51 protein-coding genes and 2 tRNA genes (2 of these 53 running past the window's edge) are annotated in these 55245 nt (G+C 66.1%); 15 read left to right on the top strand and 38 right to left on the bottom strand.

Annotated elements, in window-relative coordinates:
* Positions 1 to 455, bottom strand: the start of a protein-coding gene (gene dprA, locus ACZ5BT_RS03445; RefSeq protein WP_464885229.1) for a DNA-processing protein DprA. 562 nt of this gene lie to the left of the window's left edge; the window shows 455 of its 1017 coding nt (coding positions 1–455); the start codon lies at positions 453 to 455; its stop codon lies off the left edge, out of view.
* A 35-nt stretch (positions 456 to 490) separates the two neighbouring features.
* Between dprA and era the strand changes: the two genes are divergently transcribed.
* Positions 491 to 1390: a GTPase Era gene (gene era / locus ACZ5BT_RS03440; protein WP_464885228.1), complete on the top strand. Its 900-nt coding sequence runs from the start codon at positions 491 to 493 to the stop codon at positions 1388 to 1390.
* Between the two features lie 27 nt (positions 1391 to 1417).
* Complete coding sequence (locus ACZ5BT_RS03435) at positions 1418 to 2308, top strand: acyltransferase (protein ID WP_464885227.1); 891 nt, start codon at positions 1418 to 1420, stop codon at positions 2306 to 2308.
* On the opposite strand, the gene ACZ5BT_RS03430 is transcribed toward ACZ5BT_RS03435, so the two are convergent.
* A complete protein-coding gene (locus tag ACZ5BT_RS03430) occupies positions 2305 to 3036 on the bottom strand; it encodes an HAD family hydrolase (protein ID WP_464885226.1) in 732 nt (243 codons plus the stop codon). The two genes, ACZ5BT_RS03435 and ACZ5BT_RS03430, sit on opposite strands and share 4 nt — an antisense overlap.
* Positions 3037 to 3068: 32 nt before the next feature.
* Positions 3069 to 4379 carry an adenylosuccinate lyase gene (gene purB, locus ACZ5BT_RS03425; protein ID WP_464885225.1) on the bottom strand — a complete coding sequence of 437 codons (1311 nt, stop codon included), beginning with the start codon at positions 4377 to 4379 and terminating at the stop codon, positions 3069 to 3071.
* Positions 4380 to 4407: 28 nt separating this feature from the next.
* On the opposite strand from purB, the gene ACZ5BT_RS03420 reads away from it, so the two are divergent.
* Entirely contained in the window at positions 4408 to 5097 is a 690-nt protein-coding gene (locus ACZ5BT_RS03420) for a Crp/Fnr family transcriptional regulator (RefSeq protein WP_464885224.1), read from the top strand.
* Between the two features lie 52 nt (positions 5098 to 5149).
* Here the strand turns inward: ACZ5BT_RS03420 and ACZ5BT_RS03415 are convergent, their stop codons facing one another.
* The 5 genes from ACZ5BT_RS03415 to ACZ5BT_RS03395 form a co-directional block, all read right to left on the bottom strand.
* On the bottom strand, positions 5150 to 6778 hold the full coding sequence (locus ACZ5BT_RS03415; RefSeq protein ID WP_464885223.1) for a cytochrome D1 domain-containing protein: 1629 nt from the start codon (positions 6776 to 6778) through the stop codon (positions 5150 to 5152).
* A gap of 72 nt (positions 6779 to 6850) precedes the next feature.
* Positions 6851 to 7606, bottom strand: a complete 756-nt coding sequence (locus tag ACZ5BT_RS03410) for a c-type cytochrome (protein ID WP_464885222.1) — start codon at positions 7604 to 7606, stop codon at positions 6851 to 6853.
* A 3-nt stretch (positions 7607 to 7609) separates the two neighbouring features.
* Positions 7610 to 7939 carry a hypothetical protein gene (locus ACZ5BT_RS03405; protein WP_464885221.1) on the bottom strand — a complete coding sequence of 110 codons (330 nt, stop codon included), beginning with the start codon at positions 7937 to 7939 and terminating at the stop codon, positions 7610 to 7612.
* On the bottom strand, positions 7929 to 9362 hold the full coding sequence (locus tag ACZ5BT_RS03400; protein ID WP_464885220.1) for a cbb3-type cytochrome c oxidase subunit I: 1434 nt from the start codon (positions 9360 to 9362) through the stop codon (positions 7929 to 7931). The genes ACZ5BT_RS03405 and ACZ5BT_RS03400 overlap by 11 nt, the downstream gene beginning before the upstream one ends.
* 10 nt (positions 9363 to 9372) lie before the next feature.
* The gene (locus ACZ5BT_RS03395; protein WP_464885219.1) at positions 9373 to 10047 is read right to left on the bottom strand and encodes a c-type cytochrome; all 675 of its coding nucleotides are present in this window, start codon (positions 10045 to 10047) and stop codon (positions 9373 to 9375) included.
* Between the two features lie 100 nt (positions 10048 to 10147).
* Here ACZ5BT_RS03395 and dnaE point away from each other — a divergent pair, with 100 nt between their 5' ends.
* Positions 10148 to 15157, top strand: a complete 5010-nt coding sequence (dnaE, locus tag ACZ5BT_RS03390) for a DNA polymerase III subunit alpha (RefSeq protein WP_464885218.1) — start codon at positions 10148 to 10150, stop codon at positions 15155 to 15157.
* 6 nt (positions 15158 to 15163) lie between these two features.
* On the opposite strand, the gene ACZ5BT_RS03385 is transcribed toward dnaE, so the two are convergent.
* Both ACZ5BT_RS03385 and ACZ5BT_RS03380 read right to left on the bottom strand, forming a co-directional pair.
* A complete protein-coding gene (locus ACZ5BT_RS03385) occupies positions 15164 to 15439 on the bottom strand; it encodes a hypothetical protein (RefSeq protein ID WP_464885217.1) in 276 nt (91 codons plus the stop codon).
* Positions 15420 to 15698, bottom strand: coding sequence for an FtsB family cell division protein (locus tag ACZ5BT_RS03380; RefSeq protein ID WP_464885216.1), 279 nt, complete (start codon positions 15696 to 15698; stop codon positions 15420 to 15422). The genes ACZ5BT_RS03385 and ACZ5BT_RS03380 overlap by 20 nt, the downstream gene beginning before the upstream one ends.
* A gap of 63 nt (positions 15699 to 15761) precedes the next feature.
* Here ACZ5BT_RS03380 and ACZ5BT_RS03375 point away from each other — a divergent pair, with 63 nt between their 5' ends.
* Complete coding sequence (locus ACZ5BT_RS03375) at positions 15762 to 16256, top strand: Fur family transcriptional regulator (protein ID WP_464885215.1); 495 nt, start codon at positions 15762 to 15764, stop codon at positions 16254 to 16256.
* On the opposite strand, the gene ACZ5BT_RS03370 is transcribed toward ACZ5BT_RS03375, so the two are convergent.
* From ACZ5BT_RS03370 to ACZ5BT_RS03360, 3 genes are all read right to left on the bottom strand, one after another.
* Positions 16180 to 18378 (bottom strand): transglycosylase domain-containing protein, encoded by a 2199-nt coding sequence (locus ACZ5BT_RS03370; RefSeq protein ID WP_464885214.1) that lies wholly within the window; start codon positions 18376 to 18378, stop codon positions 16180 to 16182. The two genes, ACZ5BT_RS03375 and ACZ5BT_RS03370, sit on opposite strands and share 77 nt — an antisense overlap.
* A gap of 3 nt (positions 18379 to 18381) precedes the next feature.
* A complete protein-coding gene (locus ACZ5BT_RS03365) occupies positions 18382 to 18762 on the bottom strand; it encodes a response regulator (RefSeq protein ID WP_464885213.1) in 381 nt (126 codons plus the stop codon).
* 43 nt (positions 18763 to 18805) lie between these two features.
* A tRNA-Gln gene (locus ACZ5BT_RS03360) sits at positions 18806 to 18879 on the bottom strand.
* A gap of 81 nt (positions 18880 to 18960) precedes the next feature.
* Between ACZ5BT_RS03360 and ACZ5BT_RS03355 the strand changes: the two genes are divergently transcribed.
* The 3 genes from ACZ5BT_RS03355 to ACZ5BT_RS03345 all read left to right on the top strand — a co-directional run bounded on the left by ACZ5BT_RS03355 (position 18961) and on the right by ACZ5BT_RS03345 (position 21388).
* Positions 18961 to 19557, top strand: coding sequence for a Rad52/Rad22 family DNA repair protein (locus tag ACZ5BT_RS03355; RefSeq protein WP_464885212.1), 597 nt, complete (start codon positions 18961 to 18963; stop codon positions 19555 to 19557).
* A complete protein-coding gene (rsmA, locus tag ACZ5BT_RS03350; protein WP_464885211.1) occupies positions 19554 to 20393 on the top strand; it encodes a 16S rRNA (adenine(1518)-N(6)/adenine(1519)-N(6))-dimethyltransferase RsmA in 840 nt (279 codons plus the stop codon). Before ACZ5BT_RS03355 ends, rsmA begins: the two co-directional genes overlap by 4 nt.
* Before the next feature lie 65 nt (positions 20394 to 20458).
* Positions 20459 to 21388, top strand: coding sequence for a carbohydrate kinase family protein (locus ACZ5BT_RS03345; protein WP_464885210.1), 930 nt, complete (start codon positions 20459 to 20461; stop codon positions 21386 to 21388).
* Between the two features lie 13 nt (positions 21389 to 21401).
* Here the strand turns inward: ACZ5BT_RS03345 and hisH are convergent, their stop codons facing one another.
* The 22 genes from hisH to ACZ5BT_RS03235 all read right to left on the bottom strand — a co-directional run bounded on the left by hisH (position 21402) and on the right by ACZ5BT_RS03235 (position 44922).
* Positions 21402 to 22025 carry an imidazole glycerol phosphate synthase subunit HisH gene (gene hisH, locus ACZ5BT_RS03340; RefSeq protein WP_464885209.1) on the bottom strand — a complete coding sequence of 208 codons (624 nt, stop codon included), beginning with the start codon at positions 22023 to 22025 and terminating at the stop codon, positions 21402 to 21404.
* A gap of 7 nt (positions 22026 to 22032) precedes the next feature.
* A complete protein-coding gene (gene hisB / locus ACZ5BT_RS03335; protein ID WP_464885208.1) occupies positions 22033 to 22617 on the bottom strand; it encodes an imidazoleglycerol-phosphate dehydratase HisB in 585 nt (194 codons plus the stop codon).
* Positions 22604 to 23674 (bottom strand): pyridoxal phosphate-dependent aminotransferase, encoded by a 1071-nt coding sequence (locus ACZ5BT_RS03330; RefSeq protein ID WP_464885207.1) that lies wholly within the window; start codon positions 23672 to 23674, stop codon positions 22604 to 22606. The genes hisB and ACZ5BT_RS03330 overlap by 14 nt, the downstream gene beginning before the upstream one ends.
* Before the next feature lie 94 nt (positions 23675 to 23768).
* Positions 23769 to 26186: an endopeptidase La gene (lon, locus tag ACZ5BT_RS03325; protein ID WP_464885206.1), complete on the bottom strand. Its 2418-nt coding sequence runs from the start codon at positions 26184 to 26186 to the stop codon at positions 23769 to 23771.
* A gap of 144 nt (positions 26187 to 26330) precedes the next feature.
* Positions 26331 to 27254: a glycerophosphodiester phosphodiesterase gene (locus ACZ5BT_RS03320; protein ID WP_464885205.1), complete on the bottom strand. Its 924-nt coding sequence runs from the start codon at positions 27252 to 27254 to the stop codon at positions 26331 to 26333.
* 14 nt (positions 27255 to 27268) lie between these two features.
* The gene (locus tag ACZ5BT_RS03315) at positions 27269 to 28699 is read right to left on the bottom strand and encodes an NAD-dependent succinate-semialdehyde dehydrogenase (protein ID WP_464885204.1); all 1431 of its coding nucleotides are present in this window, start codon (positions 28697 to 28699) and stop codon (positions 27269 to 27271) included.
* A 2-nt stretch (positions 28700 to 28701) separates the two neighbouring features.
* Entirely contained in the window at positions 28702 to 29697 is a 996-nt protein-coding gene (locus ACZ5BT_RS03310) for a glycoside hydrolase family 130 protein (protein WP_464885203.1), read from the bottom strand.
* A 15-nt stretch (positions 29698 to 29712) separates the two neighbouring features.
* Positions 29713 to 30765: an ABC transporter ATP-binding protein gene (locus tag ACZ5BT_RS03305; protein WP_464885202.1), complete on the bottom strand. Its 1053-nt coding sequence runs from the start codon at positions 30763 to 30765 to the stop codon at positions 29713 to 29715.
* Entirely contained in the window at positions 30762 to 31589 is an 828-nt protein-coding gene (locus ACZ5BT_RS03300) for a carbohydrate ABC transporter permease (RefSeq protein ID WP_464885201.1), read from the bottom strand. Before ACZ5BT_RS03300 ends, ACZ5BT_RS03305 begins: the two co-directional genes overlap by 4 nt.
* Positions 31589 to 32482, bottom strand: a complete 894-nt coding sequence (locus tag ACZ5BT_RS03295) for a carbohydrate ABC transporter permease (protein ID WP_464885200.1) — start codon at positions 32480 to 32482, stop codon at positions 31589 to 31591. Before ACZ5BT_RS03295 ends, ACZ5BT_RS03300 begins: the two co-directional genes overlap by 1 nt.
* An 85-nt stretch (positions 32483 to 32567) precedes the next feature.
* Positions 32568 to 33908, bottom strand: a complete 1341-nt coding sequence (locus ACZ5BT_RS03290; protein WP_464885199.1) for an ABC transporter substrate-binding protein — start codon at positions 33906 to 33908, stop codon at positions 32568 to 32570.
* Complete coding sequence (locus ACZ5BT_RS03285; RefSeq protein ID WP_464885198.1) at positions 33905 to 34723, bottom strand: DeoR/GlpR family DNA-binding transcription regulator; 819 nt, start codon at positions 34721 to 34723, stop codon at positions 33905 to 33907. The genes ACZ5BT_RS03290 and ACZ5BT_RS03285 overlap by 4 nt, the downstream gene beginning before the upstream one ends.
* A complete protein-coding gene (gene iolB / locus ACZ5BT_RS03280) occupies positions 34713 to 35531 on the bottom strand; it encodes a 5-deoxy-glucuronate isomerase (RefSeq protein WP_464885197.1) in 819 nt (272 codons plus the stop codon). Before iolB ends, ACZ5BT_RS03285 begins: the two co-directional genes overlap by 11 nt.
* Positions 35528 to 36532 carry an inositol 2-dehydrogenase gene (iolG, locus tag ACZ5BT_RS03275; RefSeq protein WP_464885196.1) on the bottom strand — a complete coding sequence of 335 codons (1005 nt, stop codon included), beginning with the start codon at positions 36530 to 36532 and terminating at the stop codon, positions 35528 to 35530. The genes iolB and iolG overlap by 4 nt, the downstream gene beginning before the upstream one ends.
* Positions 36529 to 37455 (bottom strand): transketolase family protein, encoded by a 927-nt coding sequence (locus ACZ5BT_RS03270; RefSeq protein ID WP_464885195.1) that lies wholly within the window; start codon positions 37453 to 37455, stop codon positions 36529 to 36531. The genes iolG and ACZ5BT_RS03270 overlap by 4 nt, the downstream gene beginning before the upstream one ends.
* Positions 37452 to 38327 carry a transketolase gene (locus ACZ5BT_RS03265; protein ID WP_464885194.1) on the bottom strand — a complete coding sequence of 292 codons (876 nt, stop codon included), beginning with the start codon at positions 38325 to 38327 and terminating at the stop codon, positions 37452 to 37454. The genes ACZ5BT_RS03270 and ACZ5BT_RS03265 overlap by 4 nt, the downstream gene beginning before the upstream one ends.
* On the bottom strand, positions 38324 to 39373 hold the full coding sequence (locus ACZ5BT_RS03260; RefSeq protein ID WP_464885193.1) for a tartrate dehydrogenase: 1050 nt from the start codon (positions 39371 to 39373) through the stop codon (positions 38324 to 38326). Before ACZ5BT_RS03260 ends, ACZ5BT_RS03265 begins: the two co-directional genes overlap by 4 nt.
* Entirely contained in the window at positions 39363 to 40250 is an 888-nt protein-coding gene (locus ACZ5BT_RS03255; RefSeq protein WP_464885192.1) for a sugar phosphate isomerase/epimerase family protein, read from the bottom strand. The genes ACZ5BT_RS03260 and ACZ5BT_RS03255 overlap by 11 nt, the downstream gene beginning before the upstream one ends.
* A complete protein-coding gene (iolD, locus tag ACZ5BT_RS03250) occupies positions 40247 to 42136 on the bottom strand; it encodes a 3D-(3,5/4)-trihydroxycyclohexane-1,2-dione acylhydrolase (decyclizing) (RefSeq protein ID WP_464885191.1) in 1890 nt (629 codons plus the stop codon). The genes ACZ5BT_RS03255 and iolD overlap by 4 nt, the downstream gene beginning before the upstream one ends.
* Positions 42133 to 42930 (bottom strand): ATP-binding cassette domain-containing protein, encoded by a 798-nt coding sequence (locus tag ACZ5BT_RS03245; protein WP_464885190.1) that lies wholly within the window; start codon positions 42928 to 42930, stop codon positions 42133 to 42135. Before ACZ5BT_RS03245 ends, iolD begins: the two co-directional genes overlap by 4 nt.
* A complete protein-coding gene (locus ACZ5BT_RS03240) occupies positions 42927 to 43946 on the bottom strand; it encodes an ABC transporter permease (RefSeq protein WP_464885189.1) in 1020 nt (339 codons plus the stop codon). The genes ACZ5BT_RS03245 and ACZ5BT_RS03240 overlap by 4 nt, the downstream gene beginning before the upstream one ends.
* A gap of 52 nt (positions 43947 to 43998) precedes the next feature.
* On the bottom strand, positions 43999 to 44922 hold the full coding sequence (locus ACZ5BT_RS03235) for a sugar ABC transporter substrate-binding protein (protein WP_464885188.1): 924 nt from the start codon (positions 44920 to 44922) through the stop codon (positions 43999 to 44001).
* 140 nt (positions 44923 to 45062) lie between these two features.
* On the opposite strand from ACZ5BT_RS03235, the gene ACZ5BT_RS03230 reads away from it, so the two are divergent.
* The 4 genes from ACZ5BT_RS03230 to ACZ5BT_RS03215 are packed head-to-tail and all read left to right on the top strand — an operon-like array spanning position 45063 to position 49090.
* Positions 45063 to 45824: a (Fe-S)-binding protein gene (locus tag ACZ5BT_RS03230; RefSeq protein ID WP_464885187.1), complete on the top strand. Its 762-nt coding sequence runs from the start codon at positions 45063 to 45065 to the stop codon at positions 45822 to 45824.
* 4 nt (positions 45825 to 45828) lie between these two features.
* Positions 45829 to 47238, top strand: a complete 1410-nt coding sequence (locus ACZ5BT_RS03225) for a LutB/LldF family L-lactate oxidation iron-sulfur protein (protein ID WP_464885758.1) — start codon at positions 45829 to 45831, stop codon at positions 47236 to 47238.
* On the top strand, positions 47213 to 48079 hold the full coding sequence (locus ACZ5BT_RS03220) for a LutC/YkgG family protein (protein WP_464885186.1): 867 nt from the start codon (positions 47213 to 47215) through the stop codon (positions 48077 to 48079). The genes ACZ5BT_RS03225 and ACZ5BT_RS03220 overlap by 26 nt, the downstream gene beginning before the upstream one ends.
* A 51-nt stretch (positions 48080 to 48130) precedes the next feature.
* The gene (locus ACZ5BT_RS03215; RefSeq protein WP_464885185.1) at positions 48131 to 49090 is read left to right on the top strand and encodes an NAD-dependent epimerase/dehydratase family protein; all 960 of its coding nucleotides are present in this window, start codon (positions 48131 to 48133) and stop codon (positions 49088 to 49090) included.
* Positions 49091 to 49778: 688 nt separating this feature from the next.
* On the opposite strand, the gene ACZ5BT_RS03210 is transcribed toward ACZ5BT_RS03215, so the two are convergent.
* Positions 49779 to 49855: transfer RNA gene (locus ACZ5BT_RS03210), tRNA-Met, on the bottom strand.
* Between the two features lie 145 nt (positions 49856 to 50000).
* Here ACZ5BT_RS03210 and der point away from each other — a divergent pair.
* Positions 50001 to 51302: a ribosome biogenesis GTPase Der gene (der, locus tag ACZ5BT_RS03205; RefSeq protein WP_464885184.1), complete on the top strand. Its 1302-nt coding sequence runs from the start codon at positions 50001 to 50003 to the stop codon at positions 51300 to 51302.
* A gap of 76 nt (positions 51303 to 51378) precedes the next feature.
* Here the strand turns inward: der and ACZ5BT_RS03200 are convergent, their stop codons facing one another.
* Entirely contained in the window at positions 51379 to 52113 is a 735-nt protein-coding gene (locus ACZ5BT_RS03200) for an SIR2 family NAD-dependent protein deacylase (RefSeq protein WP_464885183.1), read from the bottom strand.
* A gap of 21 nt (positions 52114 to 52134) precedes the next feature.
* Between ACZ5BT_RS03200 and ACZ5BT_RS03195 the strand changes: the two genes are divergently transcribed.
* Positions 52135 to 53175 carry a potassium channel family protein gene (locus ACZ5BT_RS03195; RefSeq protein ID WP_464885182.1) on the top strand — a complete coding sequence of 347 codons (1041 nt, stop codon included), beginning with the start codon at positions 52135 to 52137 and terminating at the stop codon, positions 53173 to 53175.
* Positions 53172 to 54629: an NAD(P)H-hydrate dehydratase gene (locus tag ACZ5BT_RS03190; RefSeq protein ID WP_464885181.1), complete on the top strand. Its 1458-nt coding sequence runs from the start codon at positions 53172 to 53174 to the stop codon at positions 54627 to 54629. The genes ACZ5BT_RS03195 and ACZ5BT_RS03190 overlap by 4 nt, the downstream gene beginning before the upstream one ends.
* Before the next feature lie 15 nt (positions 54630 to 54644).
* Here the strand turns inward: ACZ5BT_RS03190 and ACZ5BT_RS03185 are convergent, their stop codons facing one another.
* Positions 54645 to 55245, bottom strand: the 3' portion of a protein-coding gene (locus tag ACZ5BT_RS03185; RefSeq protein ID WP_464885180.1) for a GNAT family N-acetyltransferase. 17 nt of this gene lie beyond the right edge of the window; 601 of the gene's 618 nt are visible here — the last part of the coding sequence; the start codon falls outside the window, past its right edge; its stop codon occupies positions 54645 to 54647.

The following is a 55245-nucleotide window of genomic DNA, read 5'->3' as shown; positions in this document are numbered from 1 at the left end:
CCGGCTTCGATCGCCCCCTCGTGGGCGGCCCGGTCGATGCCCCGCGCCAGGCCCGAGACCACCGCCGCCCCGGCGTCGACCAGCGCCCGGGCCAGCTGCCGGGCAAAGGCCCTGGCCCAGGGGCTGGCCCGGCGGGTCCCGACCAGGGCCACCGCGGTTTCCCAGGCGGGGAGCGTTCCTTTGAGGAAGACGGGCGCCGGCGGGTCCTCGAGGTGCAAAAGACCCTCGGGGTAGCCCCCGTCCCAGGGGCCGAGGACCCGAAGGCCGAGCTTTTGGCTTTGCCGGCAAAGGGCCTCGGCCCGGCCGCTTTCGAGGACGTCCCGGTAGCGATCGGCGACCGCTTCCCCGAGAATTCGGGCGACGGCCTCGAGGGTGGGGGCGTCGGCGGCCTCCATCACCCGCTTCAGGCGCCTGGGGCCGACGCCGGGGGTCAGGGCCAGGGCGAGCCACGACATCGCTTGCACTTTAGCGAAGGTCCTATACTGTCGGTGTGAGCGATGACAAGACCTACTCGGGGTTCGTGGCCATCGTAGGCAAGCCGAACGTGGGCAAGTCGACGCTGCTCAATAACCTGCTCGGGGTGAAGGTGGCGCCCATTACCCCCCGCCCCCAGACCACCCGCAAGCAGGTGCGCGGTATCCTCACCGAGGGCAACCGCCAGGCGGTCTTCGTCGACACGCCCGGGTTGCACCGCCCCGAGGACGCGCTCGGCGACTACATCAACGATCAGGTCTACGAGGCCCTTTCCGACGTCAACCTCATCCTCTGGCTGGTGGACCTCCGGCACCCGCCCACCGATGAGGACCGCATGGTGGCCGAGGCGTTGCGTCCGCTCCTCGGCAAGGTTCCCATCTACCTGATTGGGAACAAAAAGGACGCGGCCAAGTATCCCGAGGCGGCGATCGAGGCCTACCACGAGCTTTTGCCCGGGATCGAGGCGGTCCGGAGTATCAGCGCCATGGACGCGCGCGATGTCGCCGAACTCAAGGCCGAGGTGCTGGCCCAGCTCCCCGAAGGGCCCTTTTATTACCCGGAAGACTTCGTCCGTTCCGACCAGCCGTTTGAGGTGTGGATCGCCGAGGTGATCCGCGAAGAGGCCATGAAGCGCCTCTACGAGGAGGTGCCTTACGCCATCGCGGTCAAGGTCGACGAGGTGGCCGAGCGCGAAAACGGCGTGCTCTACATCCACGCCGTGATTTACACCGAACGCGAGGCCCACCGCCCGATCCTGATCGGCAAGCGGGGGCGCAAACTCAAGGAGATCGGCCAGGCGGCCCGCAAGCAGCTCGAGATCTTCCTGAACCGGAAGGTTTTCCTGGAGCTCGAGGTCAAGGTCTACAAGAACTGGCGGAAGGACCGGGAGGCACTTCGGGAGCTCGGCTACGAATAAACCCCGGTTTTCCTATAGGCTTAGACCATGCCTTGGCTCGTACCACGCCCAGTGGACCTCGCAGCGGAGAAGACCCTCGACCGCTTCCTCGGCGGTTTGTCGGAGCGGCTTTCCGACCCGGGGGTGGACCGCAACGAGTTGGTGCGGGGGGTGCTCGCCGAGCTCGTCTACGGTCGCCCCTATGAAGATCTCGCGGAATCGGCTCCGCTGGCCGCGCTCGCCCTCGATCCGCGAAACATCACCTTCGAGGCAGAGTACTATGCGGTAACCGATCGGAAAAAGTTCGCCCAGGTCAAGCCTTTGCTCTGGCTTTGGAAAGCGGCCGATCAGACGCCCCTCGGGCAGAGCATTCACGCCGGCGTCCGGTTGCGGGCGACGCTCGCGCCCTTCATTTTCAAACGGGTGGGGAAAAACCCGAAGTTCTTCCAGAACGTCGAGTTCAGCGTGGGCTATAACCTCGAGCTCGGGGATAACGTGGTGGTGCACCGGCACGTCCTGCTCGACGACATCGGGGGGATTACGCTGGGCGATGGCGTCTCGATCGCCGACTACGCCAACATCTACAGCCACACCCACCACGTCCTGGAGCAGGCCGACGTCACCCTGCGCCACACCATCCTGGGGAATGGGGTGCGCATCACCTACCACGCGACGGTGCTGGCCGGGGTCCGGATCGGCGACGACGCCATGGTGGCCACCATGGCGGTGGTGACCCGGGACGTTCCACCACACGCCATCGTCATGGGGGTGCCGGCGCGAATCACCCGGGTGAAGCTGCGGCCGGAGTGCCCCTACTGCCAAAAGGGAGCCCCGCACCCCGCCGAGCTGGTGCCGCGGCTGCCCGACCGCAAGGGGAATCCCGATTTTCCCGAACACCTGCCCCCGGGTTTTGGGGTCAAAGCGCCTGAAGGGCGCTAAGGAAGTCTTGGTAGAAGATCGAGGAGCGCCGTGTGGTCCTGGTGGCGGGCGGTTGGCTTGGCGCTGCCCGGCTTGATCTGGTTTTTGTTGCCGTAGAGCACGGCGTAGTGGTAACCGGCGGCGAAGGCCCCCTCGATGTCGGACCTGGGGATATCGCCGGTGTGGAGCGCGTCTTCCGGGGGGACGCCGAGGGCCTCGAGGGCTGTGGTGAAGGCCTCGCGGTGGGGTTTGACCTGGCCGGTTTCGTCGGAGAAGCTGTAGGCCGCAAAGTGCCGGTCAAACCCCATGCGGGCGAGGAGTTCGCGGAGCACCCGGCCGGGGGTTAATCCGGTGTCGGACACGATCGCGAGGGGGTAGCGCCCGGCGAGCTCGGGGATCGCCTCCAGGGTTCCCGGCAGTGGCTGGAGGTCGCCCTCGAGGGCGGCGTCCTCGAGCCGACGGGCGGTGATCGCCACCAGCCCCTGGTCGAAAGGGATGCCGAGCAGCTTGAAGATGTAGCCGACGCGCTCGAAGTTGGGCATGGCCTCGCCGGCTTCCCACGCGGTGCGGAAGGCCTGCGCCGCGGCGCGGTAGGCCTCCCGCACCGCGCTCTCATCGGCGGGCACGCCGGCCTCGGAGGCCGCGTCGAGCAGGATCTCGTAGCGTTTCGGGAGGACGACTTCGAGAAAACGCGGGCCTTCGGTGAAAAGGGTTCCCCAAAAGTCAAAGGTCAGTGCACGGACCGCCATGGCGCCTCCTTTCGCTTTGCCTTGTCCCTAGCCTACAACAGACCGAGGCGCCGGTAGATCTCGTCGGTGTGGCGGAGGTAGAAGGCCGGGTCGAAGAGCTGAGAGAGCTCGGCCTCGCTTAGGGGGATCCCCGCTTCGCGCAGCGTTTCCAGAAACGGCCGTTCCTCCTGCCACGAGCGCATGGCGGCGCCTTGGACCAACCGGTAGGCCTCGTCGCGCGCCATTCCCTTTTCCACCAGCGTCGAGAGCACCCTTTGGCTAAAGGGCAGGCCGTGGGTGCGCTCGAGGTTTTTGCGCACGTTGGCTTCGTGCACCACCAACCGTTTGAGGATCGAAGTGAGGCGGGTGACGAGGTAGTGGGCGAGCGTCGTCGAGTCGGGGAGGATCACCCGTTCGACCGAGGAGTGGCTGATGTCGCGTTCGTGCCAGAGGGCGACGTTTTCAAGCGCCGCCAGCAGGTTGCTGCGCAGGAGCCGGGCAAGCCCGCTCACGTTTTCCAGGCCCACCGGATTCTTCTTGTGCGGCATGGCCGATGAGCCCTTTTGCCCCGGGGCGAACCCTTCCTCGACCTCGAGGACCTCGGTGCGGGCCAGGTGGCGGAGCTCCACCGCGGCCCGCTCGAGGTTCGCGCCTAGGGTGGCCAGGGCGGAAAAGACCTCGGCGTGGCGGTCGCGCGGCGTGACCTGGGTGGTGACCGGATCCACGGCCAGCCCGAGCTTTTCCGCGACGTAGGCTTCGATCTGGGGCGGGATCATGGCGTAGCTGCCGACCGCCCCCGAGAGCTTGACCACCGCGATGGCATCTTGCGCCCGCTGGAGCCGGGCCCGGTCGCGGTCAAAGGCGGCGTAGAGCCCGGCGAACTTGAGGCCAAAGCTGGTGGGCTCGGCGTGGACGCCGTGGGTGCGCCCGATGGTGGGCAGGTCTTTATAGCGCAGCGCCAGGGCCTTGAGCGCCTCAAGGAGCTCCTCGAGCGCCTCGAGTACGAGCGCCAGCGCGTCCCGGCTGCGCCAGTTCTGGGCGGTGTCGACCACGTCGGAGCTGGTGAGGCCGTAGTGGAGGTAGCGCCGGACCGCCTCCGAACGGCTCCACTCGCCGAGCACGTCGACGAAGGCGGCGACGTCGTGGCGGGTCAGGCGTTCGCACTCGCTCACCCGGGCGACGAACTCGGCGTTGAGCGGGCGCTTTCTGAGGGCCGCCTCGATCGCGGCGGCAGTGCCTGCCGCGACCTTTCCCAGCCGTTCCCAGGCCAAAAGGGCGAGCCGTTCCACTTCCGCCCAGCGCCGAAACTTCTCGAGCTCGGACCACAGCTCGGCCATTTCCGGGGTTTGGTAACGCGGGATCATCGGGGGTAGCATACATTGGGACGGTTGCGTGGAGGCCAGGCAGACGCTTGCCCAGGTTGAGTTCTTCACCGCGCTCGCGCCCGAGGCGCTTTCCCGCCTCGAACAGGCGAGCAGCCAGCGGCGCTTGCGCCGGGGCGATCTGCTCTTTTTGGAAGGCGATCCGGTCACCCACCTCTTTGTGGTGGAGAGGGGGTGGGTCAAGGTGTTCAAGTCGCACCCCGAGGGCCGGCGGCAGCTGGTGTTGCACCTCGAGGGCCCGGGGTCGCCGCTGGCTGAGGTGGCGGTGTTCCTCGAGCAGGCGCGCTACCCGGCCTCGGCCGAGGCGGTGGCGCCGGCCGAGGTCATCGCGCTGCCGAAGGACGTTTTTTTGGCGCTCATGGACGACACGCCCGCCCTTGCCCGCGCCGTGATCCGCTACCTGGCTCGCCGGCAGCGGCGGCTCATCGGACTTCTCACCCAGGTCGCCTTCCAGGACGTATTCGAGCGGCTGGTTGGCTACCTGCTCAAACGGCTCGAGCGCGAGGGTCAGGGGTTCGTTCTTCCCACCAACACCGAGCTTGCGGCCATGCTGGGCACGGTGCCTGAGCTCGTGAGCCGCAAGCTCTGGCAGCTCTACCGCGAGGGCATGATCCGCCTCGACGACCGCCGCGTCTACATTCCCAGCCCCGGCTACCTGAAGGTGAAGTTCAAGCTCCCTGCGCAAAGCGAGGATGCGTAAAAACCCCCGGCAGCGCCGGGGGTGCCCTTGGTCGGATGTCGGTGAACGGTTTTTAGTAGATGTCGTTGGCGGTGTTGTAGACGTTGAACTTCCCGGTGGGGGTGATGACCCACTCGCCTTCGATGCGTGCTTTTTCCTTCAGCGTCTTGGCGTCGTAGATGACGATGAAGGTGGGGGTGTTGACGTTGCCCCAGGCCGAGACCCAGAACTCGGTCCCGTCCTTGTTGAACTCGATGTGGACCATGCGCGCCTTTTTCTCAAGTGCTCCGGGGACCTGCCAGCACACGGGGTCCTTTTCGAGGTCGTTCTTGTCCCAGGCGCAGAGGGTGGCGTTGGCCTTAGGGGTGGGCGCGACCGGGAAGTCGACGATGAGCCAGGGGCTCTTGGGGTGGGTCTTGATGAAGAGGTTGCCCGGATAGGGGGTCGTGATCATCTTGACCACCTTCCAGGCGTACTCGGGGTGATCCTTGGGGTCGGTGCCGATCACCGCGATCTTGTTGTCCTTAATGTGCCCGGTGGCCCAGACCGGACCGTATTTGGGGTGGACCCAGGTCGCGCCCCGGCCGGGGTGGGGCTTTTTGCCCACCGGAATGCTGGCCACGAACTCGCGGGTCTTGGCGTCGATGACCACGATCTTGTTCTCGGTGTTGGCCGCCACCAGGAAGTAGCGCTTGCTCATATCCCAGCCGCCGTCGTGGAGGTAGCGCTCGGTGTCGATGTTGACGATGCTGACCGGGCGACCCTTCTTCTCGATCTTGTCGTAGTCGACGAGCCAGGTTTCCCCGCCTTCCTTGATGTTCACGATCCACTCGGGGCTGAAGTGCGAGCTGACGATCGAGGCCACCCGGTTTTCTCGCAAGAACTCGCCCTGGCTCTTGACGTAGCCCTGGGTCGAGATCATCTTGAGCGGCTCCATCGTCTGCCCGTCGACGATCAGGAAAGCGCTTGGCCAGTAGCACCCGATGATGGCGTACTTGCCTTCGTAGCCGGGGTATTTGGAGGTGTCGATCGAACGGGCGTCGAGGCAGGCGCGCACCTCGGCCACGATGGTGGGCTCTTCCATCCACAGGTCGATGATCTTGGCCCAGCCGTCGCGGCCAATGGTGTAGAAGTAGCGGCCGTCCTTCGACGAACGCAGGATGTGGGTGGCGTAGCCGGTGGGCAGGATCTTCACCAGCTCCTTGGTGTCGCCGTCGACGATGGCAACCTTCCCCACGTCGCGGAGGATGACCCCGAAGTAGTTCTGCCAGTTCCGCTTGGTTTCCGGCTTGGTGGGCCGCATCTTGACCGGGACCAGCACCCGCCAGGTGGCCTTGGCTTCCTGGAAGGTCCAGGGCGGCGGCTCGGGAACCGGGTTGAGCAGGAACTTGGCCATGAGATCGATCTCGTCGTCGGACAGGATGCCAAGCTTGCCCCAGGCCGGCATGCCCCCGTAGCCGTTGGTGATGATGGTTTTCAGAAAGTCAACCCCCTTGCCTTGCTTGAGCAAGGTCTCCGGCTCGAGGTTTTTCCCGGTCGCCCCTTTACGCAAAACGCCGTGGCATCCCGCGCATTGCTGGAAGTAGATCTCCTTGGCCTTGTTCGCCTCGTCTGGCGTCAGCTTGGGCACCTGGATATCGCCCTGGGCCAGGGCCCAGCTGCCCAGAAGGAGGACGAACAACCACTTAAACCACCGCATCATCTCACCACCGTTCCTTTCCGCCCGCCCGGATGATCCATGCCTCCCCGTGCCGAGACGCGGGGCCCAGGGCCCCTACTGGCCGCGCAGGGCCCGAACCGCGCCCGCGTCTACGGAACCGAATCCATTGCCCCAGGCGGTGCGGATATAGCTGGCGATGGCCGCCACCTGGGGGTCGTCGAGCTGGCTCCCGAAGGCCGGCATGCCGGTTCCGGGAATGCCGTCGAGGATTGTCTTGATCACGAAGGTCTCATCGGCCAGCTTGGGGTTTTGCGCCAGGGCGGGGAAGACGCCGGCAATGCCCTGGCCGTCGTTTTGGTGGCAGCTGGCGCAGCGCTGCTGGTAGAGCGCCTGGCCGTCGGCCGGCCCCGTCGCTTGCGCTGGTTGGCTCTTGGCGGCGGGGGACAGGGTGGAGACAACCCCGCCCGCGGCTAGAATCCCGGCGCTTGAGCCGTTGTCGCCGGCCCGGGAGAGCCACCAGGCGACGCCCACCACCAGCAAAAACAGCAGCGCCGGAAGCACCATGTGCTTGAAGGCGCTGGGCCGGATGAGCGCTTCCTTTTCCACTGGGTCGACGAGCTCGACCTCGAGGGGACTCTTCACCGCCGCCCGGGCCACGTGGCCCACGTAGACGGGGCCCTTTTGCTCGACGTCGAAGACGTACTCGTGGCGCTCGCTCGAGCCGTCTTCGAAGTAGACCACGGCGGAGAGTACGTGCTGCCCCTCACCCAGCACCTGGGGGTCGAGCCGCAGCGTGAATGGCGGCGCGTCGATGACCGCCAGGGCCGTCTCGCTGCCATCGAGGAAAACTTCTACCCGAGTGACCTCCATGGATTACCTCCCGAAATCGTGCACGTATTCATCGAGCTCGCTGTGGAAGCGGGTGACCACCCACCACATGGCCTGGGGAATGAAGAGGTAGACGAGGGCGGAAAAGGCGATGAGCTTGACCCAGAAGGGATCGAGGTACCCGGCCCGGATCATCCCCGCCGCGCTCAAAAGCTCGCCCAGGGCGAAGAGGTAGGAGAAGGTGGTCCAGCCGGGACGGCCAAAGAGCTTGCCCAGGGCGTAGAACATGGCGTAGAGCCCGGCCGAGAGGACGAAGAAGATGCCGTAGATCATGATGTCCCGGACCATGAGCGCGACCTCGTGGTTACTGAGCACGGCGCACCTCCTTGCCGAGCGCCCGACCGGCGTAGATGGTGAGGAGGTCGTAGACCAGGATGAGGTAGGCGGCGAAGATCATGAGGCCGAAGAGGAAGCGCCAGACCAGGGTGTTGGTGTACCAGGGGTGGGTGTAGCTGGCGATGAACGCGGCCCATGTGCTGCCGAGTTCGGCCCGCTCGACCATGGTTTGCACGAACCCGGAGATGGTGAACGAGCCGGCGAGGCCGAAAATGCCGAGGATAAAGAGGGCATACGCCCAGCCCCAGCTCCGGGTGTCGAGGGGGATCCGCACCACCTTGGCTGCGTTCTGGAAGGCGATGTAGACCAGGGTGAGCACGGTACCGACGTAGGCCCCGAAGAAGGCCAGGTGCCCGTGGGCGGCGGCGAGCTGGGTGCCGTGGGAGTAGAGGTTGATCTGGGGCAGCGTTTGCATGAAGCCCCACACGCCGGCGCCGATGAAGTTGCCGAAGGCCTGCAAGATGGCCCAGAAGAATGCGGGACGGTTCACCGCGTGGAGGCGGTGGGCGCCGGCGTCGTAGACGGCGTGGACCACCATGGCCACCAAGGGCAGGGGCTCGAGCGCCGAGAAGAAGCCGCCGAGACCGATCCAGTACTCAGGCGTGCCGATCCAGAAGTAGTGGTGGCCGAGCCCCAGGATCCCGGTGCCGAAGACCAGGGCCACCTCGAGGTAGAGCCAGGTTTCGACCAGCTTGCGCGGCGTGCCGAGCAGATACATCAGGCTCCAGGCCATCAGCACGCCGACCAAAACCTCCCAGGTGGCCTCGACCCACAGGTGCACCACCCACCACCAGAGGTACTGGTCCATGGTGACGTTGACGGTGTAGTGGGCCCCGGCGGTGTAGAGGGCGCCGAGCGCCACCAGGTCGAAGATGAGCACGCCCAAAAGGCCGGTGATGCGGCGGCTGGCCAGGGTGGTGGCCACGACGTTATAGAGAAAGACCGCCACCCAGGCGATGATGGCGAGGTCCGCCCAGCGCGGGGCCTCGATATATTCCCGGCCCTCGTTGATGAACCACAGGGTGGCGGCGGTGCCGGGACCGGTTTGCACGAAGAGATAGACCAGAACCACCACGCCAACGCCGGCCACGATGATCCACCAGATCCACTTGGCGAGGCGGATGCCGACCACTTCGCGGCCGGTCTCGATGGGGAGGAACCAGTAGACCCCGCCCATCAGCCCCACCAAGAGCCAAACGATCATGGCGTTGACGTGGACGGTGCGGTTGGTCATGAACGAGAGCTTGCCGAAGAGGAAGTTGGGGTCGATGTATTGGTAGGCGGCGAGGAGCCCAAAGAGCAGCTGGGCCCCGAAGAGGATGAGGGCCACCGCAAAATAAGCCAGGGCCAGTTTTTGCGATTCGTAGAGTCCTTCGCCCTTTTTCATTGCAATCGAAGCCATGTCTCCCTCCTTACTGCTCGGCCTTCACCACGCCAAAGCGTGGCGGGAAGCCGTTGGTATCGATGGCGGACATCCACTTGAGGAAGGCCACCAGCGCCCGGGCCTCGTCCTCGTTGATGTGCAGGTTCGGCATGCGACGCTTGCCCTGGGGGTAGGCGGGGGGATTTTGCAGCCATTTGGCGATCGCTTCTTCCCGGGTCTTCACGCCGAGCATCGGCATGAGACGCTCAGCCCACCAGGGGTCCTGGTAGGCCCGGGTGAGGTCCGGCGCGTAGTAGGCCCCGTTGCCCAAAATGGTGTGGCACTCCATGCAGTTGCGCCCCTGGAGCGTCATCTTGCCCCGGTTGATCAGCTTGTAGGCCGCTTCGTTGCTCAGTTCCTGGCCAAAAAAACCGGTTTTCTCGCCGATCACCGGGACCTGGCGGCGTTTTTCGGGGTCCCACTTGAGGCCGATCTCGTAGTTGATCACGTCCCAGGCGGGCACCCGCCCGGCTCCGGGTCGGATCTTGCCCTGGGTGTCGAAGGTGAGCCACAAGAGGATGCCGGTCATCACCACGCTGCTGACCACGGCGGCGTTGCGCCAGAAGGTTGGTGACAACCAGCCGTAGCCGCGGCTCAGGACCAGGGTGACGACGGCGGAGATGAAGACAGCCGCGACGGCGATCTGAATCCAGCTATAGCCCATACCGACCTCCTTTCATTAAGGCTTTCTTAAAAGATGGCCGGGGGGGCGGGCCATGACCGCGGTCATGGGACATTTGGCATGAGAAAGATTAGAGTGAGGAATGCCCCCGGGGTGGCCGGGTCCCGGCGGCGGGTATCCTGGAGGGGTGAAGTTCGCGCACCTGCACCAGCACACCCAGTACTCGTTGCTGGATGGGGCGGCCAAGCTCAAAGACCTGCTGGCGTGGGTCAAAAAGGTCAGCCCAGAAAACCCGGCCTTGGCCATCACCGACCACGGGAACCTTTTCGGGGCCGTGGATTTCTACCGGCTGGCCCACCGCATGGGCGTCAAGCCGATCATCGGTTACGAGGCCTACGTGGCGGCCGAGAGCCGGTTCGATCGGAAGCGTCGCAAGGGCCTCGACGGCGGCTACTACCACCTGACCCTGATCGCCAAGAACTTCAAGGGGTATCAGAACCTGGTCAAGCTCGCGAGCCGGGCGTACCTCGAGGGCTTCTACGAAAAGCCCCGCATCGACCGCGAACTCCTCGCCGAGCATTCCGAGGGCTTGATCGTGCTTTCGGGCTGCCTGGGCAGCGAGATCAACCAGTTCATCCTGGCCGGCCGGGAGGACCTGGCCGAGGCGCGGCTCAACGAGTACCTTTCGATCTTCAAGGACGATTTCTTCATCGAAATTCAAAACCACGGCCTTAAGGAGCAGCAAAGGACCAACGCCGTGCTCAAGGAATTTGCCAGGAAGTACGGCATCGGGATGGTCGCCACCAACGACGGGCACTACGTGAGCCGCAAGGACGCCGAGGCCCACGAGGTGCTGCTCGCCATCCAATCGAAGTCCACCTGGGACGACGAGAACCGCTGGAAGTTCCCCTGCGACGAGTTTTACGTCAAAGACCCCGAGGAAATGCGCCAGGCGCTTCCCCCCGAGGAGTGGGGCGAGGAGATCTTCGACAACTCGGTCTGGATCGCCGAGATCGCGAGCGTCGAGCTGCCCCTCGACGACAAAAAGCGCTATCAGATTCCCCGCTACCCGCTGCCGGAGGGTCGCGACGAGGCCCAGTACTTGCGGGAACTCACCTTTTTGGGGCTGCTTGAGCGCTACCCCGATCGGATCACCGAGGATTTTTACCGTGAGATGCTGCGGGTCGCGGGCGCGCCCGTGCCCCACGGCGACGGGGCGGTGCTGGCCGAGGCCCTGGCGTTGCTCGACGGCGAGGCGAAAGAGAAGCTTTTGGCCGAGCTCCCGGATCCCAAGGAGGTGCGCGAGTGGGATGCCCCGGCGATCCTGGCCCGTGCCCTCTACGAGCTCGAGGTCATCGAGCGGATGGGCTTCCCGGGCTATTTCCTCATCGTTCAGGACTACATCAACTGGGCCAAACGCCAAAAGATCAGCGTGGGGCCGGGCCGGGGCAGCGCCGCCGGCAGCCTGGTGGCCTACGCCACGCGGATCACCAACATCGACCCCCTCGCCTTCAACCTCCTCTTCGAGCGCTTTTTGAACCCGGCGCGGGTCAGCATGCCCGACATCGACACCGACTTCTCCGACGTGCGCCGGGACGAGGTGATCGAGTACGTTCGCAAGCGCTACGGCGAGGATCGGGTCGCCCAGATCGCCACCTTCGGGACCATGGCCTCCAAGGCGGCGATCAAGGACGTGGCCCGGGTCTTCGGCATCCCCCACAAACGGGCGGAGGAGATCGCCAAGCTGGTGCCGGTCAAGTTCGGCCGCCCCATCCCCCTGCAGGAGGCGATCGAGACCGTTCCCGAACTCCGGGCGATGATGGATTCGGACCCCGAGGTCCGGAGGGTGCTCGAGGTCGCCATGCGCCTGGAAGGGCTCAACCGCCACGCCTCGGTGCACGCCGCCGGGGTGGTGATCGGGGCCGAACCCCTCACCGAGCTGGTTCCCCTGATGAAGGAAACCGGCGGCGGTGACAAGATCATCACCCAGTACGACATGAACGCGGTCGAGGCGCTGGGGCTTTTGAAGATGGACTTCCTCGGCCTCCGGACGCTCTCCTTTTTGGAAGAGGCGGCCCGCATCGTCAGGGAATCCCGTGGAATCGAGCTCGACTACGACCGGATCCCGCTCGACGACGCGGCGACCTTCGAGCTCTTGGCCCGGGGCGAGACCAAGGGGGTGTTCCAGCTCGAGGGCTCGGGAATGACCGCCACCGTCAAGGCCTTCCGGCCCGAGCGGGTCCACGACCTCATCGCCATCCTCTCGCTCTACCGTCCGGGCCCGATGGACAACATCCCCACCTACATCCGCCGCAAGCAGGGCAAGGAGCCGGTTTCCTACGCCGAGTTCCCCCACGCCGAGAAGCACCTGGCCCCGATCCTGGAAGAGACCTACGGCATCCCGGTCTACCAGGAGCAGATCATGCAGATCGCCTCGGCGGTTGCCGGGTATTCGCTCGGCGAGGCCGACCTGCTCCGCCGGGCCATGGGCAAGAAGAAGGTCGAGGAGATGAAGCGCCACCGGGAGCGCTTCATCAAGGGGGCCGCCGAGCGGGGCATTCCCGAGGAGGAAGCGAGCCGGCTCTTCGACATGCTCGAGGCCTTCGCCAACTATGGCTTCAACAAGTGCCTGCCCGCCACGGCGCGGGTGGTCGATGTTCGGAGCGGTCGCCGGGTGACGATCGGCGAGATCGTGCGCGGCGAGGCGGGTGAGGTCTGGGTTCCTTCGCTGGACGAGAAGACCCTCAAGATCGTTCCCCGCCCGGTGGTGGCCGCGTTCCCGAGTGGGCGGCGTCCGGTGTTCCGGATCGTCACCGAAACCGGACGGACGCTCAGAGCCACCGCCAACCACCCCTTTTACACCCCGGAAGGGTGGCGCGATCTCGGGGCGATCCGGCCCGGGGATTACGTCGCCTTACCTCGGCGCGTGCCTTACCAGTCGCAAAATCGCATGCCATCGCATGAGCTCGCCCTTCTCGCCTACGCCATCGCCGAGGGCAACCTCGAGCACCCCTCGGGGTTTTACCTCTACAGCAAAGACCCCGAGCTGGTTCAGGCGTTCGTGGATGCCCTCGAGGCCTTCCCCAACACCCGGGCGGTGATCGACGAGAGCAAGCCGGCGACCTCCGTTTACGCCGCCCGCGAGAACCGGAGCGGGGTTTGCGGAGCGGTGGACTTCCTCAAACGGGCGGGGATTTTGGGCAAGGGAGCCGCGGAAAAGTTCGTGCCCGAGGATGTTTTCACGCTGTCACCGGAACAGATCGCCTTCTTTTTGGGAAGGCTTTGGAGCGGCGACGGGGGGATTCAACCCGAGACCCGGCTCATCCACTACGCCACCGCTTCCCGTCGCTTGGCCGAGGATGTGCAGCACCTCCTGCTCAGGCTCGGTTTGCAAACCCGGATCCACGAAAAGAGCTTTGCTTACCGGGGGGAAAGGCGAAAAGGCTACGCTGTACACCTGCTTGGCGGCTGGGAGGCCGTTGAGGCCTTTGCCGAGAAGATCGGTCCGCACCTCCAGGGCAAACGACGCCGCGATTTAGGCCGGCTGTTGGCTGAGGGTGCGCCACAAGGCGCGCGGAGCACCAAGGATATTCTCCCCAACGCGCTTTTGCCGCTCGTCCTGGCCGAGATCAAGGCTGCGGCCCGGGCGCGGGGGAAGGGGTACCATGCTTACCTGGCCGAGCACGGGATTTCGAGCGGGCTCTTCCGCCCCAACGCCACCAAACGGGACCTCGCCAGGAAGATGGTGGCCCATCTCGCCGGTTTAACCCAAAGCTTCCTGCTGGCGCGCCTTGCCGAGAGCGATCTCTACTGGGATCGGGTGGTGGCGGTGATTCCGGATGGCGAGGAAGCGGTCTACGATCTGACCGTCGAGGGCACGCACACCTTCGTCGCTGAAGACATGGTCGTGCACAACTCCCACGCCGCCGCTTACGCGATGATCGCCTACCAGACGGCCTACGTGAAGGCCCACTACCCGGTGGAGTTCATGGCCGCCCTCCTCACCGTTGAACGCAAGAACTCCGACAAGGTGGCCGAGTACATCCGCGACGCCCGGGCCATGGGGATTCCCGTGCTCCCGCCCGACATCAACAAGTCGGGCTTTGACTTCCGGGTGGTGGGTGAGGAGATCCTTTTCGGGCTCTCGGCGGTCAAGAACGTGGGCGAGGGGGCGGTCGAGGCCATTCTCGCCGAGCGCGAGCGGCGGGGGCCGTTTAAGTCGCTCGCCGACTTCTTGAAGCGGGTGGATCTGCACACCGTAAACCGCCGGGCGGTCGAGTCGCTGATCAAAGCCGGCGCCTTCGACGCCTTTGGCGAGCGCGGGGCGATGCTCGCCGGGCTCGATGCCCTGCTCAAATGGGCGGCCACCGAGCAGGAAAAAGCCGGCATGGGGCTCACCGGGCTCTTCGACGAGGCCGCCGAGCCCGCCTTGCCCAAGGCGCCCCGGCTCGGCGAGGTCGAGCGGCTGAAGATGGAAAAGGAGGCGCTCGGCATCTACGTCACCGGGCATCCGCTCGCCCATTACGCGGGCCTGGTCGAGGCGGCGAGCGCCCGGATCGCCGATCTTCCCCGCTGGTACCGGGGGCAAAACGGCGGGCGTCGACGGGTGCGGGCCATTTTGACCGGGATGGTGGAGAACGTGGTGCGCAAGCCCACGAAGAACGGGGGCATGATGGCCCGGTTCAACCTGGCCGACGAGAGCGGGGCCATCGAGGTGGTCGTCTTCGGCCGCGGCTACGATCGGGTTTCGCCCCGGCTCAAGGAGGATACCCCGGTGGCGGTGGTCGCCAGCGTCGAGCCCGATGCCGAAGGGGAGAGCCTGCGGGTAATCGCCGAGGATCTCTTTTTGTGGGACGAGTTCGAGGGCCTGCCCAAGCGGCTTGAGCTCAGGCTGGACCTTGCCGACCTCGATGAAAAGCGCACCCTCGAGCTGCGCAGCCTCCTGGATGAACACCCGGGCCCCCACGGCGTCCAAATTCGCCTTTTCGGGCCGTCGGGCTGGGCGCTCTTTGAGGCCAGCGAGGTCCGGGTGGGGGAGGACGCGCTCGAGGCGGTCCTGGCCCTGGGGATCAAGGCCAGCTTCGTCCCCGACCGCGAGGCGCTCTTGGCCGGACACGACCGCGGTGGGGGTTCGGAGGCGATTCCGTTTTGAGGTGGGTCAGGCCTCGAGCGGGGCGGGGGCCTCGAGCGAGACCGCGGTGTCCTGCCAGGCGAGCTCGACCAGCTCGATGAGTTCGTGGACCGGAAGGTTGTGATTCTTGGCCAGCCTGGCCACCTGCTTACCCAGGGCGCGGACGTAGTGCCCCCCTCGCTCGGTTTCGTCTTCCTCCAAAAGGCTGATCAGCCAGGTCAGGAGCTCCTGGGCGTCGGACTCTGAAAGCCCCTGGGTCAGCGCTTCATCTTCCAAAAGTTCTTCAATGAGATTTTCTAACATAGAGCACCTCGTCTTTTTTGACCAGTCCCAGCCGGCGGGCCAGGGCCTCGAGTTCACCGGGGTCGTTCGCGTGGGCGAGCTCGGCGCGCAGGTCACGCACCTTGGCCCAGAGGGCCTCATTTTCCTGTTCGAGCCGCGCGACTTCCCGGGAGATTTGGTAATAGCGGTAGGTTTCGAAGAAGAAGAGCCCCGCGACCTCGAAAAGGCCGAGGGCGAAGAGCAGGTAGAGCAACCGGTGGCTCGGGCGGGCCCTCTCCACGCCATACACTATAATGTGGAATAGCTCGGTAAGTTGGATATACCGAACTGTTGGGGGGTGGCTATGCCCAAGGTTCAGGCTTCCGTCCGGCGCGACCATCGCGGACGCTTGCGCGGCGCCGGCCTGCGTCACACGGTGCCTCGGGAACGGATTCTGGCGTTCCTCGATCGCAAGAACGTCCATCCGACCCCGGAGGAGCTCTACCGCGGCCTCAGGAAGAAGGGGTACGACATCGGTCTTTCGACCGTCTACCTCAACCTCCAGGTTCTGAAGCGGGCGGGCTTGGTGTGGGACTTTAAGGACCCGCTGGGGATGACCCGCTACGACGGTTACACGCGCCCGCACCATCACCTGGTCTGCCTGGAGTGCGGCCGGGTTGAGGATATCTTGACCGACAAGCTTCCAGAACTGGCCTCCGAGGCGCTGGCACAGCGGCTGCCGGCGCCAGAAGGCTGGCGCGTGGTCGGAGCCCGGGTTCTCTTTACCGGCTACTGCCCTCGCTGTTCGTCGGGCAAGCAAGGCGCTTCAAAGCCTCGGGTGAAAACGCCCGCCAGGTGATCCGGTCAAAACCGGTGGACGCGGTGGCGGGGCACCCGGTGGAGGTGTCAATGGGAACCCACACGAAAGTTCCCATGGGCACCGTTGTCCCGCTGGGGGCGCGACCGGCGCGGAAGTACACCGCCACTCCACCCGCTCTGGGCGCGCCGTCGAGGAGGTCGATACGCCGCTGCACCAGGCCCTCCGGCGGCGGGAAGTCGCCGGAGGGCCGGCCGCGGAGCGCTTCCTCGACGAAGTCGCGCCAGATCGGGGGGTTGATCACCGAGCTCGAGGGCTCCTTGCCCCGCCAGCGGAGAGGTTCATTGTCGTCCCGGCCGATCCAGACCACGGCCACCAGCCCCTTGGTGGCGCCGGCGAACCAGAGGTCCCGGGCCTCGTTCGAGGTGCCGGTCTTGCCCCCGACCACCCGACCCGGGATTTGAGCCCGCCAGGCGAGGCTCGCCTTGCCAAAGGGATCGGGGTCGTAGACGTAGCCCTTCAGCATGTCCCAGCCCAGATAGGCGATGGTCTCGGAGAAGACCCGGTTCGCGTGGGGACGGGCCTGGTAGAGCACCCTGCCCTGCTCGTCTTCGACCCGGAGGATGAGAATGGGCTCGGGCATTCGTCCCTGGTTGATGAAGTTGGCATAGGCGGCGGCCATCTGCAGGGGGCTCGCACCCACCGCACCGATGGCGATCGCCAGGCTGGGATGTTTGGGAACCTCAAAGCCCAGGGCGCCGAGTTTGGCGGCGAGGCGGGGAATGCCGATCTTCGCGCCGGTGAGGACCGCGGGCACGTTCAGCGAGCGGTCGAGGGCGTAACGGATGGTAACCGGCCGGTTCAGGAAGGTGCCGGAGAAGTTCTTCGGCTTCCACACCCCTTCCGGCTGGGTGGGGTCGGGGAACTCGACCTCCTTGTCCCAAACCGGGCTGGCCTGGGACCACCCGGCCTCGAGGGCGGTGGCGTAGACGAAGGGCTTGACCGCGGAGCCCGGGCTCCGCCGGATCTGGGTGGCCCGGTTGAACTCGCCCGGGGTCCCGGGCAGGGCGCCGAGCATCGCCAGGACCTCCCCGGTCTTGGGGTCCATCCCGACCAGGGCCAGCTGGGCGCCGTCGGGGAGCATCTTGTCGCGCACCGCCTTCGTGGCCGCGGCCTCGGCGGCCGCCTGCATGCCCAGGTCGAGCGTGGTGTAGACCCGGAGCCCGCCCTGACCGAAGACGCGGCCCGCCCCGAAGCGCTCGAGCAGGCGTTTGCGGACCTCGAGCACGAAGCGGGTGGCCACCTGGGCGCTCAGGTCGGGAAGGACCTGGGCGCTGGGGTCTTTGAGCTCGGCGCGAACCAGCGCGCCGTCCTTGCTGTATTCGGTGACCCAGCCACGCGGGGTGATGGGTTCGGAGAGGGCCGCTTTGGCTTCACCGGGGGTGATCCAGCCCGCCTCGGCCATCTCCCGGATCAGGCGCCGGCTTCGGGCCAGGGTGCCTTTCAGATCCCGGTAGCGCGCGTTGGGGGCGGGGATGAGCGAGGCCAGATAGGCGCCTTCGGCGAGCGTGAGCTCGGCAGGATCCTTGCCGAAGTACGCTTCGCTGGCGGCGGCGATGCCGGTGAGGTTGCCGCCCCAGAAGGCGACGTTGAGGTACATCTCGAGGATCTCGCGCTTGGTATAACGCCGCTCAAGCTCGGTGGCCAAAAGAAATTCCTTGAATTTGCGTTCCAGCGTCCGCTGGGAGGCGAGCTGTTTGAGCAGGGTGTTCTTGATCACCTGGGTGGTGATGGTGCTGCCTCCTTGGAGGTCACCCTGGAGCGTCTTGTAAAGGGCGCCGAAGAAACGGACCCAGTCGATGCCGTGGTGGCGGAAAAAACGCCGGTCCTCGCTGGCGACGATGGCGGCAATGGCGGCGGGGGAAACCTGCGAGAGGCTCACCAGCTGCCGGCCCACGGTGCGCCCGTCTTCGACCGAGGCCAACGTGGCGATGGGGGTGCCGTCGCGGGCGTAGAGGGTGGTGGTCGAAGTGAGCCGGAGCGACTCGAAGGCCTCGAGGCTCGGCAGGTTCCGGCTCCAGTTCCAAACAACGGTGGCCACCCCAACGCCGAGACCCAAGAAGAGCGCCAGGAAACCAAAGGCGAGCAAACGGAGCCAACGCATGGGTTAGGAGTGCTGGGTGCGCATCTCGATGGTACGACGCGCGAAGCGGCGGAACTCGCCGCCGGTCAGGGGCTTGACCAAAATCTCGTCGATTCGGGCCATTTGTGCGGCGATCTTGGTCCTGCTGTCGCTGGAGCTGGCCAGATAGACCAGGGGAACGTCCTTGAGTCGCTTGACCCGCTTGACCCGCCAGGCGAGATCCAGCGGCGGCAGGCTGTCCCCCACCTCGTCGTCGAGGACGATGAGGTCAGGCGTGTGTTCCCGCAGGTAGGCCAGAGCCTCCTTTGCGTTGGCGAAGCTCTTTGGCTGGAACCCCTCGGCTTCAAGGGTCACCTCGATATAGGTGCGGAGCGTTGGGTTGGCGCTGACCACCAGGGCTTCCATCTACCCTTACTTTAACCCGAGGGCGCACGATCTACAAAAAAAATGGCTGGGGCGCGTGGACTCGAACCACGACCGGCGGATCCAAAGTCCGCTGTCCTGCCATTAGACGACGCCCCAAAGCCTCCACCATATTAGGAAGGGCGCCTGGGACTGTCAATTGGCCTGGATGGCTGCCGCCATTCGTGAGAGAATGACCCCGTGGATCCGAGCGTGTGGGAAGATCTGGCCGAGCCTTTTCCCGATGAGGATGTGCAGTGGCGGGTGGAAGCGGTGTCGCGCGACAAGCGGCGGGCGCTCATCGTGCCCTACGTCGACGCCCGGGCGGTGCTGGATCGCCTGGATGCGGTGGCCGGACCGGCCAACTGGCACGACGCTTACGAGGTCTTGCGGGTCAGCCCCGAACCGGCGCTGGTTAAGGCGCGGCTCACCGTCTTCGGCGTGACCAAGGAGGACGTTGGCGAGGGCGACACCCTGAAAGCCGCCTTCTCCGATGCCCTCAAACGGGCGGCGGTGAAGTTCGGCATCGGGCGGCACCTCTACCGGATGGAAAAGGTTTGGGTGGAGTATGACCCGGAGACCGGGCGCTTCACCCCGCCGGGAAAGGAGGGGCAGGCCGAGAAACGGGGGCCGAGGGAGCTCATCGACCGGCTCCTCGAACGGCTGCGCCGGGAGGGCAAGGGCAAGGAAGCGGCCCGCCTGGTCAGCAAGTACGGGGGATACGGCAAGACGCCCGAGGAGACCAAGCGGCTCTACGGCGAGTTGCGGGCGTTGCTCGAGCGGTCCCGGGGGTCATGAGTCAGGGCCAGGCCGACCCCCGAACGCTGCGAGGCCTAAAGGCGCTGCTTTCGCGGCAGGGCTTGAGGTTGAAAAAGGGGTTTGGGCAGCACTTCCTCGTCGACCCGAACCTCCTCGCGTTCATCGTTCGATCGGCCGGGGTCGGGCCCGGGGAGCGGGTGTACGAAGTGGGGCCCGGCGCCGGCGCCCTCACCCTCACCCTCGCCGAGGCGGGGGCAGACGTGGTGGCGGTGGAGAAGGATGTGCGACTCGCCCCCTTGCTCGATGCGGTCTTGCCCAAAGACCGGGTCGAAGTCGTGTTTGCCGATGCACTGGGCTTCCCCTGGGAAGAGGTGCCCGAGGGCAGCCTCTTCGTTTCCAACCTTCCTTACAACATCGCCACGCCTCTGCTCGTTCGGTTGCTGACCTCGAGGCGGTTTCGAAGGCTGGTGGTGATGGTTCAGCGCGAGGTGGCCCGGCGGATGATGGCCCGCCCCGGCGAGAAGGATTACGGAATTTTGTCGCTGCGGATCGCCCATCACGCGACGGTGGAAAAGCTCCGCGACGTGCCGCCGACCGTATTTTTCCCCCGCCCCGAGGTTACGTCCACCATCGTGCGGATCGAGCCCAAAGACGTTCCCGACGACCCCCCGCTCTTTCACCTGATCGAAGCTGCCTTCCGGGCTCGGCGCCGGACGCTGGTGAACAACCTCGAGGCCGCGGGCTACGACAAAACCCGGGTCCTCTCGGCCCTGGCCGCGCTGGGGCTCGATTCCAAGGTGCGGGGTGAGGCCCTTTCGCTCGCGCACTTCAAACGGTTGCGCTCGATCCTGGCTGGCGCCGAGGCTTCCCGATAGAACGCTCAATCGTTCCTCAGAAAACGCGTTATAGTGGGTTAAGCCAAAGGCAGGAGGCCGCGTAGATGCGCTTCTTTGTGATCGGTGATGTTTCAGTTGACCTGATTTACCTTGTGGACCGCTTGCCACAAGCGGGGGAGGAAGTGTCTGCGAAGCGGGCGCTCTACAAGCCCGGGGGTGCCGGGGCGACCCTGGCCGCGCAGCTGGCCAGCCTGGGTCACCGAAGTTTCCTCGCCTCGCGGGTGGGGACGGGGCCACTCAAGGAGGTGGCCCTCGAGGGTGTGAAGCGCGCCGGCGTGGACCTCAGGTACCTCCAGGAGGACCCCGAGCACGCGACGACCTCCATCTTGGTCTTCCTTTTCCCCGGCGGCGAGCGGAGCATGGTGGCGAGCATTGGCGCCAGCCGATACCTCGACGCCTCGCTTTTTAAGCCCAGGTTCCTGGACCAGACCGACGCTCTGGTGCTTTCGGCCTACGCGCTCGTGGGCGGACCACAAAAGGCCTATACCCTCAAGGCCATCACCGCGGCCAAGCGCCGCAACATTCCGGTCTTCATCGACCTCGGAACCGGCGCGGTGCGGCAGGTGGGGCCGATGCTGGTCAGCAGCCTGAAATCGGCCGACTATCTGCTCATGAACCGGACCGAGCTTCGGGAGCTGACCGAGCTGGACTCGATCAGCGGGGGCCTTGAGCGGCTGCGGCAGGAGGGCATCGAGCGGGTGGTGGTCAAGGTCGGTCCCATGGGAGCGATTGTGGCCACGCCGGATGAGGAAGCCCTGGTGGAGCCTTTCGAAGTCGACCAGGTGGTCGACACCACCGGCGCCGGCGACGCCTTTACCGCCGCGTTTGCCCACGCGGTGATGGAGGGGCGTTCGTTGGTCGAGGCGGCGCGGCTGGGCAACGTCGCCGGCGCCCTGGCCACCACCGAGGTCGGCGCCCAGGGCCGTCTGGTGCGGCGGGAGGACCTCGAGGACGCCCTCGCCGGCACCGGTTGAGCCCTCGCGCGTTTTATTCGCCCGCTTCGTCGCCGAGAAAGGCCTCGAAGTAGCGCCGGGTGCGTTCGAGGAAGGCGAGCCCGGCGCGGCTTGATTTTTCGGGGTGGAACTGGGGGGCGATCAGGTTGCCCTCTCGGAACACCGCGGTGAAGGTGGTGCCGTGGTAGCCGGTGACGCCTTCGGAGCCGGGAAGGCGCGGGGCGTAGTAGGAATGTACGAAGTAGAAGAAGCGGCCGTCGAGGTCGGCGAACGGAGAGCCGGGGGTGAAGGCTACCTGGTTCCAGCCCATATGGGGGACCTTGCCCGCCCGGAAGCGGCGGACGCTTCCCGGCAAGATCCCGAGCCCGGGCACCGCCGGGGCTTCCTCGGAAGCCTCAAAGAGCAGCTGCAGGCCGACGCAGATGCCCAAAAAGGGCTTTTTGGCCTCGAGGTGGCGTCGTACCGCCTCCTCAAAGCCCGAGCGTTTGAAGGCCGCCATCACCTGGCCGAAGTGGCCCTGCCCGGGCAGCACGAGCAGGTCCTTGTCAGCGGCCCGGTTGGGGTCGGCGGAGACTTCGACGTCGAACCCGCTGGTCTCGAGGGCCTTGGCCACGCTGCGCAGGTTGCCCGATCCGTAGTCGATGACCAGGGTCTTCATGGTGGGTTTAGATGAGTTCCTTGGTGCTCGGGAGGTCGTCGCGGGTCACCCGGGTCGCGCGATCGAGCGAGCGGGCCAGGGCCTTGAAGCTGGCCTCGATGACGTGGTGGGCCTCCTTGCCCTCGAGGATACGGAGGTGCAGGGTCAGGCGGCCGTGGTTGGCAAAACCGCGCAAGAATTCCCTGAGGTGAAAGATGTTCATGCCGCCGGGGGCGCCGAAGACCTCGAGGGCCTCGGGCCGAAAGCCCAGGTACGCCCGCCCCGAGAGATCGACGACCGCGTGCACCAGCGTTTCATCCATGGGCGCGAAGGCGTCGCCGTAGCGCTCGATTCCACCACGGCTCCCAAGCGCCCGGTCCAGGGCCATGCCGAGAGCGATGCCGACGTCTTCGACCAGGTGGTGGGCATCGACCTCGAGGTCGCCCCGGGCCTTGACCTGGAGCCAGAACCGGCCGTGGCGCTGCAGCTGGCGGAGCATGTGATCGAGGAAGGGCAGGCCGGTTTCGATCTCGCCCTGGGCCGGACCATCGAGGCCGAACTCGAGGCGGATCTCGGTTTCCTGGGTGAGGCGCTCGACGCTAGCCTTCCGCATCAACGCCCTCCCCAAGCTCGAAAGCCGCCTTTAAAAAGGCGTCATTTTCCACCGGGGTGCCGATGGTGACCCGGATGCAGCCCTCGAGGCCCGGCTGGTTGTCCATGCGCCGGACCAGGATGCCCCGGGCCAGGAGTCCTTTGAATGCGGCTTCGGCATCCGGGGTGCGGATGCAGAGGAAGTTGGTGTGGCTCTTGTAGGCCTTCCAGGAGGGATGGGTCTTGAGTTCGATGTAGACCCGCTCGCACTCGCGGCGGATCTTCTCGGCGGTTTCGGTGAGGTAGCCGGGGTTTTCCAGCACCACCTGGGCGGTGATCAGGGTGGGAGTGGGGACGCGGAAGGGAGGGAGGAGTTTGCGCACCTCCTTGGCCACCTCGGGGTGGGCGAGGAGGTAGCCGAGGCGAACCCCGGCCAGGCCCCAGGCTTTGGAGAACGTCCTGGAGATGACGACGTGGGGCATTTCCCGGGCTTCCCGTTTGAAATCCGCCGGGGCGAAGTGGTAGTAGGCCTCGTCGACCACCATCAGCCAGCCCCCCTTCCCGGCGGCTTCGGCGAGCGCGCGCACCGTTTCTGGGGACCAGAACCGGCCTGAGGGGGCGTGGGGGTTGGGGAAGAAGAAGACCCCCGCCTCCTCCGACGCGCTCAAATGGCGCTCGATCTCGGCCACGGGGAGCTCGAAGTCCTCGCCCAGGGGAATGCCTTCCCACGGGGTGCCGGTGATCCGGGCCGACCATTTGTAGAGGGAGAACGAGGGAACGACGTCCAGCACTTTCCGCGCCGCCAGGGCCAGCGCGGTCAGGAGCACGTTCGAGCCTCCGGCCACCACCACCCCCGAGGCCTCCCAGCCCTCGAAATCGGCGATGGCTTCGACCAGGCGCTCGGCGTTCATCTCGGGGTAGCGGTTGAGCGGGGTCTTTTGTAGCGCCTCGGCGATCTCGGCCTTGAGGGCTTCGGGAATGTCGTAGGGGCTCTCGTTCTGATCGAGCTTGATCGGTGCTTGGTGGTGGGTGTAGGGGTAGTCGGGAAGCTCGAGGACGTGCGGTTTGAAGGCCTTCACGATGAAGATTGTACCAAGTGGAAGCCCGGCGGTTCGGTATCCGGGCCCCTGCCGCGGCAGGGGCCCTCGAGGACAAACGGGGCGGAGGCGCGGCTTAGGCGTGGGCGACGGTTTCCGACTTCTTCGTGCGCCTGCGGCTTGGTTTCTTTTTCTCCCCCAGCGCCTGGAGGCCGCCTACCAGCGAGAGCTCGAGCACCTCGTCGAGGGTTTCGACGAAGTGGAAGGTCATGTTCTTCTTCAGGTGGCGGGGGATGTCGTCGAGGTCGGAGGCGTTGTTCTTGGGCAGGATGACCTCGGCGATGCCCGCGCGTTTCGCGCCCAGGACCTTCTCCCTCACGCCCCCGATGGGGAGAACGCGGCCGGTGAGGGTGATCTCGCCGGTCATGGCGATGTCGTGTCGCACCGGGGTCTCGGTCAGCGCGCTGACCAGGGCGCTGGTGATGGCCACGCCGGCTGATGGACCTTCCTTGGGGATGGCGCCGGCGGGGACGTGGATGTGGATGTCGGACTTCTCAAACCGCTCCAGGGGAATCCCGAAGCGATCGGCATTCTTCTTGGCGTAGGTGAGGGCCGCCCGTGCCGATTCCTTCATGACGTCGCCCAGCTGGCCGGTGAGGATGAGCTGGCCCTTCCCGGGCATGACGCTGACCTCGACGAACATGATGTCACCACCGACCGGGGTGTAGTACATGCCGGTGGCCACGCCCACCTGTGGCCCGCGGGCCTCGGTCTCGGGCAGATAGCGGGGCGGGCCCAGGTATTTTTCCAGGTCCTTTTCGGTAATGCGGACCCGCTTCTTTCCTTCCTCGAGGATCCGTCGTGCGGCTTTTCGGAGCAGGGCGCCGATTTCACGTTCGAGGTTCCTGACCCCGGCCTCGCGGGTGTAGTGGGTGATGAGCCGGCGCAGGGCGGCGTCGGTGATCACCACCTGGCGTTCGGAAAGTCCGTTTTCCGCCAGCTGTCGTGGCAGGAGGAAGCGCTTTGCGATCTGGAGCTTTTCGTCCTCGATGTAGGAGGAGAACTCGATCAACTCCATCCGGTCGAAGAGGGGGGCGGGGATGAGCTGGGGGAAGTTGGCGGTGGCGATGAACATGACCTCGGAGAGGTCGAAAGGCACCCCCAGGTAGTGGTCGACGAACTCTTTGTTCTGGGCCGGGTCGAGGACCTCAAGCAGCGCCGCCGAGGGATCGCCCTGGAAGCTGGCGCCGAGCTTGTCCACCTCGTCGAGCAGGAAGACGGGGTTTTTGGTGCCGGCCTGGCGCAGCCCCTGGATGATCCGCCCGGGCATGGCGCCGATGTAGGTGCGGCGGTGGCCCCGGATGTCGGACTCGTCGCGGGCACCGCCCAGCGAGATGCGGACGTACTTCCGGCCGAGCGCCCGGGCGATGGACTTGGCGATACTGGTCTTGCCCACCCCGGGCGGGCCCACGAAGAGCAGGATCGGCCCCTTGTTGACCTCTTCCTTGGGGATTTCGCCCTTTTCAGCCCGCTCGGCTTTCAGCTTGCGGACGGCGAGGTATTCCAGCACCCGGTCTTTGACCTTCTCCAGACCGTAGTGATCGGCGTCGAGGATCTCCTTGGCCCGGTGGATGTCGAGGTTGTCTTCGGTGCGCTCGTTCCAGGGAAGATTGGTGATCCAGTCGAGGTAGGTGCGGATCACCGCGGCTTCGGCCGAGTCGGGGTGCATCCGGGCCAGGCGCCCGAGCTCGCGTTCGGCTTCTTTCTTGACCACCTCGGGGAGGCCCAGCGCCTCGATCTTCCTGCGCAGCTCCTCGACCTCTTCCTCGCCTTCCTCGCCGTGGAGCTCGCGCTGGATGGCCTTCATCTGCTCGCGCAGGAAGTACTCGCGCTGGTTTTTGTCGATCTCTTCCTTGACCTGCTGCTGGATGCGGCGCTGAGTCTCGATGAGTTCGAGCTCGGCGTCGAGCAGCACCAGGATGCGCTTCAGGCGCTCGGCCACCGAGGGCAGCTCGAGGATCTGCTGCTTGTCTTCCAGCTTGAAGTCCATGTGGAAGGCGATGTAGTCGGCGAGCTGGACCGGGTCCTCGAGGTTTTGGATGAACTGGGCGACGTCGGGCGAGACGTACTTGCCCTCCTTGAGCAGCTGGGCGAAACGGGCCTTGACCTCGCGGTAGAGGGCCTTGATCTCGATCTCCGGGCCCAGCACCTCCTTTAAGGGCTCGACCGAGGCCTCGAGGTAATCCCCGTGGACTTCGTAGCTCACCGCCCGGGCCCGAGCGTAGCACTGGACCAGAACCTGGACCGTGCCGTCGGGGTTTTTACGCATGCGCAGGATGTTGCACACGGTCCCGGTCTGGAAGAGATCCTCGGGCGCGGGGTCTTCGACGGTCTTATCCTTTTGCGCCACGATGAAAATGACCCGGTCGCGCCCGAGCGCTTCGTCGATGGCGCGGACGCTGATGGACCGGCCGGCGTCGATGGGCATGACCATGGTGGGGTAGATCACCGAGCCCCGGACCGGCACGACCGGGAGTTTGTCTGGAATGTTCATCGGGTCCCTCCTTTCGTTTTCTCGGCGTGGGTGCATGCTCTCCATGACTTTAGTGCACCTTTATCAATTTTAATGTATCCAAAGCTTGAATTCTAGGGCCGCCTGCGGAGGCGGCCTGCGAGGTCCGGGTTTTTCCGTTCCCGGTCAGGTCGAGGTGGTTTCGAAGAGCTCGGCCAGCTTGAGCGGGGTGTTGGTGGTGATCTGATCGACACCGGCCCGGAGCAGGCGCAAGAGCTTCTCTCTGGCCGCGGGTTCGTCGGCGTCGAGCGTCCACACGTCGACCGTAACGCCGGGGCGTATGCGGTGGAGGTGCTCGACGGGGTTATAGCCGTCCTCGAGGGCCTGCAGCACGAAGTCCTTGCGCAGGTAGAACTCCACCGCCCGGGGCACCAAGCCGGAGATGGCCTCGATGCGGTCGGCGAGGTAGTCGGGGGTGGGCAGGACGCGGCGGTAGCCGAGCGGGTGGTCGTCGAGGTAGCCGTAGGCATTCACCCGGATGGGCAGCCGCAGGAATTCGCCCACCGGGGCGTCGAGGTGAAAGGCGATGTCGAACCCGAGCGGCAGCTCGGGGGCGACGCGGGCCAGCATGCGCAGGTTCCAATCGGCCAGGCAGCCGACCACCACCTCGAGGTTGTCCTTTTCCAGAAGGGGGCGGAGGCTTTCGTGGAGCCAGGCGGCCTCGTCCCGGCCGAGGGGGACCGTTTCTTTGAGGTCCACCTGGACCTTTAACGGTCCGTCGAACTCGCTCAGGACGCCCACCACTTCCGAGAGCGTCGCCACCCGCTCGGCGCTGCCCCTGAGGTGCAGGCGCTTGATCTCGGTGTGGGTGGCGAGACGTACCGGCCCCACGCCGGTGGTCTCGCGCTCGAGGTGGGTGTCGTGGACCAGCACGTAGACCCCGTCCAGGGTGAGCCCGACGTCGAACTCGATGGCCTGGGCGCCGCCCTCGAGGACCTCGGCCAGCGCCGAGAGGGCGTTTGGGGGGTGGTGGCCGTTGCCGGTTTGGAAACGGTGGTACTTGAGGCGAACCGAGCGGTCCTTGTAGTGGAGGTGGCTGGGCAGTTTCATGGGTTTCTCCCGGGTCACGCAATCACCACTGAAACATACTTGATCTCCAAAAACGCCTCCAAGCCCCACTTTCCGCCCTCGCGCCCGAGGCCGGAAAGCTTCATCCCGCCAAATGGGGCGACGGGGGTCGAAGGAAGCCCGTCGTTGACCCCGACGATGCCGAATTCGAGGCCCTCGGCCATCCGCCAGGCCCGGCCGAGGTCGCGCGTCCAGACGTAGGCGGCGAGGCCGTAGGGCGAGGCGTTGGCCATGGCCAGGGCCTCTGACTCGCGTTCAAAGGGCAGGATCGGGGCCACGGGGCCGAAGGTCTCCTCTTGGAGGATCTTCGCCGAAAGGGGGACGCCAGCCAAGACCGCGGGCTCGACGAAGGTCCCCCGCCGCTTGCCGCCGCGAACCAGCCGCGCGCCCCTGGCCAGGGCGTCGCTGAGGTGGGCCTCGACCTTGGCCGCCGCCCCTTCGTTGACCAGGGGCCCGATCTCCGTGGCCTCGTCGAGGGGATCGCCGACTCTGAGACGCCCCACCGCCTCGGCGAACGCCTCGGCGAAGCGGTCGTGGATCGAGCGCTGCACGTAGATGCGGTTTGCCGCCACGCAGGACTGGCCGCCGTTTCGGAACTTGGCGGTGATCGCCGCCGCCACCGCCTTTTCCAAATCCGCGTCTTCGAAGACCACAAAGGGGGCGTGGCCGCCGAGCTCGAGGGCGATCCGCTTCATGGTCATGGCCGCCTGGGCATAGAGCTTCTGGCCCACCGCGGTGCTGCCGGTGAAGGTGAGCTTGCGAATGCGCGGGTCCTCGAGGAAGACCCGGCTGACCCCCACCGGATCGGTGGTGGGGAGCACCTGCAGGGTGGCGGGTGGACCCCCGGCCTCTTGCCAGAGCCGCGCCAGGTAGAGGGCGGTGAGCGGCGATTCCTCGGCCGGTTTGAGGGTGACCGTGCAGCCGGCGGCGAGGGCGGGGGCGGCTTTTCGCGTGACCATGGCCGCGGGGAAGTTCCACGGCGTGATGGCGTAGACGGGGCCGATGGGGGCTTTGATGACCATAAGCCGCTTTGCCGGGTCGGGGCTTGGGATCGTGGTGCCATAAATACGCTTGGCCTCCTCCGCGTACCACTCGACGAAGCCGGCGGCGTAGACGACCTCCTTGCGGCCTTCCCGGATCGGTTTGCCCATTTCGAGGGCCATGATCCAGGCCAGGGGTTCGGTGTGTTCGAGGATCAGCTCGTACCAGCGCCGGAGCACGGCCCCCCGGGCGGCGGGGGTTTGTTTTCGCCATTGGGCGTCGGCCTGGATCTGGGCCTCGAGGGCCTTTCGAGCCGTATCGGCGTCGACGTCGGCGACCTCGGCCAGCGGCGCGCCGGTGTCGGGGCGCCGCAGGGTGAAGGTTTTGGGCGCTCGGGTCCAGCGCCCGTCGATGAAGGCTTCTTTGGGCGTGCTTTCGGGCAGCATGTCTACTCCCTGACTCCGTCTTCCCTGAGGGCGGCGAGCAGGTCCTCGAGGCTCGCCACCGCCCGGGCGATCCTTTTGTCCGCGGCCCCGTAATAAACCCAAAGCCGGCCGTCTTTGCACACCGCGCCGGTGGGGAAAACCACGTTTGGGATATCCCCTGAACGTTCGTATTCGACTTCCGGCGCCAGGATGGGGTACGGCAGCCGGGCGAGCACCCGGGAGGGGTCCTCGAGGGCAAGGAGCGCCGCCCCAGCGCGGTAGACTCGTGCGCGGTCGACCCCGTGGTAGAGAAGGAGCCAGCCTTCCTTGGTCGGGATCGGTGGCGGACCGGCGCCGACCTTGGCTGCTTCCCATTCGAAGCGGGGCTGCAAGATGGTGTGCTGCTCGGGGGCCCGGGTGTGACGGCGCCAGAAGTCGGGGTCGGGTTGGATGAGGGCCTGGAGGGAGGGCAGACGGGCGAGCTGAATGCTGGGCGGGATGCGGTGGAGCAAGGCCACCTGGCCCTGGATGAGGGTGGGGAAGACCACGGCGTCCTTGTCATTGGTTTCGGGGACGATGACGCCGACTTTTTCAAAGCGCAAAAGGTCACGGCTCAAGGCCAGGGCCACGCGGTCGCCCTGGCCGGAAAACGCCGGCTTTGAGAGCGCGGTGTAGGTCATGAGCCAAAGGGGGCCGTCTTCGGTCTCGATCTTGCTGAGGCGCGGATCCTCGACCCCGAAGCGGTCGTCCTCTGCGTCCGGCTCGAGCACTGGGGTCGGGTCGATGGAAAAGCGAATGCCATCGTCGCTGGTGGCGTGTCCGATGCGCGAGACGTAGTTGCGATAGCCGCGCTTTTCCGGCCACGGGGTATACCCCGGGGCGACGGCGCGAAAGAAGAGGTGGAGCTTTCCCCGCCCGTCCAGAACCGCGGCGGGATTAAAAACCGCCCCGCGAGCCCACGGTGGTGCCGCCTCAGGCGAAAGTACCGGATGCTCCGGGGCGCGTTGGAGTCTGAACATGGCTTTTCCGCGTCCCTAAGGGCCGACCCGGGTCCCCGTCCGGTCGAAGAAGTGGAGTTTTTCCGCCGGCAGGTGGAGGTGGACCTGCTGGTCGGGGGCGGGCTTGGCCTCCGCCGGCACCAGAACCTGCAGGCGAACGCCACCGCTTTCGACCATGACCAGCGCCTCCCGCCCCAGCGGCTCGACCACCAGCACCGTGGCCGGCGTCCCTTCGGCCCGCAGCTCGATGTCTTCGGGTCGGATGCCGAGCCAGCCCTGGCCCTGGGGATGGGGCCCCTCGAGCCCCTGCCGAAACCCGCCGGCCTCGAAGGCCCGTTCCTTGAACACGCCTTCGATCAGGTTCATCGGCGGGGCGCCAACGAAGCTCGCGACGAAGGTGTTCTTCGGTCTCGTGTAGAGCTCGTCGGGGGTGGCGAACTGCTGGAGCTCGCCGGTGCTGAAGACCGCCACCCGATCGGCCATGGCCAGCGCCTCGGCCTGGTCGTGGGTGACGAGGATCGCGGTTACGCCGAGGTCCCGTTGCAGCCTCCGGATCTCGGCCCGGGCGGAGAGGCGGATCTGGGCGTCGAGGTTCGAGAGCGGCTCATCCAGCAGCAAGAGCTGAGGTTCCTTGACCAGTGCCCGCGCCAGGGCGGCCCGTTGTTGCTGACCCCCAGAAACCTGGGCCGGTCGGCGGTCGAGGATGTGGCCGATCCCGAGGAGATCGGCGGTGGACTGGACCCGCGATTTGACCTCGGCGTCGGGGACTTTTTTCAGCCTGAGAGGGAAGGCGATGTTTTCGAAGAGGGTGAGGTGAGGGTATAGAGCATAGGACTGGAACACCATGCCCACGTCGCGATCTTTAGGGTGCAGGTGGTCGACGCGGCGCTCGCCGAAGTGGATCTCGCCGGTGGTGGGCCGGTAGATCCCGGCGATGAGCAAAAGGGTGGTGGTCTTGCCACACCCCGAGGGTCCGAGAAAGGCCACCAGTTCGCCGGCCTGGACCTCGAGGTCTAAGTCTTTGAGCGCCCAAACCTTGCCGAAGCGCTTGGAGAGTCCCCTGAGGGTGACGTCGGTGCCTTTGATCATCCCTTTACGCCTCCAGAGTAAATGTTGAGGAGATACTTCTGGCCGAGGAGGAAGAAAACGAACACCGGCAGGGCGTAAAAGAGCCCCACCGCGGCCATCATGCCGTAGTCGACGAAGGACTCACGCAAAAAGCTTTGCAAGTAAAGCGCCAGCGTCCAGCTCTTGCCCGAGACGATGAGGGTGTAGGGCAGGATGAACTCGCCCCAGGCCGAGAGCAGCGCAAACGTACCCAGGGCCAGGATGCCGGGGCGCACCAGCGGAAGGGCGACCTTGCGGAAAACCGTCCAGCGCGAGGCCCCGTCGACCAGCGCGGCCATCTCCATTTCCCAGGAGAGGTTGTCGAAAAAGCCTTTCATCAGCCAGATCCCGAGCGGGATCTCGAGCGAGGCCTTGACCAGGATCACCCCGAAGAGGGTGTCGAAGAGCCCGAGGAGGCGCAGGATGTAGTAGATCGCGATCAGCAGGCTGACGGCGGGGAAGGCGTGGAGGACGAGGATCATGCCCAGATACAGCCGCCGCCCGGGAAAGTTCATGCGGCTGATGGCATACGCGGCCATCGAGGCCACCAAAACCTCGATAAGTGCCACGGTGGCGGCGAAGAGGATCGAGTTCAAGAGCGCCACCCAGATCGGTGGGCGGCCGTTGATCGACCCCTCCCAGAGGAAGCGCCAGTTGCCGAAATTGATGTTGCCCACCGGAATCAACCCGTGCACCTGGTTGAAGAGCGCGGTGAGCAAAAGCCACAGCGTACCCACGCCGATGGGGAGGGTGATGAGGCCGAGGAGGATGAGGATGAGCCGCCAGGAAGGTGGTCGGATCGGCATCAGTTCACCTCCACTTTGGGCTCGACGACCAGGTTTTGGAAGTTGAAGATCTTGAGGTAAAAGAGCGAGACCAGAATGCCGATGAGCACCAAAACCGCGGCCATCGCCGCGCCGAGCCCGAACTCGACGTTGCCGAAGTAGTTGGAAAGCGCCAGGTGGTAGGCCCTGAGCGACCAGACCTCGGTGGTGTAAAAGCCAGGCCCGCCGTCGGTAAGGAGCAGGATGTATTCGAAGGAGGTGAGGAGGGAGAGGGTCTGGTAGGCGGTGACGAAGAGGATGGGCCAGGAGAGCAGGGGCAGGATCACCCGGCGCACGGTCTGCCAGGTGGTGGCGCCGTCAACCGCGGCGGCGTAGAAGAGTTCTCGGGAGATGGCCCGGATCGCCGAGGTGAAGATGAGCATACCGAAGCTCGCGCCCACCATGCCGTTGGCCAGGATGACGACGCTCCAGGGGGCGGCGGCGATCCAGTTCTTGGAAACGCCGAGCAGGTCGCTCACCAGGCCCATGGGCGCCTGGGTCAGCAGGCCCTGCCAGATGAACACGTAGACCACCGGGGGGAGGATTCGCGGCAGGAGCCAGAGGGCGCGGAACTGGTCGCCGATCTGGCTGGGCACCAGGCTCGTGAGCAAGGCCAGCACCAGCCCCATGCCGACGTTAAAGAGGAGGGTGAGGGCGACGTACTTTCCGGTGTTGGCCAGGATCTTTTTTAAAAAAGGATCCGCGAGCAGATCGCGATAGTTGCCAAGGCCCACCCAGCTTGGCTTGCTCAAGGTGGTGGTCGAGATGTCGGTGAACGACAGCAGCAGCGTGGCGACCACGGGGACCATAAAAAAGAGCACGATCAGTACGGTGGCAGGCGTCAGGAAAAAGGCCGGTATGGCGTACCTTCGCACGTGTCACCCCGTTTCCTTTTTTGCCCCACCCGCCCGGGCGGGTGGGGCCGACGTCGCGCCTGGGCCCGGGCCCTTGCTCTTTGGCTTAGCGGACGATCAGCTCGTCCTTAAGCGCGCGCTTCATCTCGGCCGCCACGACCTCAACCGCCTGATCGGGCGAGAGCCCGCCGGACTCGACCGCCGAGACCCCGCGGTAGAAGGCCTCCTGCCACTTGGGAAGGTCGGCGTGGAGCGGCTGGAAGGTGGTGTAGTTGAGGAGCGCGCTCACCTCGCGGGTGAAGCGGTCGTCGATGATGCTCGGCGTGCTCTTCAAGACCGGGAGGTGTCCCGAACCCACGGCGTGTCGGGCGTCGAGGTCGGGCGCGGTGACGAAGGCCAGGATGCGGGCGGCGATCTCCTTATTCTTCGAGCCAGACCAGATCATGTAGGCCTGCGGGCTGGACAGGGTGACCGGCTTGCCGCCCTTTTTGTAGCTGGGCTGGGGTGCAAAGCCGACGTTGGCCCACAGCCAGTCCTGGCCGCCCTTATCCTTCAGCCACTGCTGGGTCCACTCGGCCCAGTTCCAGGTGCCGCCGGACCAGAAGAGCACCTTGCCGTCGGTGATGTTTTGGTGCCAGTTGCGCCAGTTGCCATCGAGCATGTCGGCGCGGAGCACCCCGGCGTCGACGGCTTTTTTCAGCCAGCTGTAGTAGCGCTTGGCCGCGGCCTTTTCAAAGACGAGCTTGCCGCTTTGGCTGTCGTAGATCGTGCCGCCGAAAGCGCGGTACCACTCGATGAAGTCCGACCCGTTCTTGGGGCGGTGCCAGTAGCCGTAGCCCTTTTGCACCACGCCTTTGGCCACGGCCTCCTTGGCCACCGCCAGCAGGTCGTCCCAGGTGAACTCCCCGGCCTCGATCTTCTTGGGAAGGTCGCGGATTTGGCTTTCGCTCCAGCCGAGTTTTTTGAGCAGGCTCTTGTTGAAGTAGAGGGGGCGGGCCTCGGTGTCTTGCGGGATGCCGAAGACTTGACCCTTAAAGGTCACCGCGTTCCAAAGCGTGGGGATGACCTCGAGCTGGAAGACGGGGTAGCGGTTAACGTACTCGTCGAGGGGCGCGATGAAGCCCGCGGTGGCCCACACGCCGATGAGCGGTGCCGCCGAGGCCTGGACGATGTCGGGGGCCTGGCCGGACTGGAAGGCGAGCAGGACGCGCCGCAGGTAGTTGTCCCAGTCGGTGGTGTCGAAACTGGCCTCGAGTTTGACGCGGTAGTCGGCGTTTTCCTTTTCCAAAACCGCGTTTAAGCGGTTGACCGCCTCCTCGAGGTTGGTCATGCGCGTGATCGAGGGGTCGTCGGGACCAACCGTCCAAGCCTTGATGACGATGGTCTTTTGTGCCAGAGACAGGCCAAAAACCGCCAGCAGTGCCACGAAAAGCCGCAATCCTCTCATACCTTCTCCTCCCTTTCCCTTCTTCCACTGTGCCTCGGGGTCTTCAGGGGAAGGTCAGCGACCATCGCCTGGAGACCCCGTTCGGCCAAGCTTGAAAGAAAGCTTTCGGGCGCACTGGCGTCGGTGATGAGAAGATCGACCTCATTCAGTTTAGCAAATCTGGCCAGTGTCGCCCGGTCCAGCTTGCTGCCGTCGGCGAGGACGAAACGGGCCTTCGCCGAGCGCAGCATGGCTTGTTTGGTCTGGGCTTCGGTGGGGTTGGGGGTGGTGTAGCCCTTTTCCAAGGAAACGCCGGTCGCCCCGAGGAAGGCCTTGTCGGCCTGGAAGGCCTCGAGGGCAGCGACCGCCGTCGGTCCGATGAGGGCGCCGGAGTGGTGGCGGACCGTGCCCCCGGTGAGCAGGATCTCGAACGGTTCCCCAGAGAGCTCGAGGGCGATGGGGATAGAGTTGGTGATGACGAAGAGCCGCCGGAACCGCCCTTTGAGCGCCTTGGCCAGGGCCAGGGTGGTGGTGCCGGCGTCGAGGATGATGGCGTCGTTCTCGACGATCTGGGCCAGAGCGGCGAGCGCGATGGCCTCCTTGGCCTCGACGTTTTGGTGGCGCTTTTCCTCGAACGAGGGGTTGAAGAGCGAGCGCGGCAGGTAGACCGCACCGCCGTAGACGCGTTGCAAAAGCCCCTGGGCCTCGAGGGCGGTCAGGTCCTTGCGGATGGTGACCTCGCTGACCCCGAAGGCCTTGGCCAGGGTCTCGACCCGAACCGAGCCCTGGCGCTCGAGCAGCGCGAGGATTCGTCCCCGGCGTTCCTCAGTCCTCAACGCGGCCTCCAATCGGCAACTGGATGGGCCGGCCGGACCAGTCGTCACGCATCCAGGCCCATTCGGGATCGTCGACCACCGCGGTGGTACGCTCGTCGCCGGCCAGGAAATTGAGGTAGTAGACGTTCGAACCGGGGGCCGCGGCCACCGGGTGGTAGCCCTGGGGCACCAGGACCGCTTCCCCGTCGCGCACCAGCACCACCTCGTCGATGTGCTCGTTGTAGATACGCTGGATGGCCCATCCCGCTTCGGGCTGGAAGCGGTAGTAGTAGACCTCCTCGAGGTAGGGCGAGTCCAGGCCGCCGTCGTGGCGGTGGGGCGGCCAGGAGGACCAGTTGCCGCTCGGGGTGTAGACCTCAAAGAGCAAGAGCCGCTCCGCGGGCAGGGGCGGGGCCAGGATGTGGCTGATCTGCCGGGTTGCGTTGGCGCCGCCGCGAATCTCCACCGGGATCTCGGCCGGTTCAATGATGCGCGGGGGCAGCTTTCCCTCGGCCGGGGCGCTGCCCACGGCGAAGTCGAAGGCGTCCTTTGCCCGAACGTGGACCCTGACCCCGGGCGGGGCGTAGACGACCCGGGGGAGCTCGGAGAAGACGCTGTTGCGCGCGAGCGTTTCGGTGATTCCGTCGAGCTCGATTTCGGCTTGGCCGGCGATCGGCACCAGCGCGATTTCGCGATCGGGTTCGTGAATTTCAAATGTGTCGTCCGGGTAGAGCGTGATCGCCTTGAAGGTCAGGTAGCGCCAGCCGGCGTTTTTGGGCGTGACCTCGATGGAAACGGGACCGGGTCCTGGGGTGCGTAAGAGTGTCATCGAATCTCCTCCAGTTTCACGGGACGGTTTTCCTTGAGGCTTCGGGTCGCGGCCAGGGCGATGACGAGGCTTTCCAGCGCGTCTTTGGGGCCGGGTGAGGGCGGGCGGCCGGCAAGGACTGAGCGCACGAAGGCCTGGAGTTCGGCCCGGTAGGCGGTCTCGAAGCGATCCATGAAGAAGTCGTAGTGATCGGCGCTTACCCCGCTTTCCTGGAACGCCCAGGTGGGGGTCTTGGGCACCGCGTCGACGACGACCTTGCCTTTTTCGCCGAAGACTTCGGTTCGGATGTCGTAACCGTAGCTCGCTCGGCGGCTGTTCTCGACGACCCCCTGGGCCCCCGAAGTGAACTTGAGGACGGTCAGGGCGGTGTCCACGTCACCGATCTCGCCGATTTTGGGGTCGACGCGCACCGCTCCAAAAGCGACCACCTCCTCCACCTCGCCGACCAGAAACCGGGCCAGGTCGAAGTCGTGGATGGCCATGTCGAGGAAAAGCCCCCCGCTGCCCTCGAGGTAGGCGATGGGCGGCGGCGCGGGGTCGCGGCCCACGGCCCGGAACTGATCGACCTGGCCCACCGCTCCGGCCTCGATGAGCGCTTTGGCGCGAAGGTAGCCGGGGTCGTAGCGGCGCTGGAAGCCGATTTGGAAGGGAACCCCGCTTGCCTCGACCACCTCGAGGGCCCGCCGGGTGGTCTCGAGCGTCAAGGCCACCGGTTTTTCCGAGAAGACCGCTTTTTTCGCTCCGGCCGCAGCCTCGATCAACTCGGCGTGGGTGGCGGTGGGGGTGACGATGACCACCGCTTCGACGGCGGGATCGGCGATGGCCTCCTGGGCGTCGGCATAGGCCCGCTCGGCTTTGGCGTAGGCCTTGGCCTTTTCGCGAGCGTCGGGGCGGGGGTCGGCCACGGCCACCACCCGGGCCTCGGGAATTCCGGCCAGGGCTTTGGCGTGTTCAAGTCCCATGCGCCCCGCGCCGAGCAGGGCGACGCCGAGCTGTTTCATGATTCCACCTCCTTGCGAACGCGTTCGGCGATCCTTTGCGCTGAGAGCCCGTAGCGGTCGAGGAGCCAGTCGTTGGGGGCGCTCTCGCCCCAGCGGTCCTCGATGCCGATGCGAACGACCCGTTTGGGGTCCGCGGCCGAGAGCACCTCGCTCACAAGTCCCCCCAGGCCGCCGTAGATCGAGTGTTCTTCGGCGGTGACCACGAGCGGGTAGGGACGGAGCTTTTCCAAAAGCTCGTCCTCATCGAGAGGCTTGAGCGAGCCCAGGTGGAAAACCCCGGCCTCGATGCCTCCTTCGGCGAGTCGCTTTGCCGCCCCGAGCAGCCGGGTGCTCTGGGGACCGGTGCCCACCAGGGCCACCTCGCGGCCCTGCCTTAGCTCGAGCACCCGCCCCACTTCGAAGCGGTGGGTGGCCTCGAGGACCACCGGGCTGGGGTCGCGGGTGAGCCGAAAGTAAACCGGACCTTCGTATTCAGTCGCCCAGTGCATCATGGCCCGGGTCTCTACCGCGTCGATGGGGGCGAGCACCACCATATCGGGCATGGCGCGCATGATCGCCAGGTCCTCGACGTCCTGGTGGGTTTTTCCAGTGTAGCCGGTGAGGAGCCCGGAGTAGGCAGCCCCGATCTTGACGTTGGCGCGGGTCTGGGCCACGAGCATCCGCAAGGGATCGAGGGCGCGGTGGGTGAAGAAGACGGTGAACGAGGAGAGCCAGGGGATGAAGCCGGTGTGGGCGAGCCCGGCCGCCACCCCCAGCATGTTCTGCTCGGCGATTCCCATCTCGAGGAACCGATCGGGAAAGGCGGCCTCGAACTGGTCGGCTTTGGTGGAGTTCGCGAGGTCGCCGTCGAGGACGAGGAGGCGCGGGTATTTTTCCCCCAGCTCGACCAGGGTTTCGCCGAAGGCTTCGCGCAGCGCTTTCATCGCGGCACCTCCGATTCGTCAAGGCCGAGGGCCTCGAGGGCCCTTTGCAAGTCCTCGCTGCTCGGGACTTTCGAGTGCCAGGCGTACTTGCCCTCGGTGAAGGGAAGGCCCTTCCCCTTCACCGTGTGGGCGATGATGGCGGTGGGCCTTTGTGCCGGCGCCGCTTTGCGGGCGATCTCGCAGGCGCCGAGAATTTGTTCGAAGTCGTGGCCGTCGATCTCGAGGACCCGCCAGCCGAAGGCCTCGAAGATCCGGGCCGGGGGAAGGGCGTCCCAGGGGTCCCTCCGGTCGCCCCGCCCCTCGCCCCGCCATCCGTACTGCTGCAACCCGTTGAAGTCGAGGATCGCGGTGAGGTTATCGAGCCGGTAGCGGCTGGCCACATGCGCGGCTTCCCAGACCATGCCCTCCTGGATCTCGCCGTCGCCGAGCAAGACCCAGGTGTGGAAGTCTTTCTTCGCCAGTTTGGCCCCGAGGGCATACCCCACGCCCGCCGAGAGCCCCTGGCCGAGCGACCCGCTGGAGATGTCGAGCCCCGGCAGCCGGGTCATGTCGGGGTGGCCCTGGAGCCTTGAATTCCCCTTGTCGAAGGTGGCGAGTTCGGAGACCGGGAAATATCCGCGCAGGGCCATGACGGTGTAAAGCCCCACCGCGGCGTGGCCTTTCGAAAGGATGAAGCGGTCGCGTTCGTCCCAGTCGGGTCTTTCGGGGTCGATGCGCATGACCTTGAAGAAGAGGCTGATGAGGATTTCAACCGCCGAAAGCGGCCCGCCCACGTGGCCGGCCCCGCTTTGGTGTACGGTTTTCAGGATCAGATAGCGGGTGATCTTGGCCAGCCTTTCGAGCTCGGTTCGGTCGTCGGATTCCAGGATCACGCTGTCACCTCCAGCTTGGCGAGCACGGCGTCGGTGACCTCGCGGGTGGTGGCCGTGCCCCCGAGGTCGGGGGTGAGGACCCGTCCCTCGGCGGTGACGGCTTCCACCGCGGCCATGAGCGCCCTGGCGGCCTCGGCCTCGCCGAGGAACTCGAGCATCAAGGCTCCGGCCCAGAAGGTCGCCAGAGGGTTGGCGATGCCCTGGCCCGCGATGTCGGGCGCCGAGCCGTGAACCGGTTCGAACATCGAGGGGAAGCGCCGCTCGGGGTTGAGGTTGGCGCTGGCGGGAAGGCCGAGGCTGCCCTGCAGCGCCCCGGCGAGGTCGGTCAGGAGGTCCCCGAGGAGGTTGGTGGCGACGATGACGTCGAAGCGGGTGGGGTCCTTGATCATGGCGGCGGCCAGGGCATCGGCGTGCATCCGGGTCACGGTGACGTCGGGGAACGCCTGGGCGATCTCCATCGCCACCTCGTCCCAAAAGACGAGGGCGTGTTGCAGCGCGTTGGATTTGGTGGCCACGGTGAGATGCCCCCTTCGCGCCCGGGCTCGTTCGAAGGCATAGCGCATCACCCGTTCGGTGCCTTTGCGGGTGAAGATCGCCGTTTGCACCGCGACTTCATCCCGTACCCGCCCCCCAGCACCGGCGTATTCGCCCTCGGAGTTCTCACGGATCACCTCGAAGTCGAAGGGGGGATCCCCTTTGAGCGGCGTGGGTAGGCCGCGCAGAGCGCGCGCGGGCCTCAGGTTGACGTACTGATCGAAGCGCTGGCGGATGGGGATCAAGAGGCCCCGCAGGGTGATGTGGTCGGGCACCTGCCCGGGATCGCCCACCGCGCCGAGGTAGATCGCGTCGTGCTCGGCGAGGCGGGCAAAGCCCTCCTCGGGAATCATCACCCCGTGGGCCAGGTAATACGCCGACCCGTAGGGATACTCGGTGAAGGCGACCTCGAAGCCGAAGCGCCTGGCCAGGGCTTCGATCACCCGCACGCCCTCGGGGATGACCTCCTGGCCAATGCCATCGCCGGGGATAAGCGCGATGCTATGCGCCATTGCTGACCTCCTCGAGGAGCGATTGCAGCCAGAGCCGGTTTTCGCGGGCGGTTTGGGTGGGGTCGGTGGGGGTGGTGTCTTGCTCGATCACCACCCAGCCCTCAAAGCCCGCGGCCTTGAGCTGGCGGATTGATTCCCGGAGCGGAACCATGCCCCGGCCCAGGGGGGCGAAGATGTAGTGCTTCAGCGCTTCGTCAAACCCCCAGCCCCGGGCCTTGGCCTGCCCCAGGACCCCGGGGTCGACATCCTTCAGATGCAGGTAGCGCACGCGGCTTGCGTAACGCTTGAGCAGGGCCAGAAGATCGCCGCCACCGTAGACCAGGTGGCCGGTGTCGAGGCACCAGCCCACGAGATGGGGGTCGGTTTCCTCGAGCAGGCGGACGATCTCGGGGCCGGTTTCCACGTAGGTGCCGACGTGGTTGTGGAAGACGAGCTCGGTGTCCATGGCCTTGAGTTTTTCGCCGAGCGCGTTGAGTCCGGCGGTGAGGCTTTTCCAGCCCGCCTCGGAGAGGAAGTGCTCCGGTCCGGCATGACCGGCGACGGCGCGCCGGGTGTCGTCGCCGGCGTCGGCGACCACCAGGTGCCGGGCGCCGAGGGACCGGAGGAAGGCAGCCTTTTCCAGGGCGCGGGCGATCTCGGCCTCGCGTTTTTGGGGGTTCCGGAGCTCAAGGCCCACGAACGCCCCCACCATCGCCAGGCCACGCCCGGTGAGGTCGCGCTTTAAGCGTTCGACGTCTTCGGGGAGGCTTCTGGACCACTCGGTGGCGGTGTAGCCGGCCTGTTTGATCTCGTCGAGGATCTGGGGGTAGGGCACCCAGGGCCGGTAGAGCGGCACGTCTTCGTTGTTCCAGTTGATGGGTGAGGTGGCGATCTTCATCTTGCCTCCGTGGGTGGGAAAACGCGGCGCTGCTTCCTCTGCCGGGCCTCGTATTCGGCCCTGGCCCGCCGCACGCTTTCGAAAGCGCTCTCCTGGGGGACGGGAACGTCCCACCAGCCTTCGAAGTTCGGGACGCGCTCTTCGGGGTCGACGATGGCCTCGATGAGGGTCACCTGCCGGCTGGTTTTGGCCGCCTCGAGGGCGGCCTCGAGCGAGGCCGCGTCGCGCACTTTGAAGGCCTTGGCGCCCAAGGCCCTGGCGTGGGCGGCGAAGTCGACCGCCACCACTTCGCCGTCGAGCAGTCCGGTTTCTGGGTTGCGCTTGCGGAGCTCGTTGCCAAAGGAGGGGCTGCCGACCGAGCGCTGGAGCCCGTGGATCGACTGGAAGCCGAAGTTGTTGACCAGGAGGATGGTGAAGGGGATGCCCTCGGCCACGGCGGTGACGATCTCCGAGTTCATCATGAGGTAGCTGCCGTCGCCGACCATCACCAGCACGTCGCGCTCGGGCTCGGCCATCTTGACCCCGAGCCCGGCGGCGATCTCGTAGCCCATGGTCGAGTAGCCGTACTCCAGGTGGTAGCCGAGGGGGTCTTCGGTGCGCCAGAGCTTGAGGAGGTCGCCAGGCAGGCTCCCCGCGGCGGCGACGACCGTGGCTTTGGGGCCGAAGACGCGGTTGGCGATGCCGATGACCTGGGCCTGGCTCAGGCGTTCCCCGCCCGGCGCGGTCAGGCGCTCCACCTCGGCGTCCCAAAGCGCTTTGAGCTTTTGCACCTCGCGGCGGTACTCGGGCCCGGTGCCGGGGTAGTCTTGGGCCTCGAGGGCTGCCTTGAGCGCGAGCAGGGCCTCGCGGGCGTCGGCCACGATGGCGAGCCCCGAGAGCTTCGTCGCGTCGAAGGGGGCCACGTTGATGCCGATCACCTTGAGATCCGGGTTTTCAAAGGCGGTCTTGGAAGCGGTGGCGAAGTCGCCGAGCCGGGTCCCCACCGCGATGATCAGGTCGGCGGTTTTGGCCAGACGGTTGGCGGCGAGCCCGCCGTTGGCGCCAACCGGCCCGACGTTCATCGGGTGGTTCCAGGGCAGGGCGCCCTTGCCGGCCTGGGTTTCAGCGACCGGGATGCCAAAGGCCTCGGCGAAGGCCTTGAGGGCGGCCTCGGCCTCGGCGTAGCGCGTGCCCCCGCCGGTGACGATGAGGGGGCGTTTGGCCCGCCGGATGAGCGCCGCCGCCGACCCGATCCGCGCCGCTTCGGGGGGCGGCCGGCGCAGGTGCCAGACCCGGGGCAGGAAAAACGCCTGGGGCCAGTCGTAGGCCTCGGCCTGCACGTCTTCGGGCAGGGCCAGCGTCACCGCCCCGGTCTCGACGGGGTCGGTGAGCACCCGCATGGCCTCGGGGAGGGCGGCGAGCAGTTGCTCGGGGCGGCTGATGCGGTCGAAGAAGCGGCTCACCGCGCGGAAGGCGTCGTTGACGCTGGCGTCGTGCGAGATCGGGTGCTCGAGTTGCTGCAAAACGGGGTCGGGGATGCGGTTTGCGAAGTAATCGGAGGGAAGGAGCAACACCGGCAGCCGGTTGACGGTCGCCGTTGCCGCCCCGGTGAGCATGTTGGTCGCGCCCGGTCCGATCGAGGTGGTGACCGCCTGGACCCGGAGCCGCCGGTGGTGCTTGGCGTAGGCCACGGCCGCGTGTACCGCAGCCTGCTCGTTTTGGGGCCGCAGGTAGCGGAGGCGCTGGGGCGCCTCGGCCAGGGCGATCCCGAGCCCCGCCACCTGGCCGTGGCCGAAGATGCCCCAGACGTCCTCGAGGAGTCGGGTGGTGTGTCCGTCACGCTCAACGTATTGCGCTGCCAGGAATCGGACCAGCGCCTGTGCCACCGTGAGTCGTTCGCTGTTCATGGGTTCCTCCCTTGGTTGCGGGCGATTTCCTCGAGCTCGACCTCGAGGCTGGCCAGCTCCTCGCCGCCAGCCATCATTTGCAGGACTTCCTCCCGGCTCGTTTCCTCCTTTCGGAAGGTGCCGTAGCTTTGCCCTCGGTTCAGCAGGGTGAACACGTCGCCGACGGCCCAGGCGTGGTGCACGTTGTGGGTAATGAAGACCACGCCGACGCCCCTTCGTTTGGCCTCGATCACGTAGCGGAGGACGACCGCCGCCTCCTTGACGCCGAGGGCGCTCGTGGGCTCGTCGAGGATCAGGACCCTGGCCCCGAAGTGGACGGCCCGGGCGATGGCCACCGATTGGCGCTCGCCGCCGGAGAGGGTGCCGACCGCCTGGTGCACGTCGCGGACGTCGATGCCGATCTTTTTGAGTTCCTCGGTGGCGATTTTTTCGGCGGTGGTGAGGTCGAAGCGACGAAAAGGCCCGAAACCCACCGTGGGTTCGCGTCCGAGGAAGAAATTCCGCACGATGCTCATGAGGGGGATCATGGCCAGGTCCTGGTAGACGGTGGCGATGCCGAGGTCCATGGCCTGACGCGGGCTTTCGAAGCGGACCGGGCGGCCTTCGACGAAGAGCTCGCCCTCGTCAGGCGGGAACACGCCGGAGAGGATCTTGATGAGGGTGCTCTTTCCGGCACCGTTGTCGCCGAGGAGACAGTGCACCTCGCCGGCGTGGACTTTCAGCGAGATGTCTTTGAGCGCCACCACCGGCCCGAAGTACTTGCTGATGTTTTTGGCCTCGATGAGCGGCGTCATTTCGGAGCCTCCAGGGCCTTTTTCCTCAGGAGGTCGTTCAGGAGCACCGCGGCGAGGAGCAGGCTGCCCAAGAAGACCTTGAACCAGTCGGTGTTGATGCCGGTGAAGAAGATGCCCTGTTTGACCATCCCGAGCAGCAGCGCGCCGAGACTGCCCCCGATCACCGAGCCGTAGCCCCCGGTGAGGAGGTTGCCCCCGATGACCGCGGCGGCGATGGCCTCGAGCTCCTTGAGTTCACCCCGCAATACATCGGCGCTGCCGGTGTCGAGGACCTGAATGACCGCGAGCAGTGCCGCGCTCATCGCGGTGGCCATGAAGAGGATGATCTTCACGCGGGCCACCGGGACGCCCACCGCGTGGGAGGCCCTGGCGTCGCCGCCAACGCCGAAGATCCAGTTGCCAAAGGGCGTTTTGGTCAGGATGAAGCTGGCGAGCAGGGTGATGAGGATCCACCACCAGACCGAGATCGGGATTCCCAGGGGGTCGCCGGAGAAAATCCCCGCCAGGGGATCCCCTTGGGCGTAGCTGTGGAGGCCGGAGACCCGGGTCCGGCTGGTGATCATGCGCGTGAAGCCAAGCGTGGCGCCCCGGAGGATGAAGAGCGAGGCCAGGGTCACGATGAACGAGGGGAGTCCCGTGCGCATGACCAGGTAGCCGTTGGCATAACCGACGAGCGCGGCCAGGACGAAGGCGAGGAGAATCCCAGCCCACATCGGCCATCCCCATATGGCAACCGGGATGGCCATCGCCATCCCGGCGGCGCCGATCATCGAGCCCACCGACAGATCGAACTCTCCGGCGATCATGAGCAGGCTGACCGATGCGGCCAGGAGACCGAGCTGGGCGGCGACCTCGAGGTAGTTGAGGGTGCCGCGAGCGCTTAAAAACCCCCGGTCACCGGCCACCACCGCGAAAAAGGCGAAGACCAGGATCACCCCGGCCAGGGAGCCGAATTCGGGGCGGGCCATCAGGGCGCGCACCGGGCTGACTTTCCGCAGGCGGGTGTCGTGTTCCATGAGCGTTTCGAGGTGGGAAGCGGGGCGGGGGATCCCCCGCCCCGGGGCCTGTTTAGCGAATGCCCTTCTTCGAAAGGTCGATCACCTGGGCCGCGTTCTTGGGGATGACGAAACCCGGACCGGTGAGGACCACGTCGTTGGCCGGGAAGAGCCCGTAGCGGATGTAGTTGGTGAGGAAGACGATGGGCAAATACCCTTGCAGGAACTGCTGCTGGTCGATAGCGAACGCCATTTTGCCCTCGCTCAGAGCCTTGAGTACCGCTGGGGAGAGGTCGAAGGTGCCAAAGGTGACCGAGCCGATTTTGCCGGCTTCTTCCAACGCCTGCAGCGTGGGCTCGGCACCAACCGGGCCGAGGGTCAGGATCCCCTGGATGTCGGGGTTGCGCTGGAGGTAAGAGAGAATCGCGTTTCGCACCTCGGTGAAGTCGGTGGGGACCGAGAGCACGTCGACGCTGGCGCCGGGGCCGAGACCGTCCTTGAAGCCCTGGCAACGCTGGTCGAGCGCGACGTTCCCGACCTCGTGGTTGACGCAGACGGCCTTCTTCACCCCCATGGCACGCATCTTTTCTCCGCCGCCCTTACCGGCGATGTACTCCTCCTGGCCAACGTGCATCATGACCCCGAACTTTTTGAACACGTCGGCGCCCGAGTTGATGGAGATCACCGGGATGCCGGCTTCGACGGCGGCCTTGATGTGGGGTCCGAGGGCGTCAGCGTCGGGGATCGAGACCACGAGCCCGTCGGGCTTCGAAGCGATCGCGGCGTCGATCAGCTGGCCCATCTGCACCATGTCGAAGGTTTCGGGGGCGCGGTATTCGACCTTGACGCCGAGCTCCTTGGCCGCGAGGTCCACGCCGTTTTTGACCACGGACCAGAATGGATCCGCCGCCTGCCCGTGCGTCACGACGACGATCCGCTGGGCCGCGGCCATGCCGAAGAGACCCGCCAAAAGAAGTGCCACCAGGAACTTGCGCATACTCCCCTCCTTTGTGATGCCGGGATTCAGGATACCCCCTTGGCTTACGGTTCGTCAACCAAGTCGGGCCGAAAAGCGGCAAAACAAAACCAGATGGCTTTCGGTTCCGAAAACTGTGCGGGGTATAATCTCGCTAAACCATGCGTGTGGCACTGTTCGTGACCTGTCTCGTGGATCAGTTCTTCGCTCAAGCGGGGGTGGCCAGCGTCCGCCTCTTGCGTTCGCTCGGGGTCGAGGTGGAGTTTCCCCGCGGGCAGACCTGCTGCGGCCAGCCCGCCTTTAACGCCGGACACTGGCACGAGGCCCGGGCGATGGCCCTGCATACCCTCGAGGTCTTCGAGGATTACGACTACGTGGTGCTGCCGTCGGGCTCCTGCGCCTCGATGCTGCGGGTTCACTACCCCGAGCTCTTCAAAGGGCGGGGGCCGGCTTCGCGAAAAGCCATGGCCCTTTCGGCCCGCACCTACGAGCTCAGCCAGTTCATCGTCCGGGTGCTGGGCGTGGAGGCCCTGGGGCAGGGGCTTTTGGGCCGGCGTCTGGCCTACCACTACGGCTGCCATGCCCTGCGGGAGCTTGGGGTGGAGGACGAGCCGGTCAGGCTTTTGAAGAACGCCGGCGCGGAGATCGTCCCTTGGGCTGAGGATCGCGAGTGTTGCGGTTTTGGCGGTCTTTTCTCGGTCAAGATGCCGGTGGTGAGCGTGGCCATGGCCGACCGCAAGCTCGACGGCCTGCCCGAGGCCGAGGCGGTGGTGAGCACCGACGCCGGGTGTTTGATGCACTTGGCCGGGCGCATGGCACGCCGGGGCATGCGGATGCCGGTGCGCCACCTGGCGGAGCTGCTTTGGGAAGCGCGCCAGGGCCAAGAAGGCGCGGGGCAAACGGAGGCGGCGAGCCATGCCTGAGAAGATCGAACTTCGGATCAGCGACTTCCCACGCGCCTCGGCCAGCCTCATCGAGGACCATCCCGAGGTGCGGGAATCGGTCTACCGGGCAACGCTGCATTTCGACCAAAACCGGGCCAAGGCCTACGCCGAGGTCCCCGCTGAGGCCTGGCGCGACTACGCCCGCGACGTGAAGGCGCACCTCCTTTCCCGTCTCGCCGATTACCTCGAGGCGGCCGAGGCCCGGCTCAAGGAAAACGGTGCCGAGGTGCTTTGGGCCGACGGCCCGGAGGACGCGCACCGCATCCTGGCCGAGATCGTCGAGCGCCACGGCGTTCGCCGGGTGGTCAAGGCCAAGAGCATGCTCACCGAGGAGCTCGGGGTCAACGCCTTCCTCGAGGCTCGGGGCCTCGAGGTCTACGAGACCGACCTCGGCGAGTTCATCATCCAGCTGGCGGGCGAGCCGCCGTCGCACATCGTCGGTCCGGCCATCCACAAGAGCTTGGACCAGGTGCGAAGGCTTTTCCACGTGCATCTGGGAACGCCCCCCGACGCCGAGCCCGAGGTGCTGGCTAGGGCAGCGCGCGAGTTCTTGCGGGAGCGGTTTTTGACGGCCGAGCTCGGCATTTCCGGGGCCAACTTCCTGGTGGCTGAAACCGGCACCATCGCCCTGGTCGAGAACGAGGGAAACATCCGCCTCACCACCAGCGTGCCCAAGGTCCACGTTGCTTTTGTCGGTATTGAAAAGCTCCTGCCCCGTTTCGACGACCTGGCGATCTTCCTGCAACTTTTGGCCCGGGCGGCGACCGGCCAGCCGATCGGCACCTTCGTCAGCCTGATCCAGGGGCCGAAGAAGGATGATCCCGATGGTCCCGAGGCGCTCTACGTGGTGCTTGTCGACAACGGGCGGACCGCGGCCCTCGCCGACGATGAAGCTTGGGAGGTTCTCCGCTGCATCCGCTGCGGAGCCTGCCTCAACGTGTGTCCGGTCTACCGTCAAATGGGCGGGCATCCCTACGGCTTTGTCTACTCGGGTCCGATCGGCGAGATCCTGGCGCCGCATTTCCTCGGCGTTGAGGGCGCCTATCCTCTCTATAACGCCAGCACGCTCTGTGGGGCCTGCGGGGAGGTGTGCCCGGTGAAGATCCCAATCCCAAAGCTCATCCTGACCTGGCGGCATCGTGCGGTGGATTCGGGGCTTGCGGCGCCGGCCGAGCCGCAGCTCATCAAGGCCTACGCCGAGACCATGCGCAGGCCCGGTGCTTACCGTTTGGCCTCAAAAGCCCTCCGGCTTTTGCCTTCGGCCCTGGGCAGCGAGCGTCTGCCGGTGGTTCGGGCCTGGACCCGTTACCGGGCCGGCCTGACCCCGAGCCCGAGACCCTTTCACGAGCTCTGGGAGGAACTCGAAGATGAGCGTAAGAACGCGAATCCTTGAACGCATCAGGACCGCCCTCGCCGACCGTCCGGCGCTGCAGCTGCCCGACGTGCCCGAGCCGGCAGAGGTGGCGTGGGAAGAGGCGTACCAGAATTTCGCCCTCCGCCTGGAACGTGCCGGGGCCGAGGTGGTGCGGTTTGGCAGCCCGCAAGAGGCACGGGGCTGGCTATCCGAGTTCGCAAAGCCCTTCGACCGGGCCTGGGTGAGCCCGCGGGTACCCGAGCGGCTCCGGCCGGATTTGCCGGAGGCGGAGCCCGAGGTCGCGGAGCTCGGCGTGAGCTACGCCATCGCCGCGGTGGCGGAGACGGGCAGCGTGGTGTTGGCCTCGAGGGAAGGCCGTCGCGGACAGCTGCTCGTGCCCACCCAGTTGGTGTGGGTCGAGGCCGGGGTGCTCTACCCCACGCTCCTTGCCGCCCTGCGGGCGGTGAGGGGCGAAGGCGTGGCAGCGCTCGGGTTGCACTCGGGGCCCAGCAAGTCGGCCGATATCGGCCAGATCATGGTCAAGGGCGTGCACGGGCCGGGGCGGCTGGTGGTGGGGGTGCTGGCTTTTCCCGCCCGCAGGCTGGACTGGGGGCGCGTCGAGCGCCTGGCGGGAAAGCGCCTCCTCACCAAGAGTGGAAAACCCTTCACGGTGGTGAGGGTGACCGAAAAAAGCGTGAGCGTTCGGCCGGAGGGCAGCGGCAACACCTACACGATCGCTCGCAGCAATCTGGAAAGAGCGGCGCGGTTCGTTGCCGAGGGTGGCGAGCTCAAGGGTCCGACTGACTATAAGGCCCATATTGCCGATCAGGGACCGGCCTATGCCTGGGTCATTTTGAAGGAAATCGGCGTGCTTGGGTGATCACGGTCAGCTGCGAATCCCGGGGCTCGGCGACGAGCGTACAATAGCCCCATGCGTGCGATCGTGACAGGAGGGGCCGGTTTCATCGGCAGCCATCTCGTCGATGCCTTGCTCGACCGGGGTTTTGAGGTGATGGCCATCGACGATCTGTCGAGCGGGCGGCGGGAAAACGTCGCCCCCCAGGCCGAGTTCGTGGCCCTCGATATCCGGGACCGGAGGGCCGTCTTCGAGGTTTTTAAGGCGTTCCGGCCCGACTTCGTGTTCCACCAGGCGGCCCAGGCCTCGGTCTCGGTCAGCGTTCGCGAGCCCTACTTGGATGCCGAGGTCAACCTGATGGGTGGGCTGAATGTGCTCGAGGCCGCGCGTGAGGCCGGCGTCCAGCGCTTCGTCTTCGCTTCGACCGGCGGGGCGATCTACGGCGAGGTCCCCGAGGAAGAGCGGGCGACGGAGGACTGGCCGGCGCGCCCTAAAAGCCCTTATGCCGCCGATAAAGCCGGGTTCGAGTATCACCTCGAGGCCTTCTGGCAAAACTTCCAGCTGCCTTACACCAGCCTGCGCTACGCCAATGTCTACGGTCCACGGCAAAACCCCCATGGCGAGGCAGGCGTGGTGGCGATTTTTTCGCACCGCTTGCTCCGCGGTGAGCCGGTCGTGCTTTTTGCCCGCGAGGAGGTCGGGGATTCGGGGGGCGTTCGCGACTACATCCACGTGAGCGACGTGGTGGCGGCGAACCTCCTGGTGATCGATAGGGGGCTTGATGGGGTGTATAACGTGGGCACCGGCGAGGGGCACACCACCGAGGAGGTCCTCTGGACCATCGCGCAGGTCCTCGAGGTCAAGCCGGAGATCCGCTTCGCCCCGCCCCGCCCCGGCGATTTGCAAAGGAGCGTGCTCGATGCCGCGAAGCTGGAGCGCGTCGGCTGGCGCCCCCGGCTTTCATTCGAAGAAGGCATGCGTCAGACCGCACTGTGGTTCCAGGCCCAGGTTCTGGAGCGGCCGAGGGATTCGTAGGTGGGATGTGAGGCCCTCGCCTTCAGCCTTCCCGTCCGGGGCGAACGGCGGCGGGTTAACGGGTGATTGACCCGACTCTGGGGGTGGGACTACGGTGAAGGGTATGTCGGAATGGAGAGGCGTGAATAAGCCTCGGAGTTCGGCTTTGAGGGACCGTCGATACAGGGGGGTCGGGAATAGCGAGGTGTCGGGGATGGCCAGGAAAGAAGTTTCGCGGCGCAGGGAGGAATTCCCCATCGAAAGGGGCACGGGCGTCGCGTTCAACAGGCTCTGGGAAGAGCTTGCCAAAGAGGCCGAACGCTACGTTAGCCTGGTCAGACAGCTGAAGGACATGGACATTCCGACCCCTGCCGTATCGACTTAGAGGGCGAGCTCTATGCTTCGTTGAGCCACCTCGCGACGCACGCAGGGTTGCTCCTCGAGGCCGCTGATCGAACACTGGAGGATGCGGAGTAGCGCGGTGTGAATCGCCGCGACCCCTGGTCACGACCTTGCCCTTACAGGCCCCACGCCGGTGGCCAGGATTGACGCAAGGCGCCGATGCCGGGCTGATCTGGGCCAACCTTTCCCTGGGGTCACGGCGATAAGGACTCCAGGCAGATCCGGCGTTAGCTGTCATTTAGATGTCAAAGAGAAAGGGCCCTGCGCGGGGCCCTTCGCCATTTTACCCATCATCACGGGCTTTTTCTGGTGGCGGTGGGCGGACTCGAACCGCCGACGCCGCGATTATGAGTCGCGTGCTCTAACCAACTGAGCTACACCGCCTCGCTGCGGCCAAAGACCGCACCCCACATATTAGCCATGGGGGAAGGACGCGTCAACTGGGATTTGCCTATACTATCGGGTATAATGCCGGCTTGGCACACCCCGGGGGACCCGCGGGGTCTGATGGGGAGAGGAGTTTTGCAGCATGAAGAAAGTTGTCATCGTCGGCCGCCCCAACGTGGGCAAATCGAGCCTTTATAACCGCCTCGTCGGCCGCCGCGACGCTGTGGTTGCGGACGAACCCGGTGTGACGCGGGATCTCAAGGAAGCCGTGGTGGAGACCGATACCGGGCGGTTCCGGCTGGTGGATACCGGGGGGGTGTGGTCTGGCGATGCCTGGGAAGAAAAGATTCGCGAGAAGGTCGACCGGGCCCTCGAGGACGCCGACCTGGTGCTCTTCTTGGTCGATGGCCGGGCCGAGCTGGCCCAGGCCGACTACGAGGTCGCCGATTACCTGCGAAAAAAGAAGAAACCGGTTTTGCTGGTGGCCACCAAGATCGACGATCCCAAGCATGAGCTCTATCTGGGCGAGCTCTACGGGTTGGGGTTTGGCGACCCGATCCCGACCTCGGCTGAACACCGCCGGGGTTTTGACGAGCTGATCGAGCGCATCTGGGCCACGCTTCCCGTGTACCAAGATCCTGACGAAGGCGAAGTCGAGCCCTTGAAGCTGGCCATCATCGGCCGGCCGAACGCGGGCAAGTCCTCGCTCTTGAACGCGCTCCTCGGCGAGGAGCGGGTGATCGTCTCCGAACAGGCGGGAACCACGCGCGATGCGATCGATGTCGAGTTCGACTTCGGCGGTCGCCGGTTTCGTCTGGTCGATACCGCCGGCATCCGCAAGCGCCCGGAGACAGCGGTGGAGTGGTTCGCCATCCTGCGGGCCCAGCGGGTGATGCGTGAGGCCGACGTCGTGGCTTTGGTGGTCGATCCCTTCGAGCTCGGCGACCGCGAGCTGAAGATGGCGAATGAGGCCCTCGAGGCCGGGCGTCCGGTCATCCTGGTGGTGACCAAGTGGGACCTGGTCCCAAGGGACGAGCGGCGAGGCGTGCGCCGGGCGATCCGGGAAAAGCTCGCCCACCTGCAGCACCTGCCGATGGTTTTCGTGTCCGCCAAGACCGGTGAAAACCTCACCCGAATTCTGAGCGAGGCGGTCCAGCTCTACGAGGAGGCCCACCAGCGGGTCGAGACCAGCGACCTCAACCGCATGGTTCAGGTCTGGTGCCTCAGGACCCGGATGCCCAACTTCCGCGGCCGGTCGCTCAAGATCTTCTACGCCACCCAGGTCCAGGTGGCTCCGCCGACGTTCGTCTTCTTCGTCAATTACCCCGAGTTCGTAACCCGGGCCTTTGAAAACTACATCAAAAACCGAATCCGCAGCGACCTCGGGTTTTCCCGGGTCCCCTTCAAGCTCACCTGGCGCGGGCGCAAAAAGTCCGGCGATTAGGTGGTTGCCCGAGGCTTTCTGCCGCTCCGACAAGGCAATCTCGCATCGGTATGCTGAAAAGCTCGCGGGCGCGTCCTTAGGTCTGGGGCTTGAGGAGGCGCGCCAGGCCCTCGACCGCGCCTTCCCTGAGCGAGAGGTCGGCGACCGGCGTCAGGGGGGTAGGTTCCGGGTTGATTTCGATCAGGTAACCCCCGGCCATTTTGGCAAGCCGCCCCAGCGAGGCGGCGGGCTCAACCAGGGCCGAGGTGCCGATCACCAGCGCCACCTCGGCGTGGAGAAATGCGGCCTGGGCCTTTTCCAGGGCTCCGGCCGGCAAGAGCTCGCCGAACCACACCACGTCGGGGCGCATCAGGGCACCGCAGTGGGAGCAGCGGGGCGGGGGCTCGAAGCTTTCCGGTGGCGGCAGCGGCTCGGTGTGGCCGCATCGGGTGCAGCGGGCGCGGAGGATGCTGCCGTGGAGCTCGACCACGCGTTTTGAGCCCGCCCGCTGGTGCAGGCCGTCGACGTTCTGGGTGACGAGGAGGAACCCCTCGCCCTTTTCGGCCTCGAGCTCGGCCAGCAGGTGGTGGGCGGGGTTGGGCGTCGCCTGCTGCACCCTGGCATAGCGCCAGGCGTACCAGCGCCAGACCTCCTCCGGGTTTCTGGCAAACCCCTCGGGGGTGGCGTAGTCTTCGAGGCGAAAGTTCTGCCACAGCCCGCCGGGGTCGCGAAAGGTGGGGATCCCTGAAGGGGCGCTGATGCCCGCCCCGGTCAGCCCCGCGACCCGACTGGCCTGCTCGATTCGGGCCTTGGCTTCCTCGAGTCCTTCCACGTTCCTTATCCTAGGGAAGGCATGCCTCGCCCGTCGGCCAAAACCCTGGAACAGCGTCTGGCGCTGCCGCTTTTCATCCTGGGCGCGATCTTCCTCATCGGCACCGGCGGCTACTGGTGGCTTTGGCGAAACGAGGGGGCGACGTTGCTCGACGCCCTCTATATGGTCTTCATCACCACCACCACCATCGGCTACACCGAGGTGCTGCCGGTGAAGACGCCGCTTGAGCGCGTCTTCACCATGGCCGTGGGAACCTCCGGCATCGCCACCCTGTTCTACGTGCTGGGCGTTTTCATGGACTATGTGGTCGAAATGAGCGCCACCCGGCGTAGGCTGGTTCGTATGGAGCGGGCCATCGAGCGTATGCGGGACCACGTGATCGTGGTCGGTTACGGCCGCGTTGGCCGGCAGGCCGCCGAGCAGCTCAAGGACAGCCGGGTTGGTTTCGTGGTCGTCGAGCGCGATCCCGATCGCGTTGCCCGGGCCATGCACGACGGGGCGCTCGTGCTCGAGGGCGACGCCACCGACGACGAGGTCCTCAAAAAATCCGGCGTGGAACGGGCCCACGGTTTGATCGTGACCACCGGCGTCGATGCCACCAACCTGTTCGTGGTGCTCTCGGCGCGCAGCCTGAATCCAAAGCTCTTCATCGTCGCCCGCACCGAGGACGATTCGGTGAGGACGAAGATGTTGCGTGCTGGGGCGGACCGGGTCATCGACCCCTATGCCGTGGGCGGGCGGCGACTCGCGAACCTGGTCGTGCGCCCGGCGGTGGTGGACTTTCTGGAGACCACCTTGCGTCGGGGCGGCGCGCCGCTCTCCATTGAGGATTTGCGCGTGGAAGCGGGCAGCGTGATGGATGGGAAGAGCCTTGCCGATCTCGAGATCCGCAAACAGCACCAGGCCACGGTGCTGGTGGTGATCCGCGATGGGGTGCCGGTGGTCAACCCGGCGGCGGATTTCGTCTTGCGGTCTGGGGATCAGATCATCGTTTTGGGGGTACAGGAAGCACTCGCGACCCTCGAGGGCCTGGCGCGGGGAAGCGGGAGGCGAGGCGCATGAGGCTCTACAGCGCGGATGCAATGCGGGCGGTCGACGAGCGGGCACGGGCGCTCGGATATCCCACCCTGCTGCTGATGGAAGCGGCGGGGCGGGCGGTGGCCGAGGTGGTCGGGCGGCGCTACCCCGGCGCCCGGGTCTGTGTGCTCTCGGGCAAGGGCAACAACGGTGGCGACGGGTTCGTCGCCGCGCGGTGGCTCAAGGCCTTCGGGCACGAGGTCGCCGTTTTCGCGCCGTCGGAGGTGAAAGCGGGCGACGCGCACGTCATGCACTCGGCGCTCGTGGTCGCGGGGGTCGAGCCCGAGCCGGTCGAAGAGTGGACGCCGGCGGGTTTCGACGTGGTGGTCGACGCCCTCTTTGGCACCGGTCTCACCCGGCCCCTCGCCGGTCGGTGGGCGGAGCTCGTCGAGCGGGTCAACGCGAGCGGCCTTCCGGTGGTGAGCGTGGATCTCCCCTCGGGGTTGCCCTATCACCCCCACATTCGAGCCCGGGTCACGGTGGCGCTCGCGGGGCTGAAAAGTGAGCACCTCTTCTATCCCCACCGCGAGGCGTGCGGGGAGGTGTGGCTGGCGGGGATCGCCATGCCCGACTCCGCCTACGAGGCGGCGGCGGATGCGCCGGAGCTCATCCTTCCCGAGGCGATGCGCTCGCTCCTTCCCAGGCGTTCGGGCAACGCCCACAAGGGTAGCGTGGGGCGTGTGCTGCTGGCTGGGGGTTACCGGACCTATCCCGGTGCCCTCGCGCTGGCGGCGAGGGGCGCCTACCGGGCCGGGGCTGGCCTGGTGGGCGTGGCCTATCCCGGGGGCGCGCCGGTGATGCCACTGGTGGAGGCGGTGCGGCTGCCGGTCGCTGAGTGGCGCGGCGATGCCCTGCCCCCTTTCCGGGCCGATTCAGTGGCGGTGGGCATGGGGAGCGGGCCTTTGGGGGTGTCGGCGGCGCGCGCGGTGCTCGAACTCGGGCTCCCCACGGTGATCGATGCCGACAGCATTCACGGCGAAGTGCTGGCGGCCTATGCGGAGCGAGGTCGGCCCGTGGTGGTAACCCCGCACCCGGGCGAGGCGTCGAGGCTTTTGGAGATGTCCCCGGCCGAAATCGCTGCCGACCCCCTGTTCGCGGCCCGGGCCCTGGCCGGGCGGTATCCGCATGTCTTCGTCCTCAAGGGCGGGCCGACCGTGATCGCCTACGGCGACCAGATCGCGGTCAGCACCACCGGCAACCCGGCCATGGCCAGCGGGGGGATGGGGGATGTGCTCTCGGGTGTGATCGCCGCCTTTTTGGCCGCGGGGCTCGGTCCGTTCGAGGCCGCGAAGCTCGGGGTGTTCCTGCACGGGCTCGCGGGGGACCTGGTGGGAACGATCGGCCTATTGGCCTCCGAGGTGGCCGACGCGCTCCCCCGGGCCCGGCACCGGCTCGAGGCCGGTCAGGTCGATCCGTTTTGGCGTTTGGCCCCTGGTTAGGCGCCGACGGGGCGTTCAGATGAAGCCCCAGGGCGCGTCCTCGGCGCCGAAGCGCAGACGGTCGAAGCTTTGCTTCACCTTCGCCGGGGTTTTGGGGCCGATCCGGGCCATGAGCAGGTTTTCAGCGTGGGCGAAGATGTCCGGATCGTCGGTGGAGAAGGTTTCGAACCCCACAGAACTGTAGAGCGATTTGAGCAGGTCGCGGTAGGCGAACGCGGTCATGCCGCTTCGCTCCAGATCGTAGTGCCAGTAGTAGAGGGTGGCGATAACGATTTTGTCGTCGAAGCGGCCGGTTTTGAAGCTGGCCTCGAGCAGTCGCTTGGCAATACCCCGGCCCCGCCACGAAGGGGCCACCTCCACCGCGCCGAGCTCGTAGATGCCACCGGTTTTGTCCTTCCCCCAGCGCTCAAAAGCGTCGGGGCGGTGGAAGGCGGCGTATCCGACGATGGTGTCGTCGACGTAGGCGATGCTGACGCACCCGTCGGGGCTCTTGGCGATGCCGGTGAGCGCCTCGTGCTGGCGGTCCGGCGGGCGGAAGACGTTGATCTCGGGGTGGAGCTTCTTTTCGGCGATGAGCGACTCGGACGCGCAGGGGACGATCGTGACTTCGCCGGCG

The sequence above is a fragment of the Vulcanithermus mediatlanticus genome (assembly GCF_055385885.1).
The sequence above is the reverse complement of the archived record's forward strand: the minus strand, read 5'-3'. Positions and strand labels throughout refer to the sequence as shown.

Coding starts and splice junctions, on each gene's coding strand:
- hisH (WP_464885209.1), bottom strand. CDS start 22,025: ATGAAGACCCTGGTCATCGACTACGGATCGGGCAACCTGCGCAGCGTG.
- ACZ5BT_RS03395 (WP_464885219.1), bottom strand. CDS start 10,047: ATGGGCTATAGCTGGATTCAGATCGCCGTCGCGGCTGTCTTCATCTCC.
- iolG (WP_464885196.1), bottom strand. CDS start 36,532: ATGAAACAGCTCGGCGTCGCCCTGCTCGGCGCGGGGCGCATGGGACTT.
- ACZ5BT_RS03270 (WP_464885195.1), bottom strand. CDS start 37,455: ATGAAAGCGCTGCGCGAAGCCTTCGGCGAAACCCTGGTCGAGCTGGGG.
- ACZ5BT_RS03375 (WP_464885215.1), top strand. CDS start 15,762: ATGCCCAAGGTTCAGGCTTCCGTCCGGCGCGACCATCGCGGACGCTTG.
- ACZ5BT_RS03385 (WP_464885217.1), bottom strand. CDS start 15,439: ATGTTAGAAAATCTCATTGAAGAACTTTTGGAAGATGAAGCGCTGACC.
- ACZ5BT_RS03435 (WP_464885227.1), top strand. CDS start 1,418: ATGCCTTGGCTCGTACCACGCCCAGTGGACCTCGCAGCGGAGAAGACC.
- ACZ5BT_RS03430 (WP_464885226.1), bottom strand. CDS start 3,036: ATGGCGGTCCGTGCACTGACCTTTGACTTTTGGGGAACCCTTTTCACC.
- dnaE (WP_464885218.1), top strand. CDS start 10,148: ATGCCCCCGGGGTGGCCGGGTCCCGGCGGCGGGTATCCTGGAGGGGTG.
- purB (WP_464885225.1), bottom strand. CDS start 4,379: ATGATCCCGCGTTACCAAACCCCGGAAATGGCCGAGCTGTGGTCCGAG.
- ACZ5BT_RS03305 (WP_464885202.1), bottom strand. CDS start 30,765: ATGATCAAAGGCACCGACGTCACCCTCAGGGGACTCTCCAAGCGCTTC.
- ACZ5BT_RS03410 (WP_464885222.1), bottom strand. CDS start 7,606: ATGGAGGTCACTCGGGTAGAAGTTTTCCTCGATGGCAGCGAGACGGCC.
- ACZ5BT_RS03400 (WP_464885220.1), bottom strand. CDS start 9,362: ATGGCTTCGATTGCAATGAAAAAGGGCGAAGGACTCTACGAATCGCAA.
- ACZ5BT_RS03245 (WP_464885190.1), bottom strand. CDS start 42,930: ATGACGCCGCTCATCGAGGCCAAAAACATCAGCAAGTACTTCGGGCCG.
- ACZ5BT_RS03255 (WP_464885192.1), bottom strand. CDS start 40,250: ATGAAGATCGCCACCTCACCCATCAACTGGAACAACGAAGACGTGCCG.
- hisB (WP_464885208.1), bottom strand. CDS start 22,617: ATGCGGAAGGCTAGCGTCGAGCGCCTCACCCAGGAAACCGAGATCCGC.
- ACZ5BT_RS03260 (WP_464885193.1), bottom strand. CDS start 39,373: ATGGCGCATAGCATCGCGCTTATCCCCGGCGATGGCATTGGCCAGGAG.
- ACZ5BT_RS03300 (WP_464885201.1), bottom strand. CDS start 31,589: ATGCCGATCCGACCACCTTCCTGGCGGCTCATCCTCATCCTCCTCGGC.
- ACZ5BT_RS03215 (WP_464885185.1), top strand. CDS start 48,131: ATGCGTGCGATCGTGACAGGAGGGGCCGGTTTCATCGGCAGCCATCTC.
- rsmA (WP_464885211.1), top strand. CDS start 19,554: ATGAGTCAGGGCCAGGCCGACCCCCGAACGCTGCGAGGCCTAAAGGCG.
- ACZ5BT_RS03235 (WP_464885188.1), bottom strand. CDS start 44,922: ATGCGCAAGTTCCTGGTGGCACTTCTTTTGGCGGGTCTCTTCGGCATG.
- lon (WP_464885206.1), bottom strand. CDS start 26,186: ATGAACATTCCAGACAAACTCCCGGTCGTGCCGGTCCGGGGCTCGGTG.
- ACZ5BT_RS03415 (WP_464885223.1), bottom strand. CDS start 6,778: ATGATGCGGTGGTTTAAGTGGTTGTTCGTCCTCCTTCTGGGCAGCTGG.
- iolB (WP_464885197.1), bottom strand. CDS start 35,531: ATGACACTCTTACGCACCCCAGGACCCGGTCCCGTTTCCATCGAGGTC.
- ACZ5BT_RS03345 (WP_464885210.1), top strand. CDS start 20,459: ATGCGCTTCTTTGTGATCGGTGATGTTTCAGTTGACCTGATTTACCTT.
- iolD (WP_464885191.1), bottom strand. CDS start 42,136: ATGAACAGCGAACGACTCACGGTGGCACAGGCGCTGGTCCGATTCCTG.
- der (WP_464885184.1), top strand. CDS start 50,001: ATGAAGAAAGTTGTCATCGTCGGCCGCCCCAACGTGGGCAAATCGAGC.
- ACZ5BT_RS03230 (WP_464885187.1), top strand. CDS start 45,063: ATGCGTGTGGCACTGTTCGTGACCTGTCTCGTGGATCAGTTCTTCGCT.
- ACZ5BT_RS03240 (WP_464885189.1), bottom strand. CDS start 43,946: ATGGAACACGACACCCGCCTGCGGAAAGTCAGCCCGGTGCGCGCCCTG.
- ACZ5BT_RS03195 (WP_464885182.1), top strand. CDS start 52,135: ATGCCTCGCCCGTCGGCCAAAACCCTGGAACAGCGTCTGGCGCTGCCG.
- ACZ5BT_RS03365 (WP_464885213.1), bottom strand. CDS start 18,762: ATGGAAGCCCTGGTGGTCAGCGCCAACCCAACGCTCCGCACCTATATC.
- ACZ5BT_RS03320 (WP_464885205.1), bottom strand. CDS start 27,254: ATGAAACTGCCCAGCCACCTCCACTACAAGGACCGCTCGGTTCGCCTC.
- ACZ5BT_RS03290 (WP_464885199.1), bottom strand. CDS start 33,908: ATGAGAGGATTGCGGCTTTTCGTGGCACTGCTGGCGGTTTTTGGCCTG.
- ACZ5BT_RS03315 (WP_464885204.1), bottom strand. CDS start 28,699: ATGCTGCCCGAAAGCACGCCCAAAGAAGCCTTCATCGACGGGCGCTGG.
- ACZ5BT_RS03220 (WP_464885186.1), top strand. CDS start 47,213: ATGAGCGTAAGAACGCGAATCCTTGAACGCATCAGGACCGCCCTCGCC.
- ACZ5BT_RS03370 (WP_464885214.1), bottom strand. CDS start 18,378: ATGCGTTGGCTCCGTTTGCTCGCCTTTGGTTTCCTGGCGCTCTTCTTG.
- ACZ5BT_RS03310 (WP_464885203.1), bottom strand. CDS start 29,697: ATGTTCAGACTCCAACGCGCCCCGGAGCATCCGGTACTTTCGCCTGAG.
- ACZ5BT_RS03190 (WP_464885181.1), top strand. CDS start 53,172: ATGAGGCTCTACAGCGCGGATGCAATGCGGGCGGTCGACGAGCGGGCA.